33 protein-coding genes and 2 pseudogenes are annotated in these 43,150 nt (G+C 39.5%); 14 read left to right on the top strand and 21 right to left on the bottom strand.

Annotated features, from left to right (window positions below):
* Nucleotides 1-144: 144 nt before the first annotated feature.
* From ACYRYG_RS11340 to ACYRYG_RS11320, 5 genes and pseudogenes are all read left to right on the top strand, one after another.
* Nucleotides 145-777 (top strand): annotated as a pseudogene (locus ACYRYG_RS11340) (outer membrane beta-barrel protein); the annotation flags it as partial.
* Between the two features lie 296 nt (nt 778-1,073).
* Complete coding sequence (metF, locus tag ACYRYG_RS11335; protein ID WP_293418308.1) at nt 1,074-2,036, top strand: methylenetetrahydrofolate reductase [NAD(P)H]; 963 nt, start codon at nt 1,074-1,076, stop codon at nt 2,034-2,036.
* A gap of 33 nt (nt 2,037-2,069) precedes the next feature.
* Complete coding sequence (locus tag ACYRYG_RS11330; protein ID WP_293428028.1) at nt 2,070-3,203, top strand: DNA polymerase III subunit; 1,134 nt, start codon at nt 2,070-2,072, stop codon at nt 3,201-3,203.
* Nucleotides 3,204-3,302: 99 nt separating this feature from the next.
* Entirely contained in the window at nt 3,303-4,763 is a 1,461-nt protein-coding gene (locus ACYRYG_RS11325; protein ID WP_460198205.1) for a PSP1 domain-containing protein, read from the top strand.
* The gene (locus ACYRYG_RS11320; RefSeq protein WP_460198204.1) at nt 4,760-5,254 is read left to right on the top strand and encodes a gliding motility lipoprotein GldH; all 495 of its coding nucleotides are present in this window, start codon (nt 4,760-4,762) and stop codon (nt 5,252-5,254) included. The genes ACYRYG_RS11325 and ACYRYG_RS11320 overlap by 4 nt, the downstream gene beginning before the upstream one ends.
* Nucleotides 5,255-5,273: 19 nt before the next feature.
* Here the strand turns inward: ACYRYG_RS11320 and rodA are convergent, their stop codons facing one another.
* The 8 genes from rodA to ACYRYG_RS11280 all read right to left on the bottom strand — a co-directional run bounded on the left by rodA (nt 5,274) and on the right by ACYRYG_RS11280 (nt 15,269).
* Nucleotides 5,274-6,743 (bottom strand): rod shape-determining protein RodA, encoded by a 1,470-nt coding sequence (rodA, locus tag ACYRYG_RS11315; RefSeq protein ID WP_293418316.1) that lies wholly within the window; start codon nt 6,741-6,743, stop codon nt 5,274-5,276.
* A 106-nt stretch (nt 6,744-6,849) separates the two neighbouring features.
* Nucleotides 6,850-8,700 (bottom strand): penicillin-binding transpeptidase domain-containing protein, encoded by a 1,851-nt coding sequence (locus ACYRYG_RS11310; protein ID WP_293418318.1) that lies wholly within the window; start codon nt 8,698-8,700, stop codon nt 6,850-6,852.
* A gap of 42 nt (nt 8,701-8,742) precedes the next feature.
* Nucleotides 8,743-9,264: a rod shape-determining protein MreD gene (mreD, locus tag ACYRYG_RS11305; protein ID WP_293418320.1), complete on the bottom strand. Its 522-nt coding sequence runs from the start codon at nt 9,262-9,264 to the stop codon at nt 8,743-8,745.
* A 2-nt stretch (nt 9,265-9,266) separates the two neighbouring features.
* Nucleotides 9,267-10,142: a rod shape-determining protein MreC gene (gene mreC / locus ACYRYG_RS11300; protein WP_293418322.1), complete on the bottom strand. Its 876-nt coding sequence runs from the start codon at nt 10,140-10,142 to the stop codon at nt 9,267-9,269.
* An 87-nt stretch (nt 10,143-10,229) separates the two neighbouring features.
* A complete protein-coding gene (locus tag ACYRYG_RS11295) occupies nt 10,230-11,252 on the bottom strand; it encodes a rod shape-determining protein (protein WP_293418324.1) in 1,023 nt (340 codons plus the stop codon).
* Nucleotides 11,253-11,329: 77 nt separating this feature from the next.
* Complete coding sequence (locus ACYRYG_RS11290; protein ID WP_293418326.1) at nt 11,330-11,935, bottom strand: IMP cyclohydrolase; 606 nt, start codon at nt 11,933-11,935, stop codon at nt 11,330-11,332.
* Nucleotides 11,936-12,311: 376 nt separating this feature from the next.
* Nucleotides 12,312-13,046, bottom strand: coding sequence for a helix-turn-helix domain-containing protein (locus ACYRYG_RS11285; RefSeq protein WP_293429651.1), 735 nt, complete (start codon nt 13,044-13,046; stop codon nt 12,312-12,314).
* Between the two features lie 147 nt (nt 13,047-13,193).
* Nucleotides 13,194-15,269 carry an outer membrane beta-barrel family protein gene (locus ACYRYG_RS11280; RefSeq protein ID WP_293431612.1) on the bottom strand — a complete coding sequence of 692 codons (2,076 nt, stop codon included), beginning with the start codon at nt 15,267-15,269 and terminating at the stop codon, nt 13,194-13,196.
* Nucleotides 15,270-15,408: 139 nt separating this feature from the next.
* On the opposite strand from ACYRYG_RS11280, the gene ACYRYG_RS11275 reads away from it, so the two are divergent.
* The 3 genes from ACYRYG_RS11275 to ACYRYG_RS11265 all read left to right on the top strand — a co-directional run bounded on the left by ACYRYG_RS11275 (nt 15,409) and on the right by ACYRYG_RS11265 (nt 19,213).
* On the top strand, nt 15,409-16,776 hold the full coding sequence (locus ACYRYG_RS11275) for a sensor histidine kinase (protein ID WP_293431609.1): 1,368 nt from the start codon (nt 15,409-15,411) through the stop codon (nt 16,774-16,776).
* Nucleotides 16,769-17,473 (top strand): response regulator transcription factor, encoded by a 705-nt coding sequence (locus ACYRYG_RS11270; RefSeq protein ID WP_293431606.1) that lies wholly within the window; start codon nt 16,769-16,771, stop codon nt 17,471-17,473. The genes ACYRYG_RS11275 and ACYRYG_RS11270 overlap by 8 nt, the downstream gene beginning before the upstream one ends.
* 297 nt (nt 17,474-17,770) lie before the next feature.
* Nucleotides 17,771-19,213 carry an AAA family ATPase gene (locus ACYRYG_RS11265; protein WP_460198202.1) on the top strand — a complete coding sequence of 481 codons (1,443 nt, stop codon included), beginning with the start codon at nt 17,771-17,773 and terminating at the stop codon, nt 19,211-19,213.
* Between the two features lie 305 nt (nt 19,214-19,518).
* Here the strand turns inward: ACYRYG_RS11265 and ACYRYG_RS11260 are convergent.
* Nucleotides 19,519-20,214, bottom strand: a pseudogene (locus ACYRYG_RS11260) (ISAon1 family transposase).
* A gap of 571 nt (nt 20,215-20,785) precedes the next feature.
* Between ACYRYG_RS11260 and ACYRYG_RS11255 the strand changes: the two are divergent.
* Complete coding sequence (locus ACYRYG_RS11255; protein ID WP_460198201.1) at nt 20,786-21,970, top strand: tyrosine-type recombinase/integrase; 1,185 nt, start codon at nt 20,786-20,788, stop codon at nt 21,968-21,970.
* Between the two features lie 122 nt (nt 21,971-22,092).
* A complete protein-coding gene (locus ACYRYG_RS11250; RefSeq protein ID WP_460198199.1) occupies nt 22,093-22,401 on the top strand; it encodes a helix-turn-helix domain-containing protein in 309 nt (102 codons plus the stop codon).
* Nucleotides 22,402-22,691: 290 nt separating this feature from the next.
* On the opposite strand, the gene ACYRYG_RS11245 is transcribed toward ACYRYG_RS11250, so the two are convergent.
* Both ACYRYG_RS11245 and ACYRYG_RS11240 read right to left on the bottom strand, forming a co-directional pair.
* A complete protein-coding gene (locus tag ACYRYG_RS11245) occupies nt 22,692-22,952 on the bottom strand; it encodes a helix-turn-helix domain-containing protein (RefSeq protein WP_460198198.1) in 261 nt (86 codons plus the stop codon).
* A 422-nt stretch (nt 22,953-23,374) separates the two neighbouring features.
* Nucleotides 23,375-23,644: a hypothetical protein gene (locus tag ACYRYG_RS11240; RefSeq protein WP_460198197.1), complete on the bottom strand. Its 270-nt coding sequence runs from the start codon at nt 23,642-23,644 to the stop codon at nt 23,375-23,377.
* A gap of 200 nt (nt 23,645-23,844) precedes the next feature.
* Between ACYRYG_RS11240 and ACYRYG_RS11235 the strand changes: the two genes are divergently transcribed.
* The 4 genes from ACYRYG_RS11235 to ACYRYG_RS11220 all read left to right on the top strand — a co-directional run bounded on the left by ACYRYG_RS11235 (nt 23,845) and on the right by ACYRYG_RS11220 (nt 31,440).
* On the top strand, nt 23,845-24,216 hold the full coding sequence (locus ACYRYG_RS11235; RefSeq protein WP_460198195.1) for a hypothetical protein: 372 nt from the start codon (nt 23,845-23,847) through the stop codon (nt 24,214-24,216).
* Between the two features lie 65 nt (nt 24,217-24,281).
* Nucleotides 24,282-26,942, top strand: coding sequence for a hypothetical protein (locus ACYRYG_RS11230; protein WP_460198193.1), 2,661 nt, complete (start codon nt 24,282-24,284; stop codon nt 26,940-26,942).
* 6 nt (nt 26,943-26,948) lie between these two features.
* Complete coding sequence (locus ACYRYG_RS11225; RefSeq protein WP_460198191.1) at nt 26,949-29,891, top strand: UvrD-helicase domain-containing protein; 2,943 nt, start codon at nt 26,949-26,951, stop codon at nt 29,889-29,891.
* 865 nt (nt 29,892-30,756) lie between these two features.
* Entirely contained in the window at nt 30,757-31,440 is a 684-nt protein-coding gene (locus tag ACYRYG_RS11220) for a hypothetical protein (protein WP_293433511.1), read from the top strand.
* Between the two features lie 205 nt (nt 31,441-31,645).
* Here the strand turns inward: ACYRYG_RS11220 and ACYRYG_RS11215 are convergent, their stop codons facing one another.
* From ACYRYG_RS11215 to ACYRYG_RS11170, 10 genes are all read right to left on the bottom strand, one after another.
* Nucleotides 31,646-31,789 (bottom strand): hypothetical protein, encoded by a 144-nt coding sequence (locus tag ACYRYG_RS11215; protein ID WP_460198190.1) that lies wholly within the window; start codon nt 31,787-31,789, stop codon nt 31,646-31,648.
* Nucleotides 31,789-32,001, bottom strand: a complete 213-nt coding sequence (locus ACYRYG_RS11210) for a DEAD/DEAH box helicase family protein (RefSeq protein WP_460198189.1) — start codon at nt 31,999-32,001, stop codon at nt 31,789-31,791. The genes ACYRYG_RS11215 and ACYRYG_RS11210 overlap by 1 nt, the downstream gene beginning before the upstream one ends.
* A gap of 61 nt (nt 32,002-32,062) precedes the next feature.
* Nucleotides 32,063-33,475 (bottom strand): undecaprenyl-phosphate glucose phosphotransferase, encoded by a 1,413-nt coding sequence (locus ACYRYG_RS11205; protein ID WP_460198188.1) that lies wholly within the window; start codon nt 33,473-33,475, stop codon nt 32,063-32,065.
* A gap of 504 nt (nt 33,476-33,979) precedes the next feature.
* Nucleotides 33,980-34,231 carry a hypothetical protein gene (locus tag ACYRYG_RS11200; RefSeq protein ID WP_460198186.1) on the bottom strand — a complete coding sequence of 84 codons (252 nt, stop codon included), beginning with the start codon at nt 34,229-34,231 and terminating at the stop codon, nt 33,980-33,982.
* Between the two features lie 299 nt (nt 34,232-34,530).
* Complete coding sequence (locus ACYRYG_RS11195; protein ID WP_460198185.1) at nt 34,531-34,800, bottom strand: hypothetical protein; 270 nt, start codon at nt 34,798-34,800, stop codon at nt 34,531-34,533.
* A 529-nt stretch (nt 34,801-35,329) separates the two neighbouring features.
* Entirely contained in the window at nt 35,330-36,880 is a 1,551-nt protein-coding gene (locus tag ACYRYG_RS11190) for an RNA-directed DNA polymerase (RefSeq protein ID WP_460198184.1), read from the bottom strand.
* A gap of 210 nt (nt 36,881-37,090) precedes the next feature.
* Nucleotides 37,091-38,470 carry an IS66 family transposase gene (tnpC, locus tag ACYRYG_RS11185; RefSeq protein ID WP_460198183.1) on the bottom strand — a complete coding sequence of 460 codons (1,380 nt, stop codon included), beginning with the start codon at nt 38,468-38,470 and terminating at the stop codon, nt 37,091-37,093.
* Nucleotides 38,460-38,669 carry an IS66 family insertion sequence element accessory protein TnpB gene (gene tnpB, locus ACYRYG_RS11180; protein WP_460198206.1) on the bottom strand — a complete coding sequence of 70 codons (210 nt, stop codon included), beginning with the start codon at nt 38,667-38,669 and terminating at the stop codon, nt 38,460-38,462. The genes tnpC and tnpB overlap by 11 nt, the downstream gene beginning before the upstream one ends.
* Nucleotides 38,670-38,709: 40 nt before the next feature.
* Nucleotides 38,710-39,036, bottom strand: a complete 327-nt coding sequence (gene tnpA / locus ACYRYG_RS11175) for an IS66 family insertion sequence element accessory protein TnpA (protein WP_460198182.1) — start codon at nt 39,034-39,036, stop codon at nt 38,710-38,712.
* A 283-nt stretch (nt 39,037-39,319) separates the two neighbouring features.
* Nucleotides 39,320-42,415, bottom strand: a complete 3,096-nt coding sequence (locus tag ACYRYG_RS11170) for an STAND family AAA ATPase (RefSeq protein ID WP_460198181.1) — start codon at nt 42,413-42,415, stop codon at nt 39,320-39,322.
* Nucleotides 42,416-43,150 lie beyond the last annotated feature (735 nt).

Below are 43,150 nucleotides of genomic sequence, written 5' to 3'. Positions count from 1 at the left end.
GATTTTTCATTGATTTTCAATCAGTTGGATGAAATGGCCCCTGCTTTGTGATTATGACAGGGAGTCTCTGCCAGCGAGCCTTTGCGATGAAACTGTTGTGGCATAAAATGAATGGCTGAATAGTTACCACCCTATTACAACTTCTCCAATAATCAGATCTCTGCTATACAGTTTGCGAAGGAAGGGAAAACCGTTTCTACCTTCGATGACGTACTCCACACCAAGAACCTGGGAATAGGTGGATTCATTCAGGCTTCGCCCTTCAAGAATACATCAATTATGCTTAATGCAAACATAGGAAAGAATTTCATGAATAATCACCAACTCGGTATCTCTCTGAATGGCTGGTCTGGAATGGCTACAGCCAATATTACCCAGACCCTGCCCTGGAAAATCAGACTGAATGTCGGCTATGGTGGTTCTTTCGGACAAAATGTTAGTTCAGTTTATGGATATGATTCCAACTGGCATTACCACTATATCGCCTTACAACGCTCTTTCCTGAAGGAAGACCGTCTGACCGTCATGATCGGTGCAGATAATCCTTTTGGCAATAAATACCTGAAGATGACTTCCCGTACCGTCAATGGTGATTATACCGGGCATCAGTTTAACTACCAGCAAACGAAAGAGCTAGGATTTAGAATTTCTTACCGTTTTGGAAAACTGAAAGCAAGTGTCAAGAGAGTGGAGAACACTATTGAAAACAATGACGTTGTGGGAGGCATTAAGAGTGGTGCAAGTTCCAGTCAGGGAATGTCCGGAGGACAGAAATAACACGATACGGACATCGTTATGATCACTAACCTAAGAAGGACTTTCAGCCGATCGTTGGAAGTCCTTCTTTTGTATTACTCCTTTCCAGGAAACACATTTCAACCGATTCTGCGAATAAAGGCAAGTAAAATTTATTAAATAATGCCGGAGGACTTCGTTATTCCTCCTTTTTTTGTTAAATTTGCAGACAAGTATGCCCTTTCGAGTCCTGAGCCTCATCCGGAACTCCAGCCAGGTATATTTTAGCCAAGCTTAGGACAAAACAACAGGATTTTGCCAAACATAAAAACAGCAGAATGAGATTCAATCTATCAGAATTACTCCAGAAAGACCAGAATAAACGATACTTCTCCTTTGAAGTTTTACCTCCACTCAAGGGGAATGGTACCCGGCAACTTTTCGACACGATTGATAAGTTAAAGGAATTTCATCCCCTTTTTATTAACATTACCACTCATCACAGCGAATATGTATATCGAGAACTGGAGAACGGCCTCATCGAGCGGCAAAATATCCGCCGGCGTCCAGGGACCCTGGCTATCGCCGCTGCCATACAGAATCGTTACGGCATTCCTATCCAGCCTCATATCATCTGTTCAGGAGCTACAAAAGAAGATATAGAATATGAACTTCTCGATCTGCAGTTTCTTGGCATTAACAACATCCTGCTGCTCAGAGGGGACAAGGCACGGGAGGATAAGAGTTTCAAGCCCACACCCGGAGGATATACACATACGACTGAGCTCATCAAACAAGTCAACCAGTTTAATAACGGCTTTTTTGTCGATGGTACTCCTATGAAACACCCCGAATGGAAATTCGATTATGGCGTTGCCTGCTATCCGGAAAAACATGAAGAGGCCCCTAATCTGGAAGAGGATATGAAACATCTTAAGGAGAAACAAGACCTGGGTGCTGAATATGCCGTTACCCAGTTATTCTATGATAATACGAAATACTATTCCTTCGTCAAGAAGGCAAGGGAAATGGGAATCACCATACCCCTCATTCCAGGCATCAAGCCATTGACCAGGCAGCGTCACCTGACAGTTGTTCCTAAAACGTTCCATGTGGACATTCCTGATGAACTGGCAGGAGAGGCTTTAAAATGCAAAAATGATGACGAGATCCGTGATTTAGGCATCGAATGGACTACCAACCAGGTAGAAGATCTCTACCAGCATGGCGTAAGAAATGTGCACTTCTATACCGTAAGTGCAGTTGACAGCATCAGGGAAGTCGTCAAAAGACTCCTCTGAAAAGAGAAAGGAGAAAACTCCGGGCAGGAAGAAATGGAAGACGAAGCATTCAATGACATCATAGGGCAGGAAGAAGCCATCAAGAGGCTCTTGCAAATGGTAGGGGAAAAACGCATCCCTCATGCCCTGCTTTTCTGCGGTCCCGAGGGCTGCGGTAAAATGGCCCTCGCCATGGCTTTTGCACGTTATCTGCTCACGGAAGACACCATGGATGCAAACGCCAGGAAAAGTGCCGTGGCGATGCTTTCTAACTGGGAGCACCCGGACTTACATTTCACCTATCCGACCATTAATTCCGGTACCGGAAGTGACCATAAACCAGTCAGTGACGATTTCGCCAGGCAATGGCATCAACTACTTAGCGAAGGGACTTATTTCACCATAGAGCAATGGCTGCAATTGATGGGAGGAGGAAACAAACAGGCCATCATCACTGCCGCAGAAAGTGACGCCATTGCTCATAATCTGAGTTTAATGTCCAGTCAGGGAGGCTATAAGATCAGCTTGGTCTGGCTGCCGGAACGATTCAATCAAGAAGCAGCCAACAAACTCCTCAAGCTCCTGGAAGAGCCTCCGCACAAGACCTTGTTCCTGCTTGTCAGTGAACATCCGGAGCGCATACTGGATACCATCAGGAGCCGCACCCAACTCTTCGAGATGAAGAAAATCGATACTCCGGACATTGAGAGGAATCTGATCAAAAGGAGAGGTATTGGTCCTGAAGATGCTCACCGGATTGCAAGGGTCGTAAACGGCAACTGGAACCTGGCTCTTAAAGAGACCGTGGCAGACAACGAGAACGAAGAATTCTTGGATAAATTTGAACAACTGATGCGGCAGGCCTACAGCCGACGAGTGCAAAACCTGAAAAACTGGTCAGATCAGATCAATGATTTCGGAAGGGAAAAACAAATCCGAATGCTGACCTATTTCCTTCATCTGGTACGCGAAAACTTCATCTATAATTTTCACCGGCCAGAACTGAACTATATGACTCAGAAGGAAGAAAATTTCTCCAGAAATTTCGCACGGTTCATTCATGAAAATAATATCCTCAGCATAGCCCGACTCTTCAATCAGGCGCTGACCGATATCAGACGAAATGCAAATGCGAAGATAGTCTTCTATCACGTAGCCCTTCAGACAATGCTGTCCATCAGAAAATAGCATCTCCAGGGAAGGATTCCTCTTTCCATACGCAAGGGGAAAAGGTTATCTAAATATTAGCATCATTAAAAGAAGAAGAAAAACAATATCATACGAAATATGAACTTTAAAAATATGAATTTTGAATCCTGTCAGGACTGCGACCGTGGACTATGTGCCTGTGGAGTAGGAAGACAAGATAAACAACTCAATACCTACGACTGGCTGGCTGATGTACCGGGTAATGCACAAAGCACCGACCTGGTGGAGGTACAATTCAAGAATACCCGTAAGGGATATTATCACAATGTCAATCACCTGGACTTGAAAAAAGGGGACACCGTAGCAGTAGAAGCTAATCCCGGACATGACATCGGAGTGGTAACACTCACCGGAAGACTGGCCATTTTCCAACTCAAGAAGGCGAACCTGAAATCTGCCGATGATGTCAAGCGTATCTACCGGATAGCCAAGCCGGTGGATATGGAAAAATATAAAGAGTCCAAAAGCCGGGAATATGATACCATGATCCAGAGTCGCCAGATCGCCAAGAAACTTGGCCTGGAGATGAAAATAGGAGATGTGGAATACCAGGGAGACGGGAATAAAGCCATCTTCTATTATATTGCCGATGGCCGTGTGGACTTCCGCCAACTGATCAAGGTCCTTGCAGAGACCTTTCATGTAAGAATTGAGATGAAGCAGATCGGAGCCCGCCAGGAAGCAGGCAGGATCGGAGGGACGGGGCCTTGTGGCCGGGAACTATGCTGTGCTACATGGATGAATAATTTCTCCAGCGTCAGCACAAACGCAGCCCGTTATCAGGACATCTCGCTGAACCCTCAGAAACTGGCAGGTATGTGTGCCAAACTCAAATGTTGTCTGAACTATGAAGTAGACGATTATGTAGAAGCCAGCAAGGAACTGCCTAAAAAGGACATTATCCTGCAGACTAAAGACAATGACTATTATCTGTTCAAGACCGACATTCTGGCCAGACGCTGCACTTACTCCACTGACAAAAACTTAGCAGCTAACCTGGAAACGATCTCAGCTGCAAGAGCCCAAGAAATTATCAAGATCAATAAGAGTGGTGAAAAACCGTTATCCCTTCAGGAAGACGGGAAAGTGAAAGTCACCGAAAAACCCGTCGACCTCCTGGCCAATACGGATGTCAGCCGCTTTGACAAAAACAGCAAGAAGAGGAAGAAGAAGTCACAAAAAGACAGAAATGCCAACCATCCACATAAAGGACAAAATCCTGCAGATTCTGCTTCTTCCATCAGCGATGCCCAATCCGGTAAATTCCAACGGAAAAACACGAACAACAGCAGAAGATCTCAGGGGAAGATGGAATCAAGACGGTCCAAGATTGTAAAATCCGATAGTGCCCATCAGGATGAGGATAACAGCGCTATGAAGAAAGTTGCAGATCTACCCTCAGTAAATCCGTCCGGTTCAGATAAACCGGTAAGCCATAAGACTAAAGCCGTTGCCGGGCAAGGCACACAACTTCCGTTAAAGGCCACAGATACGCAGAAAGAATCCACTTCCGGGTCTGAAGACAATACAAAACAATGAAGAAGTCATACATTCTCTTATTCTTCAGCGTGATCATCCTCTTTTCCTCCTGTCTTGAACATAAAGTATATGATCATTACGAGCATACCCCTTTGGCAGGATGGGAAAAGAATGACTCCTTACTGTTCAATGTCCCCAAATTAATGGACACTGACTATTACGACATGAACGTTGGACTCCGTATCAATAGCACCTATCCTTTCCAATCCCTGACCCTGATCATCAAGCAAACGGTCTATCCTGAAAAGGGGAAGGATAAAGTCCATGAAGACAAACCGAAAAGGACCTATGTTGATACCCTCAACTGTAGTCTGATGGACACAAACGGAAGAATAAAAGGCAGAGGCATAGGCAGCTTCCAGTACCATTTCCATGTGGCAAATATCCAGTTGGAAAAGGGGGACAGTATTCATGTCTGTATCTGTCATGACATGAAGAAAGAAATCCTTCCGGGTATTTCAGACATCGGCATCGAATACGTGAGGAAATAATATGGCCTTCGCCATCTTCTCATTCACGGACTAAATTCCTGCCGGCATCTATCCGGAGGAAGATAAACAGCAGAATCGTGAATCCCCACAATGAAGATCCTCCGTAACTGAAAAACGGAAGGGGAATGCCGATAACAGGGGTCAATCCGAGCACCATACCCACATTAATGAACACATGAAACAAGAATATACTAAGGACACAGTATCCATAGACTCGTCCGAACCGGAAAGGCTGTCGCTCAGACAGATAGATCAACCGTATGATCAAAGCCAGGAAAAGTAACAATACTCCGGCACTGCCTAGAAATCCTTCCTCTTCTCCTACCGTACAGAAGATAAAGTCAGTATCCTGTTCTGGAACGAATTTCAACTTTGTCTGTGTACCGTTCAAAAATCCTTTCCCTTGTAACCCTCCTGAGCCGATGGCGATCTCGCTCTGGTGGACATTATATCCGGCTCCCGCCAGATCATCATCCAGTCCCAGCAAAACATTGATCCTGACACGCTGATGCGGCTCCAGCACATCATTAAGAACATAGTCAGCTGAATAGAAAAACACGATCGATCCCACGGCAAATGCGGCAATGTAGAGATAATTCTTCATCCTCGTACTCAGTCCCTGATAAAGTAGGAAACCTATCAAGACTGCACAGAGAAAGAGTTGAACCCAGACAATGTCAAACGGTATGACAAATTCCGAGAAAAGCAAGAAGATAAGAGTGATCCCCAGGCACAAGCCAATCACCCAGCGCGTCAGCCGCTTATCCTTACAGTACACCTGGATCATGCCTGCACTGAAAATTTGAACGAGCAGAAGCACAATAAATTTTCCCACCGACGTAGGGGTATCCCAAAGGAACAACTGCTCATACTTGATCCCCACGACGAAATAGATCACCATCGCAACAGCTGTGAAAAGGATACTCCCCGGCATTCCTTCCCGGTAAAACATCAGGAAGAAAGCCAGATAGACCAAAGCCGATCCTGTCTCTCGCTGTGCAACGATCATCAGCAATGGCAGGATGACAATGCCGCAAGCGCAAAGAAAATCTTTCCAACGATGAATATCAAAGCCATAACTACCCATGAATTTCGAGATCGCCAGGGCCGTAGCAAATTTAGCCAACTCAGCAGGCTGCACGCGCAAGGGGCCTAAGACCAACCAGGAGCGAGAACCTTTGATCTCGTGCGGATTGAATATGGTCAAGAAGAGCAAGATCATAAAAGCCGCATAAATGACATAGGCAAAAGTATCATAAAAACTATCATCCAGCATAAGGATCACAAAACCAAGTACAATAGAAGTACCGATCCAGATAATCTGCATGCCGGAACGTGTGCTAAGGCTGAAGATATCCGTCTCACCAAAAGTATAGCTGGCTCCACAAACACTGAGCCATCCGAAGACGAGCAATGCCAGATAAATCCCTATCGTCCACCAGTCAAGTGAACGCAGTACACTGGTTTGTTGTGTTGGTGCTTGTATCATTTCCTAAGCAAATATTTAATAACTATCACTACCGATATTTAATTTTCATTTATCACTATTGTCATCCGGGAACAACACCGCACAAGACCATACCGAAGGTGTCGACCTATCGGTTAGCTGCCCCATAAGCAATACGACGCTGAGCAAATTCTTCAGCCATTTTCTCTGAAGAGGGTGACAATTTACCTTTCAGGTATTGTTCCATCATCAATCCCCCGATAGGGACTCCGTAGACGGCTCCCCATCCGCCATTCTCCACATAGACGGCAATCGCAATCTTAGGATGATTCATCGGAGCAAAACCCATGAACACAGAGTGGTCCTGACCCCTGTTCTGAGCAGTACCCGTTTTACCGCAAGGCATAAAATCATAACGGGCCAGGTCCTTACAGGTTCCATGCATTGCAGATCCCCTCATCCCTTCTATGACCAGATGATAAGCATACTGACTGGCCCGCGTATAATGGCGTTGACGGAACTTCGGGTCTATCGGTTTCCCCTTGATCTTACTGACCACATGTGGAATGTAATAATAACCACGATTGGCTATAGACGCACCCAGATTGGCTATTTGAAGAGGAGTCAGACAGACCTCGCCCTGACCGATGGCAATAGAGATAACCGTCAAGGCATTCCAGTGCCCGTTATAAGCTTTATCGTAAAAATGAGCATTAGGAATCAGTCCTCGCTTTTCACCTGGCAGATCGATTCCCAACTTATAGCCTAATCCCATGCTAACCATATAGTCACGCCAGACATTCATGGCATTCTGCACACTCTGATATTTCTGCCGATCAGAAATCATGTGAAGAAATCCCCAGCAGAAATAGGAATTACAGGAAGTAATAATTGCATCCACCACATTCAGCGGAGACTTATGAAGATGACAGCCGATATGAAGTCCTTTGTAATAGAACCCTCTATGGCAAGGATACATGGTATGGCTATTGATTATGCCTTCTGTCAGAAAAGTAAGTGCCTGAGTAGTCTTAAAGGTGGATCCTGGAGGATATTGCCCTTGTGTTGCCCGGTTCAGCATCGGCTTCCAGACATTCCGGGAAAGGGCTTTCTCCATCTTCCCCCGCATACGCCCTACCATCATACGAGGATCGTAGGTCGGAGAAGAGACCATGCAAAGCACCTGTCCGGTAGACGGCTCTATGGCAACAATTGCCCCTATCTTGCCTGTCATCATCCGCTCCCCCAATGCCTGAAGTTTCCAGTCTATGCCTAAGGTCAGATCCCTTCCTGGAATAGGAAGGCGGTCAAACTTTCCATGCTGGTAGCTTCCTTGAATGCGACCATGGGCATCACGAAGCAGAATCTGAACACCTTTCACCCCACGAAGATCATCTTCATAAGATTTTTCGATGCCCATTTTGCCGATATAATCACCTGCCTGATAATAAGGATCTTCCTCCAGATCACTCTCCGACACTTCTCCCACATCCCCTAAGACATGGGCCCCATAAGGGGTAGCATATTGCCGGATACTGCGTTTCTGGATATAGAAACCGGGGAAACGAAAACTCTTTTCCTGAAACACGCTGAACTCCTTATCAGAGAGTTGTGGCATGAAAAGCTGCTGGGTAAAACGAGAATAACCGGGATTCTTCCGTCGATCCTTAATATCATCCATTCGCTTGATAAACCACTGTTTGGTAATCCCCAGGGAATTGCAGAAATCAAGTGTATCCAGATGCCCCCTCTCTTCGTCCATAACCACCATAATATCATAAGACGGCTGATTATAGACTAAGAGTTTGCCGTTCCGGTCAAAAATCGTACCTCGGGAAGGATATTCAATCTTCTTCAGGAATGCATTTGAGTCAGCATTCTTTTTATAATCGTCACTGGCAATCTGAAGAGCGAACAGCCGGACAATATACAAGAACACGATTGTCACAGCCACTCCTCCAATTACATATTTCCGATTTTCAAGATTAAAATCTTTCATTCACCCATTTATCCTTTGCCGGAAGACCTGTTGGTCCCGGACTTAATTATCTGTCTTAGCTGACGATTTTTTATCCAGATTTTCTATTACTATCAGGAAGATCATTGTAATGACAAAACTCCCGAACACAGAAGCCAGCCACTGAATCCAGTTGAAGAAACTGAAGGTCTCCAGAGTGAAGAAGAGCAGACAATAAATAAAGACCATCACCATAGAGTAATACAAAAAAGGCTGGAAGCCCATTGTACGTATCGACGGTGAAAAATCATCTGCCGCATCACGAGGGACAAAGAGTTGCATGACATGAGGCTGGAGAAATGCTACAAAAGTCATTGATGCTGCAGCTACTCCCGGCGTATTTGCGAAAATATCCACAGACAATCCTAGGAAGAAACTCCAGAGCAAAATAGCATATCTCGGATAATTACGACGGAAATGCAACACCAGATATACATAAAGAAGCGGTGTGGCACAATGGAACAACTGGATATGGTTCAATACCAATACCTGCACAAGCAGCAAAACCAGAAAGGTAAACAGACGATGTAAATTTTCCATGTTCATAGTTAATTCTCATCCCCTCCTTCCTTTTCTTTAATAGAATCCTGGGCTGCGCGCAGCACCTGCAACCGCTGCTCCATCACGGCGTCATCGATCACACAGACATCACGCAAATCTCCAAAGTCAGTAGACAGTTTGACCATCAGCCGATAGGACAAACCATCAGAAGAGTTATAGACATGTAATATCGTGCCGGCAAGAATTCCTGGTGGGAAAACAGAAGAATAACCACTGGTTACAATACGATCATGGAGCTTGAAATGAGCATGTAAGGGTACATCATTGACATAGGCTATACTTGAAGAGCCTCCTGTCCAATGCAAATATCCGAAATATCCACGTTTTTGTATTGACACACTAATGTTAGACTGTGAATTGAGGACAGGTATCACAACCGAATAATGCGGGGCTGTCAGATAGACGATTCCTACCACTCCCGTTCCGCAGACCACCCCCATGTCCTTTTTGATCCCGTCGGCAGAACCTTTATCAAGCGTGATAAAATTATCGCGCTTATCGAGGGAGTTACTTACGACCTTGGCAGGTATCAATCTGTAAGTACGGAGCATAGCCAGTTGGTCGCGTCCCATAAAACTGTTGTCGCCACTTTCTTTTTCCAGATGATGAGACAATTGCATTACCTCATGTTCCAGATAGACATTACGCTGGGTAAGTTGCTGGTTCACTTTAGAAAGAGAAAAGAGATGCTCAATATCAGCATCCCATTCATAGATCTTTCCGGCTACAGCGTTTGCTGAAGAAAAAAAGACACTACCTTGATAGCTATTCCACTGGAACAGCAACACAAAACTTATCACCTCCAGAAATATGAAGACGAACCAATGATTATATTTGGCCAGAAACTCGATTAAATTTTTCATATCTATCCACTTCTACCCCTTCCCAGCGCAATGAGAGCGGGGCTGTCCACACCTGCAACATCAGGTAAGGACTTTGCGAAGATACTATTATCTCATCAAGAAAGAGAAACGGTCCACATTCTTCAATGCAATACCTGCTCCCTTGGCGACACTGTGCAAAGGATCTTCAGCAATATGGAAAGGAATCTTAATTTTATCCGTAAGCCGCTTGTCAAGGCCTCTCAGCAAAGCGCCACCCCCGGTCAGATAGATACCATTTTTCACAATATCTGCATATAACTCCGGCGGGGTATTCTCCAGCGCACTCAACACGGCATTTTCAATTTTTGCTACCGTCTTATCCAGACAATGGGCAATTTCCTGATAGCAGACAGGCACCTCCATAGGAAGAGCTGTAATGCGATTAGGACCATGAACGATATAATCTTCCGGAGCCTCATCCCCGAGATCAGTAAGGGCTGAGCCAACATGAATTTTGACACGCTCTGCCATACGCTCACTGACCTTCACATTATGCTGGCGGCTCATATATTCCTGTATGTCAGCCGTCAGATCATCGCCGGCGATACGAATAGAATTATTGCAGACAATGCCTCCCAGCGAGATCACGGCAATCTCAGTACTTCCTCCACCAATATCGACAATCATATTCCCTTCCGGTGCTTCCACATCGATACCGATGCCGATAGCGGCAGCCATAGGTTCAAATATCAGATAGACGTCGCGCCCATCAGCATGCTCAGCAGAATCACGAACGGCACGCAACTCCACCTCCGTAGATCCTGAGGGTACTCCGATGACCATTCTCAAGGAAGGAGAAAAAAGCCGGCTCCCTGTATGTACCATCTTGATCAGGCCGCGCATCATCTGCTCACATGCGGTAAAATCAGCGATAACGCCATCACGGAGAGGACGGACAGTACGGATATTGTCATGCGTCTTTTCGTACATCATCTTTGCCTTCTCACCCACCGCAATCATTTTATTTGTACGACGGTCAAGAGCCACCACTGAAGGTTCGTCCACCACAATTTTATCATCACTGATAATAATCGTATTGGCCGTCCCCAGATCCATCGCAATTTCCTGAATGAATGAAAAAAATCCCATGTCTTAATTTCTTGATTATTTTAAGCTTAAAATATAATCTCCCTTTCTCTGCCAAACACAAATGAAATCTCCCCGGCTTATTTCTTGAGAGTTTCAGCAAACCAGGCATGAATGTCCGTATCATAACGGCTACTGACGGCAAAGGCCCGTTCGGCAAACGCCTTACGGTCTTCAATGGAAGTCTCTCCTGACTTTTTATTCAAAAGGTCAAGGAACTTGCCGTACTCTGCCTTACTGGGTACGATAACCACATCCTTGAAATTCTTAGCACCAGCGCGGATCAATGAGATACCGCCTATATCTATTTTTTCGATAATATCCTGTTCTTTAGCACCACTGGCAACAGTTTCCTCAAAAGGGTACAGGTCAACAATAACCAGATCAATAGCAGGGATTTGATATTTTTTCATCTCTTCCTGATCACCGGCATTGTCCCGACGAGCCAGAATTCCTCCGAAAATTCTCGGATGCAGGGTTTTCACACGTCCTCCCAATATAGAAGGATAAGTGGTTACTTCCTCTACTTTCTCACAGGGGAAACCCTGAGATTCTATAAACTTCTGAGTTCCTCCGGTACTTAAAAACCGGACACCTTCCTCATGGAGTTTTGTAAGAATATCCTCCAAGCCGTCTTTATGGAAAACTGAAATTAATGCAGTTTTTATCCTTTTTGTTTCTGCCATTTACTTAGGTATATTATATTTATAGGCTGCAAAGTTACTAAATTCCATTGAATCACGATGATAAAAAACAATAAATCTAAGTTTTTTAACTATAAAAAAACAGATTACAGATTACAGAAATAGCAGAAGGGGAAAAGGTGCCTGCATTTCTGCATCTTTAGTGCCAGGGGAAAGGGGATAAACTTCTTCATGAACTCTGGTCTTATATTCTAATAGTTTTATATTGTTCCCCCTCTTCATTAAAGTAATACTTAACCTGATCACAGAAGATAAAAATATCACGAATAAGGCATCGGATCAGACACAGGAGAGCTCCCTTTTCCATCAAATTATCTTTTCATCCTCTCTGGGAAAATCTGACTCTGAAGATAATCTTTCACCGGTTAATTTGCAATTGATAATCTTTCCCCCGGTCAGAGACAATCCGGAGATTACTTTTCTTTTCCACTGACAGTTTCAACCGTTTCACCAGAGTATACAACGTATCACTGGGATCAGGTTTCCCAGGCCAAAGTGCATCGCAAATCTCATGCTTGGAAAGGAGATGATTGTTGGCGGTGAAGAACATCTCCAGAAGCTGCTGTTGCATCGGAGTAAGGGGCATCGGCCGGTGTCTCAAATCGTAGAAAGATCCCTCAGACTGGTCCAACATCAAATCTCCAAAAACCATCATTCCTTTGTGGTAATTTTTGAAATAACTTAGTGAAAAGACCATCCACGCGAATGCCATCAAGGCGAAAAGACCGGCCCACCGCTGATCAGATAAAGCCATGACTGACATCATGGAACAATTGGTATAGCTCTGAAACTCCAAAGATCCGGGCTTTCCATGCCATATGATCTTCCTGCTACAGAGTAGCGCGCCGGTATCGTCCATAGCATAGTTGACGAAGGAATGGTCACGCAATTGAGTGATTTTCAGATGACTGCGATAGTTCTGAATCGTATCCAGCGTGATCCATCCCTGCTGCTTCTCGGACAGGGTCTGCGCCAAAGCCTGGTCCATATCCCGGATGATGTTCTGCCTCGTACAATGATAGCTGTGAACACTTGATACAATTATACAACAGACTAAAAAGAGGAATATAGCAACAGAATGGAATGGTTTCATATCATTAACTTTAATGGCTGCCGATGGCTGCCGTATCACAAAGTTACAAATTATCGTCCAAGACACAAATCATCCCACATATCTTTTCGATAAAATTAAGAATCTGAAAAACTAATTAACATCCTTTCATACTGCCTTTCTAGTCTTTTACTGTTTGAACCTTGATTTATCTACTGCTTCATGCGACTTTTCTTTATATCCTCCGAATTTATACGTAAAGGATATGCCAAAGGTCCGGTAGCAAGAGAAGCTCATCTTGAGATCTTGTCCTTTAAAGTCAATATGAGGATTAATGCCCGAAGTTTCAAACAAATCATTACAATAAACTTTAAGAATGGCATGCTTCTTCAGAAACTGCCAGCGGGCACTCATATCCACATCACTAGATCCCGGCAAGTCGTAAGTTGCCTGAATAGTTTTTGAACGGATATATCCATCAGCAGAGAGTGTAATATCTGGTTTGGAAGAGAGTACCACGGTGTTATTTAATTTTACTATACCATAGAAAACACTCCTGTCAAATGGAATATCATAGAAATGATCGGCTTTTTCTCTTTGCCAGACCCCCGTCAGCATTATTTGTGTATCAAGCCATCTGTTCCATCTCAAGGGCAGCGTAGCCTGGATGCCAGCTTGTTGCTGAAAATTGAAGTTCAAGTTTTTATAACTGACCGCCAAACGATCATGGCGCTGATAAGGAGTCTGCACAAAATAATCTTCATCATGATCAAACCATGCTGTAAACTGATACTTGTCCTTTAGCAGATAGACTAAAGTAAGTTGATAGTCACTGGTCGGTTTCAATTCCGGATTACCGGTAATTTCATTATAGCCACCATTGCTATAACTTGTAAAATTGGTCATCTCCCAATAGTCAGGATACTCTCTGTCACTGCTTAATCCAAGTTGGAACATCTGTCCGGGCTTAGGGACATAAGTCAAATTGAAAGTAGGATAACAGTTCCATTGATGCCAGATAGGTGTATGGTAATATTCCGCAGCTACAGATGCATCCATCATCAACTTACTACCGAAATTCTTGCTCAATCCGAAATAGACGTTAATATCATCTTCTTTCAGACGGGTATATTCAGACGAAGGCTGATCACCCGTAGTCGTTTTTACTTCGACATACTGCTGATTAGTATGGTTGATACTCGAAGAATAGATTGCTCCATAATTGATACTCCAGTTGTTTTTCAAAGTATGTTCCTGCGAAAGGTAGCATTTCCACCGGTTAACCTGCTGGTCATTATCGACGGTATATTTAAGAGCTCCGGTAGGCAAGGTGCTTGCAAGGTGCTGTACTTCAGGACGATGATAATAAGTCATTTCGGCACCAACTTTGAAACCGAAAGGAGTACTATAGTCCAGACGCAAGTCATGAAGCCAATGATGGGAATTCAAGCCTGCTGTCCCTAAAACATTACCGGAAATATCCTCTATAACATTACTTTTATGATATTCTCCATTATAGACTAGACTCAACTGATGATTCTCTGAAAAATTATAATCCATTCCTAAACGATAGATATGTCCATAGCCATTTCCACGCTCCACTTCGTATGAATTAATATCATGTATTGTTCCGTCATCAAGTCGATGGCGAGAACGCTCATCCGTTATCGCATAGCTATCCCCATGGCTGTGTTGATACATTAGATCCAAGGAAAATTTACCTTTATAATATAACAAGGAGGTTCTCTCGCCAAACTCGGCATCATGTTGTTGCTTCCATGCCAAGTTGATTTCTCCCTGTAAAGGAGAAATGCCGTCAATGTGACTATGTCTCAGTCTGATATTGATAAGTGCGCCACGCACCTGCATCTTGGCAGGAGCATTATACATCACATCCACTTTTGCTATTCGGTTCGCAGGCATGCTCTTGAGCAAGGAAGTTACCTCGTCAACCGTCATACTGGTCACCTTACCATCCAGGATAACCGTCGTAGGCATTCCTCCTAAAGATAACTTTTTATCCTGTTCTATAACCCCGGGAATTTCCTTAATCGCATCATACATGTTATCTACAGCCCTCTTCTGAATAAGTCTTGGCAAGTCATAGGTAATGGCACTACCATTGACTTTTGCTATCGGGCGTTCACCTTTTACAATCACATCAGGCAAATTATGGATAATACTATCCATACGCAAAGAATCAACTTGTTGTGCCTGTACTCCAACGGGAATCATCAATGATAGTACTAATAAGATTTTTTTCATTTCACTATATTTTATCTGCTGCAAAATTATTGAGAAAGTGAGAAAGGAACAAATACCCCCACTTATTTAATCTTAAGAAAAGTGTTATTTAGTCTTATCATTTCAGACTTATTTATAATAAAAAACGTATCTTTACCTCATGAAATTGAAATATATCATCACCCTGGTCATTGTCCTGTTGATAGCAGTCTTCAGCTATCAATGTTACTGGCTCTTTCATCTTTATCACACACAAAAAGTTGAATTACGTCAGCGAACGATGGATGCCATAGAATATAGTGACTTTCAAGAGCTGATGAGCAGAGGAGACAATATCCGTAATAAGTTTAAAGCAACCGTAAAATTAAATATTGATAATGTAAATCATAAAAGAAAGGAGAAAAATGGAAAAGATTATTTTTTCTTTTATTTTGATCCTAAAGCTCTGAAAAATCCCGGTGAAACACTTTACGACCTTATACGCCACCGACTCCACTACGTTCTTGATCCCATGAAACAGAACGATATAAAATTGTTCTACCAACTGCTATCAAAAAGACTGTCACGATATGGGATCAAGGAACCCATAAAAGTAGAGCTTCATGCTAATAAAGATTCTATTATTGCCTCTTACAGTGGAAAACATTTCAAACCAAGTTCTTCTGATAATCATTTCGACTACACCTTCGGGGGAAAACAAAAATCGTTCTACAGAGTTATTACTCCTTCTGTCACAAAAGTAATTTTAAAGGAAATGTCCGGAATTCTTACGGGATCATTGCTTATCTTTTTGCTACTGATATTTGTATTCTTATACCTTATTCATACGGTAAGGCATCTCCGGACGCTGGATGAAATGAAAAGTGATTTCACCAATAATATGACTCACGAGCTCAAGACCCCTATCGCTGTAGCATACGCGGCGAACGATGCCCTACTCAATTTTGACATGACGAAGGATCAGGCTAAGACAAAAAAATATCTCGCAATTGGTCAGCAGCAACTTAGACGACTAAGCGGACTTGTAGAACAAATCCTCTCAATGAGTATGGAACGCCGCAAAAACATGAAACTGAATATCGAAGAGGTGACGATCCAGCCCATACTGGAATCACTGATTGCGGAACAGAACTTTAAAGCCAACGAGCCTGTAGAGATTTCCTTTAGTATTTCAAAAGACCTGAGCATTAAAGTTGATCGTAATCATTTCGCCCACATCATGAGTAATTTACTGGATAATGCCATTAAGTATTCATCCGGAAAGGCAGAAATAAAAGTTGCGGCCCATAAAGAAAAGAATTACACAGAGATTGCTATTACTGACAAAGGAATTGGCATCGCAGCAGATAAACAGAAATATATCTTTGACAAATTCTATCGTGTACCCCATGGTAACTTAAATGAAGTAAAGGGATATGGACTTGGACTTTACTATGTAAAAAGTATGATGGACAGATTGCATGGTAATATATCCGTAAAGAGCGAACTGGGAAAGGGTACAACCTTTAAACTTAGATTCTATGACTAAGATACGAGTACTATTAGTAGAAGATGAGGAAACACTCGCCATGATTATCAAGGACACTTTAGATGCCCAGGGGTTCGATATTATCACAGCAGCAGATGGCGAAGAAGGACTTGAATTTTTTTTTAAGATCAAGCCCGACGTATTAGTGGCTGACGTAATGATGCCTAAGATGGACGGCTTCGAGATGGTTCACAGAATAAGACAAACGAATCAGTTAACACCAGTACTTTTCCTGACTGCAAGATCTGCCATCAATGATGTCGTAAAAGGTTTTGAACTTGGCGCGAATGATTACCTGAAAAAGCCTTTCGGTATGCAAGAGTTGATTGTACGCATCAAGGCTTTAGCACAACGTTCCCCACTCTATCAGTCTACTAACCAGACAAAATCACACCATCTGATTGAAATAGGAAAATATCGTCTGAATCCAACCACACAACAACTGTTCTTTGCCGGTCTTTCCAAAGAACTTTCTAACCGTGAATCTGAAATACTCAGAATACTTGCAGAAAACAGAAATGACATCGTAGAAACCAAAGATATTCTGCTACGGCTTTGGGGGAATGACAGTTTTTTCAACTCCCGAAGTTTACAGGTATTTATCACCAAGTTACGTCATCAATTGTCGAGAGATGAAAATATCAAGATCATTAATATAAGAGGTATAGGTTATAAACTGATTACCGAAAGACTTTAATAATATGATTATTCAGAAAAGTATCATACAGAAAAGATCATCCCCATGCTTACACGACCATTCCTAAAAACATGTTCAAGTACGAGAGAGGGGTAACGGAAATAATAATACGATCAATCATTTTGAATGGTACTAAGCAAGACAGAAGAAGCAAGAGGAATTTAAAAGTGGACCAAAGTTTTGGAAGTAAAACTTTCAAATTATTTTGAATATTATAGCTTATAAAAGATCTCTTCTAATAAATAATAAACAAAAATGCATTTTGGCACTGATTTTGCTCTATATTAAAAAAAACTTATGGATTTTTCTCTTATTACAGGCGGTGCAATCATCAGTGGTATAATAGGTTTTTGGGGGCAAATAAAATCTTTTATTTGGTCTTTAATTTCAATTGTTATTCAGAAAGCTGACATTACGACAGAAGAGGCACATAACGCTATTATTGCTTATCTCTCAAGTGAATATAAGTATTTAGGTGTATATAACAAAGTATTTGGGGCAAATAATGAAACATTTAAGACTGGGAAATATGGATTAGTCCCATATGAATTGTTTGGGCAGAAGAGTATAATCTTTTTCAACAAATCATCCAAATTAAGATACCCTTTTCTACTTAGTGTAAATAAAGAGCAACAAAAAAACAACACGGAAGGAGAACGATATTCAGAAGAAAATAGCCAGAGCAAGGTCTTTTCTTCTATCTTGTATCTTAGGGGTACTTTAGATGTCAGTCAAATTATGAAATTGGCAATAGATAAAAGAAATAAGATCTCATGGAAAATAGATAATGATGAAGAACATACAAATAGATTTGAAATATTTTATCTCCCAGATAAAAACACTGATAATCAATCTTATTTTTCAAAACAAAAAGATGGTTTAGTTTGGTATAAACAAAGCCAATATAAATTGTTGGGTATTTCGAAAGATTCATTAGGAAGAGAGAAGGTCACGAATGGGCATGCTTTGGATAATCTGTTTTTTCCTGATAATGTTAGAAACTTAATCAAATCTATAGAACTATGGGTTAAAAGCGAGAACTGGTATAAAAGCAAGAATATACCATGGAAAAGAGGATGGCTTCTATATGGCCCCCCTGGCACAGGAAAGACAGCACTGGTTCGCGCCTTTGCCGAAGATCTAGATCTACCAATTTATGTTTTTTCTTTGTCACAGATGTCTAATGCCGATTTAATTCAATGTTGGAAAAATCTTCAACTAAATATCCCATGTATTGCGCTAATTGAAGACATAGATAATGTCTTTGATAAAAGGACAAATATATGTCAGAAAGGAATGAGTTTTTCGTTTTTACAGAATCAGGAGACTGCAGAAAATGATATAAAATCTGAGAAGAAATACACTCCTCTTACATTTGATTGCTTTATTAATTGTCTAGATGGAATTGATAGATCTAGTGGTGTGTTCACGATAATCACCACAAATGACATAAATAAAATAGATAACGCTCTAGGGAAAGACTCTAATAACGGAGAATTTGTATCTACGCGACCCGGGCGAATAGATAAAGTTATAAAATTGACGTACATGGAATCAGAAAATAAGATAAAAATGGCTAACAAATTATTAGCGGAATTCCCTGATAAATTAAAAGAAGTCAAAATGCATATTAAAGAAGAAAAAGAAGAGACTCCTGCACAATTTCAAGAATACTGTGCACAAATTGCGATAGAAGAACACTGGAGAAGAGAAGATAAAAATGATTGTAATGGAATGTAAAGATGTCACTTATAGTATAAATAAACGAGATCACTATGACAGCTAATAACATTTGATGACAAATAATTTTCATACTTTATAACGAGCCTACTTATATGTACAATACAAATCAAATGCTCAATTGCATAAATATCATTTCAAAGATTTCAATTTCAAGATTTTTCCGTTTTGGAACTTCCCTAAAGGGTAAGCAAAAAAGAGTTTCCCCAATGTAAATACTTGATTGATTTTTTCTTATATTGTTAAAAAAACAACTATATTAGGATCATTTTATAAAGTTGGGTTTTTAACAATCTTATTATGTTTCAGGAATAAAGTTGCTTGACTCTATAGAGATAGAACTTCAAGTCATTGACTCCTCTAAATTCAGTTCTGAAGGTTTTCAGTTTACAATTGAAAGATTCTGCACTTGCATTGGTTTGCTTGTCATTGAAGAAGTTGAGAATACGCTCATAATGCAGCATGAAGGTTTTGATGACGGTGTCAAACTGAGGGTAATGCCATATTTGCACACGGTTGAACCACAGGGCGAGTTTAGGTCTGGCCACGTTCTTGTCATTATACGTGGAGTAAATGTATCCCAGTTGTAACGCGAGGTAATAGAACTCCTTTATGTCCGGCAGCTGCTCAAACAGTACCTCAGCCCTGGCCATCTGTGAGTCTGTCCATTTATCGGGCTTCCTGACGAGAAGATAACGGCATCATACGAGAAGCTGCTTCATGGTATCTTCGTTCCTGAGTACCTGTGTTTTAAATTCAATGCCTTTTTCCTTGCAGATGCCCCTCATCCTGTTTTCCTCGTCCATTGCCTGCCATCTGTACTGGATGCGAAGTTCCTGCAGTGCGTCATACATGAGTTTCTGAACATGGAAACGGTCTATAATATGCTCGCCATTCGGGAAGCACCTCGAGACGATATTATACATGGAATTGGACATATCCATGGTGACGGATTCCACCTCATGGCGGACCCGGACCGGAAGGCGTTGAAGTTTCCGTATGACATAAGTACATCTTTATAATCTAAGGGGTGTACTTTTTTCATAGGGGCAAAGATAATGATTTTTTCTTATATCGTTAAAAACCCAACAATATTATTTGAGCCCTATATTATTTGAGCCCTTTTAATATAATGTTGTTCGCGAGGAAAGAAAAGAAAAAAGGAGTAACGAATAAACTCGTAACTCCTTAGATTTATAAGTAGCGGGGGTGGGAAAGCACCCTACTTATTAGGTAAAAAACAAAAAGAAACAAAAAGCCAATAAATGCAACTAGATCATGGTATATTAGGACTTTAAGAGGAATTGTAAAAATGATAGCATTTTCATATATCAACATATTATTGCCTATTTTTTGCTAATACCTACAACTTTTCTACAACTTCAATATTTCATAAAATATCCTTTATCCATTGGTTAACTATCAATATTAGATATCGTAATTTAGGTTGATTTTGATCAAAAATATCAAGTTGTAGGCAATTAGGGTAATAAAAATGCAAAAAATGTGATGGGAAATTACCCTAATATGAAATAAAAAAGCTATATTTGCAGAAAATAAAGCAAATTAGATATGGCAGCAATTAAATTTAACGCTAAAGATTGGAACGCTACAACAGACAACCCAAAGTTAGGGGTTAGAATATTGAAAGACGGGAGGGCGAGTTTGTGCCTGTTTTATTCATTTAGCTGGAATAAAGAAAAGGGTGCAGAGGAAAGAAAGATGGAAACGCTAAAACTTTACCTTAATCAAAACCCCAGAACACCTATTGAGAGGCAACAAAACAAAGAAACATTAGCGCTTGCAATGAAGATTAAAGATGAACGAGGGCAAATGTTATTACAGGACAAAGAGGGCTACAGAGTTAAGCAGAAAGGCATAAATCTATTTGATTACTTTGCTAATTTCATTAAAAATTCAAATGTTGAGGATAAACATGTTTTAGAGGGAGCATTAAGGAACTTTAAAGAGTTCATAAAAGAGGAATATCCCCAGTTTGCTAACAGAATAGAGGCAAAGAATTTAAATAAAGAAATGATGCAGCGTTTTGCCCACTATATTGAGGACATACATAAGGGAGAGGGTATCAGAACGTATTGGCAGCGTTTCAAACGACTTATAAATTATGCAGTAGATCATAAAGTTATTAGAGTTAGCCCCTGTTTGGGAATTAAGGTGATGGCAACCAATGATATTTTGGCAAAGGATATTTTAAGTGGTGAAGAAATTAAGCAGTTGTTTGCTACTCACTATGATAAGGAAAGCAAAACAATAAGGAGGGCTTTCGCCCTTACCTGTTTTACAGGTATTAGGCATTGTGACCTAAAGCACTTTACTTATGGAAATATAGATTACAGTAACAAGCTGATGACATTCAGACAAAGCAAGGTACAACACGACAGTAAGGTTAGCGGTGTTGTTATACCTTTGAATGACACATTGTTATCTATCATTGGGAAAAGACCAAAGGGAGCAAAGGATGATGATTTGGTATTCAAAATGCCTTCACTTGAATGTAGTGAAAAGGCGTTAAGGCATTGGGTGGCAAGAGCAGGCATTGAAAAGCATATAACTTGGCATTGTGGCAGGCATAGTTTTGCCACAAATCTTTTGAACAACGGGGCAAACATTAAGGTTGTTTCTGAATTGCTTGGACATAGTAGCCTTAAGTTTACCCAGAAGTACTTGAGGGCTTTAGACGATCAGAAAAAGGCAGCGATTAACAGTCTGCCAGCTATCGATATTAAAAACATATAGCCAAAGAAATAATGATGAAGTTGGATAAAGTAAAAAAATAATTAAACGAAAATATTTTTTGTTTTTTTGTAAGTAATTTCTTTATAAGCGAGTATAATTTTAAAAAATAAAGAAAGATGATTATGAAAGAAGAAAAGATTATTTCAGATGAAAAGCTGTACGCATTGAGTGAACAGGTAGCAGAGCGTATTGCTATCAACACAAAAGAAATACTAACATCAGATGAGGCAGCCACATACTTAGGTATTTCGAAATCCTGTCTATACAAACTTACTTGGAGTAAGAACATACCATACTATAAGCCAAACGGTAAACTTTGCTTCTTCAAGCGAGTTGAGTTAAACAATTGGATAGAGCAAAACAGATGTACAACTGCATCGGAACTGGCAGATGAGGCACAGGAATTTTGCCAGAAAGGAGGCAGGCTATGATGCTAACTGATTTTTACAGATTTAAGAAAGAACCAGAAACCATCACCAAACAGAGAATAGATTGTACACTCTCAACAAGAAGCTATAAACCTTTTGAAGCAATGAGATTCGCAAAAACTTATAGACGAACTGCTAAACAAGACGAATACAATATAAGCGACTTGTTTTATTACTTTGTTGATATGGGAAGAGCTATCATTAAGATAACTAGCTACTTGATTTACAAATAGTTAGTTATTTTAAATTTAAAAATAAGTCAAGAACAACTCTCAATAAATTTTAAGGAGTACTCACAGTGCTTTCAAGTCGCTTTCTTTATAGTAAACCTTACCACCGACCTTCGTCGCTTTCAAGATTCCTTCCCTGCACCACCGCCACAGCGTTTGCTTGCTGACACTATGTTTTTCCGCAAACTCATCTGCAGTATACATTTTATTATCTACTTTTTCCTGCGCTCTGATTGTCTCAATAAGTTCAAGTGCAAATTCTTTAAGATCCGCGGATGAGATAATGTACAGCGAATCTTGATTAATCATTTTTTTAATATCCATATCTTTAACTCTAAAAATTATACCGAACATGGCTATATTTGTCAGCTCGTTTTAACATTTTCAACATATACCTGTCGTGATTGTAACCACATTTCCACATTGGTTGATAATATCGGCGAATCGGTACCATGTGCATGAATTGTAAACAGTAAATTTTCGGAACCTTATAAGTAGTTGGTGGAAAGATCAAAAGACCACTTTTCTCTCCTTATATTCCACCGGAAACAAAAAAAAGGAATGAAACTCAAATCTCATTCCCCTTTCTACAATTCTCCGGTTGAATAATCAATCATCAGTGCACGCATTAACTTTTTGGAAGGTCCTTTCAATACCGGCTGTCTCCTTCGTATATTCTGAAAGAGACTATCCCTTGATTTCCCCATGATTGATCATATCCTCACGGGTCTTCACATAACTGTATTTCAGGCCCTCTCCCGGATACGCGTGATCCTCATCTCTGGGAAGTCTCCGCCTCTGCCCCGGATCAGTTTGGTTTTCATCAGGAAATAACTGAAATCATCGCTTCGCTGCCTAATTTCAAACGAGTAATAAGGCTTATCTTTCAAGTACAGGTTGTTGTAGATGGTACAAATGTTATCATCAGCCTTAATGCACCAGTTCTGGAAGGGTATCCCGGCTACCTTCCTAATATTTCTGACAAACGTCATTTCTCCCTCCTTCAGCAGTTCCACATAGCCGCGTTTTATTAAATACCATTGCTGACGTTTTGTATTGGTATGAGCAAAGAAAAAACAAGAACAGAAGGTATTTCAACCCTATTTCTCACAATACGGCCCTATTTTTCCTTCTATTCTTTGTATTGTCTGAAAAAATGACTATTTTTGTCTATCTGTGAGGGAAAAGGGCTTGACGGTCAAGAAAGTCATAACTTATGACCAACAAAATAAACACTTTAAATCTATCTATGTCCGACGAAGTTGACATCAGAGAAAATAATATTTTCAAATTGTATCCTGGGATACTTGAAATGCTCCTGAAGGAGCATACCACTCAGAAAAACATCTTCTGGGCAACCGATAGTTATGCCTCTTTGGGGAAAGGCTACCAATATAACGATCCAATTGCCATTGCATCCATTACCGGAAAAAATGGCATGCTGCTGCGCCCGCGAGCCGTCAAATACTACGAGTCTAAGAATCAAGACCTTCCCCCTATTGTCTCCGAATGGGTGAAAATTGTCTCGAACCAAAATGAATTCTCTGATATTCGCAATGCCTATATCAACGCAAAAGAAGAGGAATGAATGAATAAATAATTTATAAGCCTATGATCATCTATTTCAGTCCCGAATATTCAGGATTCTGCTATATGAATCTTCTGAAAGGAAAAAATAAAGTCTCCTATAATACCACTATTGTAAACATCACGGGACTTTTAAATTTATTGGAACTCCATGCTGGTTTTCACTGGGAATCTGAATCCGGCAGTACACGTGTTATTTTGTATTATCAGGCCATGCGTAAATATATGCAGTCACATCCTAATAATATTTTAAGTAAATCATTTAATAATGATGGATTGAACACAGCTGCGGAATGTCTCTCATGGCGGGATAAGCTAGCTCTTGCCGGATGGAATACTGACACTACAAGTTCTAAAGGAAGAATCGAAGTTTTACAAGGCATTGAGTCCTATTTTAATACTCATGGTGACGCAGAAAGAATCTTTCGGATGATCCATTCAATTAAAGATAATTGCTTGCTTCCTCCTGACATGACTATTGTAATTCCTTGTCAGGAAAACTTGCTGATGCCTATCATCCAACAACTATTGAATGCATTAAAAGAACGTGGTGTCAAAATTGAATTGCTACGCCATGCGGATCAAGCAGATAATGATCTTTCTATGGTAAGAGCATTACTCCAAGGAGAGAAAATCAAAAATAACAACCTTAAAGGTGATGGCAGTTTCAAAATATTCAAATTCAGAACTAAGCAAGATGCACTTCAAAGGATGTCCCTCAGAGATATGGACCAATACAATCTTTGGATCAATATGAATAATAAAGCTTTTGACAATATGCTCCATTTACAAGGTCAACCTCTTTGTGGTTCAATAATTAATAACTCATTTCCTCAGCTTTCACAATTATATATTATTGGACTTGGACTATTTCAAAAACCGCTAAATCTTAATAATCTGTTAGATTGGCTTCAAGTTCCCATGAGTCCAATTCCTGTAAACATCCGTAGATGTCTGGCAGAAACGATTGTTCAGTCTGGAGGTTATTTCAATGATGAATGCAAAAGACTTAGAGAGGAAATCATAAAAAAAGAACCTAATATTGAAAATATTCTGGATAAGTATCTTCCCTCCATGGAAACTCCTGTAAATGTTTTAGGACATAACGAAAAAGTAAATATTAAAGAACTCTATGACTTCACTGATCATCTTTGCAATTGGGTCAGGCAACATATTACTATCCTGCAAAATAGAAGTATGAATACAGAAGCTGAACAACTAAGTCTTGTTGATAAACAAACAGATGCCATTAAATTGCTTCTGAAAGAATATCAAAAAGATAATAGCGAAATTGACTATGATAAAGTTCATGGATGGATGGGTAGCCTCTATGAGCCAACTTCTTTCGTTCAGTATGAGCCTCAAACGGGATGCAGGAATATGATTGATAATCCGGGTAAGATTATCAGTCAAAGTCATAAAACGATATGGTACGGATTCAATGGAAATGACCCACAACCTTCTACTTATGGATTCTTGTCTCCAAGAGAAAAGGAAGAAATGAACCAACTCTATTTCTGGGATGAAAACAAGGAGAGGAAGTACAGGCAAGCCATAAAACTGATGCCTTTTGAGATGACCACAGAAGAATTGGTACTTGTTGTATGTAAAAATGATGGAATGCAAAAATTACCAAAAGATCCTGTCATGATTCAGTTGGAAAGCACTTTCAAAAAAAAGCTTAATAATCCAACAATTACAACAACACCGCCCATTCCTAAAGATTTGATTTGGAATGATATAACAGTTAATAACCAACTGAAAGACAAGTCTACCATTAAAATACGAAATGGTAAGGAACTCAAATGGCCTGAACGAGAAAGTGCGACTTCTCTAGAAAACTTGATACAAAATCCACTGGATTATACACTTGAAAATCTTATTCATATTGAAGGGACCAGTGTGGCTAATATGCAGGATGTATATCGAACTGAAGGGAATGTGGCACATGCTGTCATCGCAAAACTCTTCAATAAGCATGAGGACATAGCAACTAGCGGTACCTACCCTTATATTAAGGATAACATAAATCTTCATTTCAACGACGTATTCAATGATCAACTAGTGGCCTGCGGTGCACTGTTGCTACAAAGTGAAAACCGTGTAAAAGCTAAAATATTAAAAGAAGAACTTCATAGATGTGTCCAACACCTACTTGAAATCATCCGCCTGAACCGATTACACATCGTAGCCTGTGAAAAAGAGATTGAAAATGACCAGATGGGATTTTTACAAGGAATTAATATAAGAGGATTCTTAGATATGCTTCTTGCTGATGATTATGACGGTCTATATATCTTTGATTTTAAGTGGACCACATCAGACAGATATACTAAGATGTTACAGGAAAATCGTTCACTGCAATTGGCTATCTATGAAGAATTGACAAAGAAAGAAATTGGCAATAATGTAGTTGCCGTAGGATACTTTCTCATGCCACGTGGTATATTATTTTCAACACATCCGTTTAAGACTTGCGAATATTTTGAACAACAAGAAATAAAAGAAAATACGGAAACTACCGTGATTAACGAAATCAGAAACTCATACATTTATCGCAGAACACAAATCGTCAATGGTAACATAGAAATGGGTGAAGGCCAGCCGGCAGAAACTCTGCCATATTGTATAGACCAGCAAGAAAAACATCTTTTTCCATTGTCAACTGATTCTGAAGATAATAAATATGGTAACCTTTTCAGTAATTATGGGCTCTTTAAACAATAAAATGGAATGAAAAACATCAATTATATCAGCGCTGGAGCTGGTTCTGGAAAAACCTATACTCTGACGCATCGGCTTGCTGATTATATCATTGCAGGTAATGTAAAACCAGAACAAGTCATTCTGACAACTTTTACAGAAAAAGCTGCGGAAGAATTTCGGGAAAAAGCCAAAGCTGCCCTTAATGAAAAAGGAAGATACGAAGATGCTGACCGTCTTGACCTTGCAAATATAGGTACAGTTCATAGTATTGCCAATAAAATGATCAACAAGTATTGGTATATACTGGGACTTAGTCCTAAAATGAATGTCATGGATGAAAATGATGTAAACTTTTTTATTAGCCAATCTCTTGCTGATCTTCCTAATGATACAGAAATCAAGTTTTTAAACAATTTCTGTAGGACATATAACATAGTCAAGAAGAAGGACTATGGATATGGAACAACCCTTGATTACAACTATTGGGAGAAATATCTCCAGCAAATTGTTGAAAAAGCCATTATCTTCAACATTCCTGATTTTCAGGAAAGTCAGAATTACTCAACACGCCAAGTCCAGGAACTGTACAAGGATAATGACATCATCAATGATCATGTTGAATTCATATCTATTATATTTAAACTTGCAAAAAAATGGAAAGAAAGATATAAAATTTATAAACGAGACCAACATACGCTTGACTTCAATGATATGGAACAATATTTTCTAAAATTGCTCAATGATCAGGAAGTCAGCAAAGATATAAATAGTTCTTACAAATATCTTTTCGTTGATGAATTTCAGGATTCCTCTCCCGTACAAGTCAAGATTTTTGACCGACTTTCTGATTTAATGGAAAAGAGTTATTTTGTCGGTGATTCGAAACAGGCCATTTATGGTTTCCGGGGTACGGATGCCGCCCTGACACAGGCGGTAACAGATAAAATAAAGGAAGAAAAAGAAGGGTGTAAGATGGAAGAGCCACTGGATACTTGCTGGCGTTCGCAACCTGACATCATCAGAACTTTAAACAAGGTATTCATTAAAGTTTTTAATGCCCATACCGAAGAAGAAATAACTCACATCAAATTAAAACCTTGTGAAGAGAAACTTAATAAAGAAAATAAAGACTGTCTGACTTATTTGGAGTGCGGACACCAAGGCAGCAAAAAAGCTGATAATATTTCACACCTTGCAATGGACATAGCCTATCTTGTTGCAAACGGTGAAAAACCTGAGGACATAGCTGTTTTAGCACGTAGCAACAATGAACTGGACGAACTGGCTGCAGAACTGAAGGCTTATCAATTACCTGTATATAGAGATTCTGAAATTATCAACGAAAGTAAAGAAAAGGGGTTACTTTTTTCAATGTTGCGCCTGCTAGTTAACCGTAATGACTTATTGGCCAAAGCCCAAATCGAATATATCACACAACCAGAAGCAAATATCGGAAATATCATAGACAGAAAAATTGACTATGATAATAAGGATAAATGCCAAGGAGAAAGCCATTTTTTGGAAGGTAACTCCATAGTCAAAACACTTCTAAAACGTTATGATGAACTCCATAGTTTATCTGTTGCAGCACTGGTTGAAACATTAGTTATAGAATTTGATCTAAAAAATATATCAAGAAGATGGGACCGTACTTGCGCTGGATTTAACATCTTTGATACATTGATCAGCCTGGCATCAAGGTATGAAGACCATTGCCAACAGATGGCCCTTCCTTCTACCATTGATGGTTACATGAATTATATAGGCCAGAGTTCTTCCTCTCTTCCTGAAGATGCAAATGGGATCCAATTATATACCTATCATGGATCAAAAGGTCTGGAGTGGAAAAATGTCATTGTAATGTCCTTACAGAATGACCCAATTGATCAAAAGGATATGATTAAAAAGGAATTTTATGGCATATCCGCATTTCACGAAAAGAAACCAGATCTTTCAAATTTATACCCTCCTATGATAATCAGTGTGCTTCCGTGGATATTTGGTAATGACAAGAGCATTAAGGATGGAACAATAAAAACTGCCGTGCTAAAATTCAAGAGATACAATTCAACCGTTGAAGATATTAAAGACGAAAGCAAAAGGTTACTTTATGTCGCTCTAACAAGAGCTCAAGATCATCTCTATCTGGCCGCTTTCAAATACAGAAGTATAAAAGATCCTCTATGTCGTTTCTCCAAAGTCGGCATTACCGTAAATACTGAATCTGAAAACGCTGAACAAATCGATTGTTTAAATACGGGTATACCTTTCAAAATCATAGAAAACAACATTAATGATTTTGAACAACAACATCCATCAGAACTCACTTATCAGGGATTTCAGACCTATAGAAATTCGGTTCGGTTGGCAGCTCCATTATGTGAGAATGATTGTCGCGATCAAACTCCGAGTACCATTGAAGCTCAAACTGGACAGATAGAAATCATGCCTGAGAGAATTCAACAAATCAAACATCACATTAAAGAAGAAGACGTAGCCCAAGCCGGCAGTTGCATTCATCAGATATTCTGCTCCCTTGATAGACAAAGCAAAAATACACAAGATTTTGTTTCTCAGGTCATTTCAGAATGGGGATTAAATACTGAATTATCGGACATAAAAAGTATTATTGCCTCTTGGGATTCACTTTCTGAATGGATAGAAACACATTACGGTAATGCATGCAATGTATACCATGAATTGCCATTTAAATATTTGGATGATCAAAATCATATCATCACGGGAGACATGGATTTGGTTTGGGAAACGAACAATGGTGTTGTACTCGCAGATTATAAGACTTTCCCTGGGCAAGACAAATATATAACAAATCCTCAAAATGAACACTATGCAGGTAACTATAAAGGACAATTCGATTGTTATACGTATGCATTAAAAGCTCATGGAGAAAGAGTACTGGATCGGTATGTTTTCTATCCTGTCAATGGAATGATTATCAAAATCCTATAGCTTCTTTAATCAATTAAAAAACTTTTATAATATGAATGAGTCCCCTTTAAAAAGTCTTTTTTGGCAAAGAATTACCTGCCATATCTAAAATAATATATAAACAATCATGTTTTATCGATTTTTTGTAGATATATAGAGAGTAAAAGAAGAAAACAGTATATTAAGGACACTTTTTAAAGTGGACTCATGAATATTTTTTTAACTTAAAAAATAAAATGAATATGGATCATAAGATTACTTGCTATTCTGATTACAAGAATAAGATTTACAACTTGTTTGCTGATTTTGTTGAGAAATATAATAACCTGCCGACTATTTCCCCAAAGGAATCCATGTAGGTACTCAAAAAAGGTTACTGTATAGCCAAAGATGTAACGATGGACCACATTGATGTCTTAATAACTGGCATGAATTCATCTGATAATGGAGAAAAAGTCAATGGCAGAATAGAATATCCAACCTTAAAGGAATCAATGGCTCACCCTTTTGGACCATTCTGGTATGCTATCAAAAGATACTATACTATACCGAAGATTATAAATTCGAACATGTAGACTTATTTGCCCTAAGGGAAACTCACTAACAATTTTTGACAACAATGGACAATCACAAAAAAGTACTAGACTTCTTTGTACGACAACTATTTCTTACACAGAATCTCATTGAAAGCATACATCCCAAACTGATTATCGTCCTTAATAAGGATGCCTTTGATATTGGGGAAAACTTATCAATTACACTTGGATGGAATATACTTTTAAATCTTTATGGAAAAATTGCACACTAAGGGACTTCCATATCGTCCGGTATTAATAGTATGCTATATAAAAAGATTCAAGCCTATTTACATATTTATCCATAACGAATGAAAACAAATAATCCACTTATTTGCAAACTCTTAGAATTTAAAGCTTCTAATGATATCGATCAATTAACAGTAGAATTCAGAGAAATTGCAGAATACATTCTCTTAAGAGGGCATTTATCCGTAGATTTTGGTATCGGAAAAGGATATGATATTTACTTGAGAGATGTAGAATTCTTTTTTCATGATGAAAAAGATCTTAGTTCGAATGGTAAAAGACCTATCAAGGACTATGTCGTCTACCATCGAAATAATCACAAAAATTTTAATCCCAGCAAGAAAGAAAAACGCATCTGTAAATATTTACCAGTCGGGAGTTTTTATGGTCATTTTTCCGGTATAGACTTAACTTTTGAAAACGAACAGAAGCAGTATAGAGCCTCTATTCTTATAAGAAACTTTACCGTTATAGATAAGGAGTATCGTAAAGAACCAATTTATGAGAACCGACCAACATACCTTTATGAATATTTCATTCCAAATTTAGAAAGGTGTATTTCGTGGGTAGAGGATGATGATATTCAAGATGCTTCCAATAAAATCAAGTCTCTGCCAAGAAAGAATGTTTTCTTATATTTATCTGACGATAAATTCAATCCTACAAAAAGCAAACAGCCTGATAAAAGGATGTGGCAGTTTAAAAGGAATATTATATATCGTAAGAATATAGATCTTAAGATATGATCACATGATGCTGTATTCGTACCATTCTGCACAGTATCGATACGCCTCAGAACCGTCCGGCACAACTTTTCAATACTCGGGCGTTTGTCCAGCACTTCGTCCATTTCCTTCTGCTGATAATCCCCATCAACACTACGCTTCTTCAGTGAATTGATTTTCCATTGCTCCTCACTGTCAGGTCGGATAGAGTAATAATCATAAAGGCTCAAGTGCCCCTTGACTTGACAATAAAATGGTTCATGCTCCACGAAGTCAACAGCAGTTCAAACAAGTCTGTAAACCCTTTACCGTTGAGCCGGCATGGAGTTGCCGTTACTCCTAATTTCTTTACCTCAGGAAACGCATCCATTATGGACGAGTAAGTACTGGCCAAAGCAGGTGAGCCAAGATCCATACCCGCCCCTGGTTCCGAGTAATATATTCAGATACAACGGCAGCCAACAGGTATGTCTTACCCGTACCTATCGGCATTTGTATCATGACAGACTGATGAGACCGGAAAGCCTCCTTAATCCGCCCCTTCATGTCCTGCTGATAATCATAAAGATGAAAGAACTTCATGGAAGACACATTATAACTTTAAGAAATACTGAAGGTAATGCCAAGATATATTTCCGTCCCTTCAGTAGGCTTCATCATTCTTCCCTGAAATCACGTTCCAGATTGTCAGCCAGATAATCTTCAGGTCCAGGAGAAACGACCAGTTCTCGATATACCAGATATCCTTCTTCACACGTCTTTCCATCTGCCACAGTTCATGTGTCTCTCCACGACATCCCGTCACCTGCGCCCAGCCGGTGATCCCCGGTTTTACGAAATGGCGCACCATATATTTGGAAATAAGTTGGGAGTACACTTCCGTATGCTTGAGCATGTGCGGTCGGGGCCCTACGATTGACATCGTACCCATAAGAACATTCCAGAACTGCGGCAGTTCATCGATATTCGTATGCCGCATAAAATTACCGAACTTCGTCTTTCTCGGATCATCCTTTGTCGCCTGAACGCTGTCCGCCTCATCATTCACCTTCATACTGCGAAACTTATAGCACCAGAATTCCTTGCCGTCCAGACCGGTCCGCTTCTGCTTGAAAAACACCGGACCCGGCATTGTCAATTTGATAATCGCACCTACGATCAGATAGATCCACGGAAAGAAGAACACCAGGAATATCACCGACACCACTATATCAAACACACGCTTAAAAAGTTTATTACCCGGACGGTTCAGCGGGATCTCACTGATATACAGCACCGGTACATCACCATAGAGTGCCATGTTCATCTTCCGCTTCAGATAATTACGCACGTTCGGCACACTGTAGAACAGTGCCACATGGCGCGTACAGCATTCCATTAACTGCCGGATCTCATCCGCCCTCTCCGAGGACAGGCTGCAGTACACGGCAGAGATACTGCCGTGATAATTATCCATCCATGAATTCACCTCTGATACTCTTCCGAGGTAAGGAATCCCCTCCAGAAAGTCAACTTTCGGAGCATCGGCAAAATAACCCTTCAGGCGATAGCCGTATGACGCGTCATCCCGCATCGCCGCGTACAGGTCCTCAAGGCTGGGGCCCTGGCCTACAAACAGCACCTCATGCCACAGTCCTTTCCGCTTACGGTAGTCTAACAGCAACCTGCGGCCCAGCAGATGGCCTGTACAAAGCAGCATGAAAAACAAGGCGTAATATACCAGCCAGTACCGCCACTTCAGAAGGACTACACAGTGCAGGAAGAACAAAAAGCACAGAGACATGATCAGGAAGAAGGTCCAGATCCTGATCACTCTGCCGATCACGAACAGCCTTGTAGACTGGCGCAAATGGAAAACCGGCGGAAAGAAATGAATGCTGATCAGATAAGCAAAATCAATTGCCAGCCAGAAACTCTTGATCTTCGTAAGCGGAGAACCGACGGCCTCCGCAAAGATCCACGTATAAACGTTCAGGAGCAGCAGGTCCGACACGAGCACCAGTCCTTTCAGCAGACTGCCGTTACGGTTGCTCAATTCATACACTTGTGATGACATCAATTATATAAATCAAAAAATACTTGTGTTTTGTTGATGATATATTACCTTTGCAACGATGAAAAAGTTCTTCAGAATTCTTATCTCCTATCTTTTATGTACCAACACCACTGATACACACTTTCCCCAAAGCCGTTGCTCCAAGTTCTTAAACGAATCTTTTTCGCTATATTTACTTTTCTCGCCAAGCCGATAAGATCGTTAATGCCTCTATATCCTTGACTTTTTGAGTCCTTTTCATCTTTACAAGAACCAGGAATACGATTCGCATGTAAAAGTCATGTCAATTCCCTGCACAGCCGTCATCCTATACACCACCTCGCAGCCATTCTTTTTCATGATAAACAGCAAGCGCGGACGTTCACCTGCAAGACTGTCACCAGGCAGGATACGGTACCATGTATTGACATACTCGCAGTTGAACCGTGAGCAGATATATGACCTGATTACTTTCCCTTCCCGCCAATCATTGATGAGGCGAAGAAACCACGAGTATCGTTTAAATTAGATATGTATCTCCTTATCATTCTCCATGATTTCCTTCAATATATCATAGTATTTACCATTGGATTCCTTAATCTCATGTTGTTCATGGGATGGGTAGAATAAAATGTCGTGAACAGACTTAGCATCAAAGTAATAATGCGGATGGATATATCCGACTTTGAAACCCTTCAATGCCACTTCATACGCAAGCATGCTCCGCTGTTTCTGTGACATACCCTTTATTTTCTGCCAGATTTCTTCGTATGTCATTTATCCCAAATTTTGTCGTTTATCTTTCCTCACTGATTTCGTTAATCTCCAAATGTCTTCCGAAAAACAGTACGTATCCAATTGATGTCCATGCCCTATCAGCAAGATACTCCCAAGTGTCCCTGATTTTAAGTTCCGAATAAAACTGATAAGATTTTAATCTATGGTCAATTGGCTAGGTATCATTTTCATGAAGTCAAGGCATCCTTCATTGAGCTTCCTGAAAAAAAGCCTGAAAGAACTTCAATGCCTGTATGCCCATCATATGGTAGATCTCAATTTTCGTCATCATGATGGTCTTAATCCAACTCATCCTTCGTCACGCTCTGTTTCCGGATGGCATACTTCTCTTTCCTGGCCATCTTGTTCAGGCCTTTTTGCTTTTTGAGCTCTGCCAGCAGATCATCATACTGACCGCCCATCTGTTCCAAATGGAAATGCAGCCCGGTAAACTGGTACATCAGCCTGATCTGGTTTTCAGAACTTGCCGTATTGATCTGCGTAAGCTCGTCAAAACGTCTGTTCAGACACTCCTCCCTCGACCGAACTTCCTCGTTCTGCCTGTCCAATTTGGCATTTTGCTAATCGAGTCTTACATGCAACTGCTTGTTCTCATTCTGGGATGCCAACAGCATCTTGATGATCGTTATCTTGTCCATATTAAGATTCTGAAGTTCATCGACAGGAATATGAAGGTTTCCTGACTCCCAAGCCGTTCCATACTTGACTCCTTGTTTTCATGACTCACCACTTCCGGACCATTTACAACCAGAACCGAAACGATGCCCTTGTGGTATTACGATACATTTGTCGAATGTTCTGTAGTTGGCTACGTTGTTCATACAAAATGTCTGGATCGACCTATTCTTACCCTCCGTCTTATAGAAGAAGAGCAGTTTTTCAAAATCTGTTGTACTCACCATAATATTTTATATGTGGGCACAAAAGTAACATCTATTAAGTGTTTACGCAAGATGCCTATTTTGAACGCTTACTTCCTGTTATCGTGTAAACACTGAAGAATTGAGGTATCCTTTAGCAATTCTTTAAGGGTAATAAAAGGATTTTAGCAGGCCATCTCTCAGAATAATAGTTGTATTAGTACTCAAAGACGTCAAATTCGTTTAATCCCATAGTTGGCTGCAACGACTGCAATATAGTGTTATTCAACATTAAATGCAGTGGAAATCCGCTCGTATACCTGGAATCCAGCCAAGTATTATTCCAAATCTGGACATCTGGTTGTCCCTCAACTATCCGACAAAGTTTTTCTGTATACATCAATACTTTAATATTGATTTTAGTCGTAATTCGCTGTAGCCATAACTGTAAAACACCTTGGTCGGGAAGTTCTGACAATCGCTTATACATTCTATTTAACAAGTCAGCCTGTTCCTTGCTTGTATGAAGATTACTGATAAATGAACTCAAAATTGCTGTACCTACTTGAAAAGATCTTGGATTATCCATAATAATATCTACAAGTATAGCTGTAAGTACGATGATGTTCTCCATATTCTGATTTGCAGCATACCAAGCGTAGAACTTTGTTAATAACTTCTGAACGGTCGGAGAATTGGGATATTTCTTTGAAAACTGGAGAATGTAGAACAACTGTCCCTCTGCAGAATTTATTGCCGAGACCACACTTTTATCTTGATTTTTATATAATGGAAGAACTGACTGGTAATACAGTTTGTCTTGCTTTATAGAATCGAAAATGATGGATTCGGAAAACTTTGTCTTAGAACTGTTAATTTGGAAATTCAATCCACTCAGGACTTCTTGTAGAGTTAGTGCTATCTTTTCAAGTTCAATCTTATTATTGCTAAATATCCTGTAGTCGTCACGATACCTCAAGACTTTGTATTCATTAATCCCCTTGTTGGCTAACTTATCGGCAAGGAGCTTGTCAGCATAACCTAAGACAAGTTCAGCTACAAAATCGCTCACCATATTACCTTGCGGTATTCCATTGCTTTGGTTGAACTGCATATGCTGCATAAAATCGTCAATTTGATTTCCAAGAAGATTGTGGTCACCTATGTGCTGCTTCGCAACCTGTTTACCGTGCATAGCCCATGCTATAGAATGCGTATAGATTGATCCGTAGCAACTGGTTATATCGGTTATGAACATATATTTGTAATCCAAAGAGTATTCAATTGACTGTTGCTCAAAGTCTGTATACCAATTATTGATAGCTGTTGCAACTTCATTGGCATGTGCTTTGGGAATACAAGGCATACTGACGACATCTATATGGCTGTCATAAAACTGAGAGAATCGCGTTATTATCTGACTCCAATTACTTTTTTTTGTCAACAAACATACAAAAAAATAATAATAGTATGGATTGATTATCTGAAATGGACGAAATGCATAACGCCCATCTTTATTAACAAGAAATTTGTAATTTACATCATCAAAATTAGAAGGCCATATCTTCTTTTTTGATTTACTGATATTAGTTGCAAGACAAGAATCCATACTTTTTCCGCCTACAGTGGATTTTACGAAATCTAATATCGGTTTGAAATCAAAATATTTTGGTAAAGAAAGATTACAGTAATTCTTAGGCTTTATAAGTAATTTACGAGCCTCTTTATTATTAAGGTCTAAAATTGTACGATTATTCATTGTATTCATATCTTTTTCATAAAAGGTGAGTTCAAAAGTAAACCACAACTTAAGCGTACCTCTTTATAACAGAGGCCGTTTCAAGCGTTGTAGTTTAAAAAATCGGGTTATACTTTAAAAGTAAGCATACAGTAGTCTACATGTAGCTTCCCAAAAACACAGCAGCTATAGCATTATCATAATGTTGTAGCTGCTGTTGTATTTATAGCATATGAAGTATTATTGATGCTGTAACTTCCACTCATGTGGTAGCAATTTCACGAGTTCTTCATGGGCATCATCTTTGTGATATGGCATCTTTGATATGATATCATTGAGATACTCTCTTGGATTGACTGTGTGATTTTTGCATGTAGCCAGGAGAGAACAGATCACAGTCATATTTTCAGCAGCCTTATGGCAACCACAGAAGAGGTAGTTCTTTCTTCCCAGCGTTATAGGACGGATTTCATTCTCTGCGAGGTTGTTGTCAGGTAGGAGTCGTCCGTCATCAAGGTAATGCATCATATTATCCCAACGTGTGTATGCATAGGTAATGGCTTTGCCTGTGAGCGAGCCCTGACTGTACTCTACGCCCGCCGTCTCCATCCATGTTTTCATAGCATTCATAATTGGGAGAGATAATTCCCGGCGTTTCTGCCTGCGTTCATCAGCCGTCAGGTTTGCATCATCGCACATATGTTCTGTTTTGTAGAGATGCCGTATCTCTGTAATGGCATGCCGGGCCATCTCCCGATTCTCATCAAGAGCCTGTTCAAAATGACGGCGTATATGCACCATACAGTTGAAAAGGGTCACATCGGGATTTGTCTTGAAGGCCGTTTCATAGCCTGCAAAACCATCACACTGAAGGTATCCTTTGTATTTGTATTTCTTTGCCAGTGATTCTATCACAGCTCCAGCCCTGGAGCCATTGTAATAATGGAAAATTACCAGCTTTTTCATGACAGCCCTTGCCGTCCAGAGATATTCCTTTGATGCTTTATGGGCTTCATTGTTGATGACAGGCAGGACGGTTTCATCTGCCTGTATATAATCAGCCTTGAAGACCTCAGCTTTCAGAGTATCATAAAGAGGGCTCAGCAGATTCACCGTCTGCCTGAACCAGTTATCCATTGTACTTTCCGTCAATCCGTTCATACCTAGCTGTGAGAACTGCTTGATCTGGCGGTAAAATGGCATGTGGTATTCATACTTCTGGATAAGGATCTCTGCCAGCAGACTTGCATCAGCAACACCTTTATAGATAGGAAGCAATGGCATCTTTGCTATAAGGACACCATTCTGACCGGATGGAGGCAACTGAGTATTGTTGATGAGTCCATATTTGGGACGTATGATTTCCTTGACATAAAGCTGACCAGGCTTGTGCTTGACAACGCGTGTCACTTCTTCTCCGATCTTCTTATAGACAGTCAGGTCAACTCCACCTTCCGGTTCGAGCACTTCACGCTCAAGTACGGGAAGATCATCAAGCATCTTTCTGTTGTTGCGCTTCTTGGATGTAGCAGCAGGCTTCTCTTCGGGAAGTTGTTCCACTGCCCCGTCACGTTTTTCTTCAGCTTCTTTATTGCTTGATGCAAACTGGTCAGCAAACAAATCGGGATAGTTGGGATCGTAAATTGGAAGTTTCTCCGACTTGCGGCCAAAGAGCTATTACCATGCCGCCATCCTCGGCATGCAGCAGTTTCATCAGTTTACGGCTTCTGCCTATAAAGATAAAGACATCGCCATTCCTGACATTGCTGTTCATCTTCTCATGTACAACTCCACATAGGGAACTGATACCTTTACGCATGTCCGTACATCCTGGACATAGATAGTAGCGCATCGTATCATTAAGGCAGAACATCAGGTGAAATACTTTCTTTCAATAATTTCAGAAGCACATCTTCTGTACCCGTACCAAAGTGAGCCCGCACACCATTGGGGAATACCAAAGTCGCTCCACATGGCATCTGACCATTGAATACCGGAGCTGGTTCTTCTTTTCCGGATTTAATACTGATGGGTGCCAGTTCATTATGACTGTTTGCGGTCTTGAACTTGGTACGCCAGTAATTATAGTTTGAATACTTCAAGTTGATCTGATGTAGATACAACTTCAATGTTTTACCACTTTGTGCAAACTGCAACTGTAGTTCTTCAAATTCTTGTTTTGTCATACACTTTATAACTAATAATGTTTCTGCTGCAAAAATACAACAGAAACATTTTTGTTACAACGTGTAGTTTATTGGATGCTTACAAAAAGTCTCCTGAAATCTTGGAGGAGTTAAAGACTTCTATACTAAATTGACGATAGCGCTGTATCAGTTCACAGGAATGGTACCGATACAGCACTATCGTCATTTGATTTCAAGATGCGGATAAAACAGATATGAACACAACAATAAATATCATAAAGGGTTAGGAAGTAACCTATTGGGAAAGGTTACGAAATTAACACTAAGTTTTTTTATACTTATCAGTTTCCCCATGCTTCTTGGAAAATTTTTCGATTATATATTTGTTGTATCCGTTCTTATCAACAAGATGGAAGTTGCAGATATTTCCAATCTTCTGTCGCTCATCCCAATTTACGTAGTTATGATATACATAGTTGATAACTCTCGCACGTACTATTTCTTTAGCAACAGGATTGTTCCTGAATTCGTCCATTATTCTTTTAAGATCTACTATTCTCAACTTGTTATAATAACTATTTATGGTAAAGCTGACAATCTTTGCCGCAGGTGTACCCATGTTATGAGACACATCATTAAAAAGATCAGACATACCTGGTGCACCCACAGAGGCAGAAATGTTTGAAAAGTTATCAAGACAAAATCTGTATAACATAGACTGTAATACCTTAGTAACACGGTTTTCTATTTTGGTTGCGTCCTCTTTAGTTATATTCTTGTTTTTCTTCTTGATGTAATCGACAATTTCGACTTTGCTCTTACCAATCATTTCAGATAGAAATGCTATTGTGCGGAATGACACGTTATAGGATTCCTCTACAAGTCTTAGCAAAGTATCCCGCTTGAAAGTGTACCTTTGATTCTTGATTATCTGCCCAAGTATCCGAACTATTTTTATGGATGATGATACATCACGTAAATCTTTATTCTTATCTATTTCCGCTTCTGTTATTATCGGAGCCTTTCTCTGCTCTCTATTTTTAGAGTCTTTATGCTTTAATTCCTTAACTCTCTCCTCATGAGGGTTAACGTCATTACAAATGACATCCATTTTAATCTCTTCTGCAATACTCTTTACTTGAGTAAAAAGTTTATCATCGGTATTAAGGGTTATCGGATTAAAGTTTTCAAAAGGTAGCCAGCTGTAGAAAATCAACTCTTGGATGACATCAGGAATGATGTTCTGATTTACAAGGAATATGAGGATATTGGCCTCTTTTTCTTTGTGCATGTTATCGCACAAGTCCTTAATGATTTTCTTTTGAATTGTCTCATCTCTCAATTGTGATATATTTGCGGCTATAAGATAGTAAAATATATACTTATAAGTGAATTTATAGTCCCCTTCACTGTCCTTTATGATGTAACTATCCTGTAATACTTCCAGCAGCTTGTCCTCTGTATAACTTGCCCTATAAGATTTGATATAGGACAAATAAAAGTTGTGATAGTTCTCTTTTGAAAAGGAGTTCTTAGATTTTTCATATAAACTAAAAGCAAGTTTCAAAAGGAATTGAATTATACCTTCAACTTTGTTCTGGTTTACTCCCTCCTTAACCAACGCAGCGATTATTAACGAATAATAGCAATATCCATAAGCTGTCTGTGTTAGGTTGAATGACTTCAAGCTGTTGCTTAAACTTTGTAACAATGAAAGTATAAACACTGGGTATGAGGGCATATATTGCTCTCCAAGCAAACTTGAAATTTGATCAAAAGTAAGTTTGACCTTCTGTTCAAGTTCAGCCCGTTTGACAGTATTTCTGTCCTTGCCAATATAAATCCATTTTTCAATAAGCTGGTTTCTTTTTTCATAGCCAAAGCTTTTTAGATGATAGTATTTAACATCGTCATTACCTGTTCCTGTCAGAAAAGGTTCATTTACGAATGACGTAGAAATGGTTATGATTACCTTTGAAAACAATTTTCTTAACTCCTCCAACATACTGTGAACGCCATTTCTATTCAAATTGCTCTCATTCAAATCTTCAATGAAAAGAACTTTCTGCTCTATGTCTAATTGACAATACGCATTGTATGTAAATTCTTTATTCTCGTACTGTCTTTTATAAGCCCTATATAGTAATTGATTAATATTCAGGTTCTTTATGTCTGCACCTCTTATCAACAGAGGAAATGTACCTTTCTGAATAAAGGACATAAAAGTCATCCGGATGAGAGATGACTTTCCTGACTGGCTGTCGCCTTCAATAAATATATTTCTTCCATCTTCCTTATCAGTTGACAAAATGGAAGCGTCTGTATATTGGATGACCTTACTGTCTAGGGCAGCAAACGATTCCAAATCAGGATAAACATACACATCGGATAATCTCAGATTCTCTTTGGCTGAATGCTTTAAAGGTATTTCTATACTGTCAAGACTATCAGAGAACTCTTTGCGCAAACCTATTCCGCAGATCTTTTCTATAGTCCGTATTTCTTTCTCGTCGGAACAAGAGTAAATGCTATTTTTTATATCTAGCCTGAATTCGATGTTTGTTAATTTGTTGTTTTCGGTATTAAATTTTAGAATATTGAATTCTGACTTTCCATCTTCTTGAAATGCTGGACTTTCCAAATATGTTATCTGAGAGGAACTATTGATGTTCGATACCTCTATATGTTGTGGACTATGCTCATGACCACACATCACTATATCTGATTCTTTCAACAGATGAGCTTCAAAATTTTTTTTATTGTTTTTGGGAGTATTTGCAGAAAGCCATGATGGATTGTGATGGAATATTGAGATAACAAGGTTTCTATGATTAGTTTCCGTGTTCAAATAACAGTTAGTCGGTACGATTAGAGTTCCTTGCGTCTCTTTCAATTGCGAAAGGAGACTCGTATTGTAACAATGCAACTCAATATCAAAATTAGGATTTACAGTTAAGGGGAAAGATTCTTTATAAGATATTTTAGGATCTTTCTTATTTTCAACAAGTCTAGAATAAAATTTCCAAAATTCTTTTTGCGGACATAAACAGCACTTAATAAGCTCATCTTCTTTCAGTTCGTCTTCAGTGCAGACGCTACTGATTACAATATTCCTTACTTCGTTGCCTGTAGAAAAATCACAGTCATGGTTGCCGGGTACTATCACATAATCAAAACTATTAATCCATATAGCTTCTTTTCTAATAACTTGTTCCGCATCTTTGAAAAAGGTATATGCTATGTCGTATTCTCCTTTCTTTCCACTAAAGGCTATGTCTCCACTTATTACGACAATTATTTTCATACAATCTTTGACATAGGTTAAACATGCCTTCTGAAAGGCTTGCTTATAATCTATTACTAGATTCTTACCTCCTTTGAAATGTATGTCTGATAGTTGTATTATACCTATTTTCATAGTTTTTATTATGTTTTTTATTGAGTAAGAGTCCAATTTATGTCGATACCCTATAAACAGGGAATTGGAAACGTACTCTATTGTTACGGATCAATTCAGTTTGAAGAGATTTTCATGAATAGAGTTGGTTTGGTATAATTTTCATGAAGTCACGGCATTCATCACTGAACGATTTCGTTTAGCCATGTCAACATATTCCTGCCCTCCATCCATCTTATAGAGGAAGAGTAGCCTTTTTTCAAAATCTGTTGTATTCACCATAATTTTTGGATTTAATAATGTGAGCACAAAAGTAATACATTCTTAAGAATTCACGCAAGTTGCCTATTTGGGACGTTTACGTTTGAAATTTTGCAATTGGGATATATTGTTTAAAATCTAATCTGAGAACTTATTCTCTATAATAAAAATAGTCATATATAACAAGTAGACTATTATAAGGAGTTCCTTTATATCCATCCTTATTTGTTAACAATTCTTCTTTGAGATTTTCCAACTGAATCTTTTTATAAATTAATCCATATTGAATACATCCAATTCTATTGGAAACAGCTATATTGTCGTCATCAATTATATCCTTGATGGAAGAATGATCATTGTAAAATTTGGGGGCACCAGCATAGTTCCGTGTTAGTTTACCCAAAGATTAAGGAAACTCTATACATGAAGAAGGGAAGATCAGAGACTCCATGTAGTTGCGCTCTGAATCTCTTGAGTTTGGAGTTGAGTGATTCA

The sequence above is a fragment of the Segatella asaccharophila genome (assembly GCF_054687055.1).
This window is presented reverse-complemented; position numbering and strand designations above follow the sequence as displayed.

What these genes read in the sequence shown, in the direction of transcription:
- metF (WP_293418308.1), top strand. Translation starts at nt 1,074, where the DNA reads ATGAGATTCAATCTATCAGAATTACTCCAGAAAGACCAGAATAAACGA.
- ACYRYG_RS11330 (WP_293428028.1), top strand. Translation starts at nt 2,070, where the DNA reads ATGGAAGACGAAGCATTCAATGACATCATAGGGCAGGAAGAAGCCATC.
- ACYRYG_RS11325 (WP_460198205.1), top strand. Translation starts at nt 3,303, where the DNA reads ATGAACTTTAAAAATATGAATTTTGAATCCTGTCAGGACTGCGACCGT.
- ACYRYG_RS11320 (WP_460198204.1), top strand. Translation starts at nt 4,760, where the DNA reads ATGAAGAAGTCATACATTCTCTTATTCTTCAGCGTGATCATCCTCTTT.
- rodA (WP_293418316.1), bottom strand. Translation starts at nt 6,743, where the DNA reads ATGATACAAGCACCAACACAACAAACCAGTGTACTGCGTTCACTTGAC.
- ACYRYG_RS11310 (WP_293418318.1), bottom strand. Translation starts at nt 8,700, where the DNA reads ATGAAAGATTTTAATCTTGAAAATCGGAAATATGTAATTGGAGGAGTG.
- mreD (WP_293418320.1), bottom strand. Translation starts at nt 9,264, where the DNA reads ATGAACATGGAAAATTTACATCGTCTGTTTACCTTTCTGGTTTTGCTG.
- mreC (WP_293418322.1), bottom strand. Translation starts at nt 10,142, where the DNA reads ATGAAAAATTTAATCGAGTTTCTGGCCAAATATAATCATTGGTTCGTC.
- ACYRYG_RS11295 (WP_293418324.1), bottom strand. Translation starts at nt 11,252, where the DNA reads ATGGGATTTTTTTCATTCATTCAGGAAATTGCGATGGATCTGGGGACG.
- ACYRYG_RS11290 (WP_293418326.1), bottom strand. Translation starts at nt 11,935, where the DNA reads ATGGCAGAAACAAAAAGGATAAAAACTGCATTAATTTCAGTTTTCCAT.
- ACYRYG_RS11285 (WP_293429651.1), bottom strand. Translation starts at nt 13,046, where the DNA reads ATGAAACCATTCCATTCTGTTGCTATATTCCTCTTTTTAGTCTGTTGT.
- ACYRYG_RS11280 (WP_293431612.1), bottom strand. Translation starts at nt 15,269, where the DNA reads ATGAAAAAAATCTTATTAGTACTATCATTGATGATTCCCGTTGGAGTA.
- ACYRYG_RS11275 (WP_293431609.1), top strand. Translation starts at nt 15,409, where the DNA reads ATGAAATTGAAATATATCATCACCCTGGTCATTGTCCTGTTGATAGCA.
- ACYRYG_RS11270 (WP_293431606.1), top strand. Translation starts at nt 16,769, where the DNA reads ATGACTAAGATACGAGTACTATTAGTAGAAGATGAGGAAACACTCGCC.
- ACYRYG_RS11265 (WP_460198202.1), top strand. Translation starts at nt 17,771, where the DNA reads ATGGATTTTTCTCTTATTACAGGCGGTGCAATCATCAGTGGTATAATA.
- ACYRYG_RS11255 (WP_460198201.1), top strand. Translation starts at nt 20,786, where the DNA reads ATGGCAGCAATTAAATTTAACGCTAAAGATTGGAACGCTACAACAGAC.
- ACYRYG_RS11250 (WP_460198199.1), top strand. Translation starts at nt 22,093, where the DNA reads ATGAAAGAAGAAAAGATTATTTCAGATGAAAAGCTGTACGCATTGAGT.
- ACYRYG_RS11245 (WP_460198198.1), bottom strand. Translation starts at nt 22,952, where the DNA reads ATGGATATTAAAAAAATGATTAATCAAGATTCGCTGTACATTATCTCA.
- ACYRYG_RS11235 (WP_460198195.1), top strand. Translation starts at nt 23,845, where the DNA reads ATGACCAACAAAATAAACACTTTAAATCTATCTATGTCCGACGAAGTT.
- ACYRYG_RS11230 (WP_460198193.1), top strand. Translation starts at nt 24,282, where the DNA reads ATGAATCTTCTGAAAGGAAAAAATAAAGTCTCCTATAATACCACTATT.
- ACYRYG_RS11225 (WP_460198191.1), top strand. Translation starts at nt 26,949, where the DNA reads ATGAAAAACATCAATTATATCAGCGCTGGAGCTGGTTCTGGAAAAACC.
- ACYRYG_RS11220 (WP_293433511.1), top strand. Translation starts at nt 30,757, where the DNA reads ATGAAAACAAATAATCCACTTATTTGCAAACTCTTAGAATTTAAAGCT.
- ACYRYG_RS11215 (WP_460198190.1), bottom strand. Translation starts at nt 31,789, where the DNA reads ATGGATGCGTTTCCTGAGGTAAAGAAATTAGGAGTAACGGCAACTCCA.
- ACYRYG_RS11210 (WP_460198189.1), bottom strand. Translation starts at nt 32,001, where the DNA reads ATGAAGTTCTTTCATCTTTATGATTATCAGCAGGACATGAAGGGGCGG.
- ACYRYG_RS11205 (WP_460198188.1), bottom strand. Translation starts at nt 33,475, where the DNA reads ATGTCATCACAAGTGTATGAATTGAGCAACCGTAACGGCAGTCTGCTG.
- ACYRYG_RS11200 (WP_460198186.1), bottom strand. Translation starts at nt 34,231, where the DNA reads ATGACATACGAAGAAATCTGGCAGAAAATAAAGGGTATGTCACAGAAA.
- ACYRYG_RS11190 (WP_460198184.1), bottom strand. Translation starts at nt 36,880, where the DNA reads ATGAATACAATGAATAATCGTACAATTTTAGACCTTAATAATAAAGAG.
- tnpB (WP_460198206.1), bottom strand. Translation starts at nt 38,669, where the DNA reads ATGCGTAAAGGTATCAGTTCCCTATGTGGAGTTGTACATGAGAAGATG.
- tnpA (WP_460198182.1), bottom strand. Translation starts at nt 39,036, where the DNA reads ATGACAAAACAAGAATTTGAAGAACTACAGTTGCAGTTTGCACAAAGT.
- ACYRYG_RS11170 (WP_460198181.1), bottom strand. Translation starts at nt 42,415, where the DNA reads ATGAAAATAGGTATAATACAACTATCAGACATACATTTCAAAGGAGGT.